56 protein-coding genes and 2 tRNA genes (1 of these 58 cut by a window edge) are annotated in these 56461 nt (G+C 70.3%); 30 read left to right on the top strand and 28 right to left on the bottom strand.

What is annotated here, in order from left to right:
* A protein-coding gene (locus tag JIG36_RS44035) for an ABC transporter permease (protein WP_236049464.1) crosses the window boundary here: on the top strand, positions 1–159 show its 3' end. It extends 2109 nt beyond the left edge of the window; the window shows 159 of its 2268 coding nt (coding positions 2110–2268); its start codon lies off the left edge, out of view; its stop codon occupies positions 157–159.
* 3 nt (positions 160–162) lie between these two features.
* Here the strand turns inward: JIG36_RS44035 and JIG36_RS44030 are convergent, their stop codons facing one another.
* The gene (locus JIG36_RS44030) at positions 163–726 is read right to left on the bottom strand and encodes a hypothetical protein (RefSeq protein ID WP_236049462.1); all 564 of its coding nucleotides are present in this window, start codon (positions 724–726) and stop codon (positions 163–165) included.
* A 413-nt stretch (positions 727–1139) separates the two neighbouring features.
* On the opposite strand from JIG36_RS44030, the gene JIG36_RS44025 reads away from it, so the two are divergent.
* Positions 1140–1691, top strand: coding sequence for a hypothetical protein (locus tag JIG36_RS44025; protein WP_203382848.1), 552 nt, complete (start codon positions 1140–1142; stop codon positions 1689–1691).
* A gap of 259 nt (positions 1692–1950) precedes the next feature.
* Here JIG36_RS44025 and JIG36_RS44020 read toward each other — a convergent pair whose 3' ends face one another.
* From JIG36_RS44020 to JIG36_RS44010, 3 genes are all read right to left on the bottom strand, one after another.
* Complete coding sequence (locus tag JIG36_RS44020; RefSeq protein WP_203382847.1) at positions 1951–2424, bottom strand: hypothetical protein; 474 nt, start codon at positions 2422–2424, stop codon at positions 1951–1953.
* 76 nt (positions 2425–2500) lie between these two features.
* On the bottom strand, positions 2501–2977 hold the full coding sequence (locus JIG36_RS44015) for a hypothetical protein (RefSeq protein ID WP_203382846.1): 477 nt from the start codon (positions 2975–2977) through the stop codon (positions 2501–2503).
* A gap of 510 nt (positions 2978–3487) precedes the next feature.
* On the bottom strand, positions 3488–3880 hold the full coding sequence (locus JIG36_RS44010; protein WP_203382845.1) for a RidA family protein: 393 nt from the start codon (positions 3878–3880) through the stop codon (positions 3488–3490).
* Between the two features lie 78 nt (positions 3881–3958).
* Between JIG36_RS44010 and JIG36_RS44005 the strand changes: the two genes are divergently transcribed.
* Positions 3959–4702, top strand: coding sequence for a class I SAM-dependent methyltransferase (locus JIG36_RS44005; RefSeq protein WP_203382844.1), 744 nt, complete (start codon positions 3959–3961; stop codon positions 4700–4702).
* Between the two features lie 141 nt (positions 4703–4843).
* On the opposite strand, the gene JIG36_RS44000 is transcribed toward JIG36_RS44005, so the two are convergent.
* From JIG36_RS44000 to JIG36_RS43975, 6 genes are all read right to left on the bottom strand, one after another.
* Positions 4844–5554, bottom strand: coding sequence for a carbon-nitrogen hydrolase family protein (locus tag JIG36_RS44000; RefSeq protein WP_203382843.1), 711 nt, complete (start codon positions 5552–5554; stop codon positions 4844–4846).
* Between the two features lie 32 nt (positions 5555–5586).
* A complete protein-coding gene (locus JIG36_RS43995) occupies positions 5587–6318 on the bottom strand; it encodes a class I SAM-dependent methyltransferase (protein ID WP_203382842.1) in 732 nt (243 codons plus the stop codon).
* 204 nt (positions 6319–6522) lie between these two features.
* Positions 6523–6909, bottom strand: a complete 387-nt coding sequence (locus JIG36_RS43990; RefSeq protein WP_203382841.1) for an SRPBCC family protein — start codon at positions 6907–6909, stop codon at positions 6523–6525.
* Positions 6906–7220 (bottom strand): ArsR/SmtB family transcription factor, encoded by a 315-nt coding sequence (locus JIG36_RS43985; RefSeq protein ID WP_203382840.1) that lies wholly within the window; start codon positions 7218–7220, stop codon positions 6906–6908. Before JIG36_RS43985 ends, JIG36_RS43990 begins: the two co-directional genes overlap by 4 nt.
* An 86-nt stretch (positions 7221–7306) precedes the next feature.
* Positions 7307–8293 (bottom strand): DNA polymerase III subunit beta family protein, encoded by a 987-nt coding sequence (locus JIG36_RS43980; protein WP_203382839.1) that lies wholly within the window; start codon positions 8291–8293, stop codon positions 7307–7309.
* A 636-nt stretch (positions 8294–8929) separates the two neighbouring features.
* Positions 8930–9526, bottom strand: a complete 597-nt coding sequence (locus JIG36_RS43975) for a LysE/ArgO family amino acid transporter (protein WP_203382838.1) — start codon at positions 9524–9526, stop codon at positions 8930–8932.
* Positions 9527–9594: 68 nt separating this feature from the next.
* Between JIG36_RS43975 and JIG36_RS43970 the strand changes: the two genes are divergently transcribed.
* On the top strand, positions 9595–10392 hold the full coding sequence (locus tag JIG36_RS43970) for a LysR family transcriptional regulator ArgP (RefSeq protein ID WP_203382937.1): 798 nt from the start codon (positions 9595–9597) through the stop codon (positions 10390–10392).
* On the opposite strand, the gene dapD is transcribed toward JIG36_RS43970, so the two are convergent.
* Positions 10382–11329, bottom strand: a complete 948-nt coding sequence (gene dapD / locus JIG36_RS43965; RefSeq protein ID WP_203382837.1) for a 2,3,4,5-tetrahydropyridine-2,6-dicarboxylate N-succinyltransferase — start codon at positions 11327–11329, stop codon at positions 10382–10384. The two genes, JIG36_RS43970 and dapD, sit on opposite strands and share 11 nt — an antisense overlap.
* Before the next feature lie 65 nt (positions 11330–11394).
* Between dapD and dapE the strand changes: the two genes are divergently transcribed.
* Positions 11395–12465, top strand: coding sequence for a succinyl-diaminopimelate desuccinylase (gene dapE, locus JIG36_RS43960; protein WP_203382836.1), 1071 nt, complete (start codon positions 11395–11397; stop codon positions 12463–12465).
* On the opposite strand, the gene JIG36_RS43955 is transcribed toward dapE, so the two are convergent.
* Complete coding sequence (locus JIG36_RS43955; RefSeq protein WP_203382941.1) at positions 12466–12657, bottom strand: hypothetical protein; 192 nt, start codon at positions 12655–12657, stop codon at positions 12466–12468.
* Between the two features lie 180 nt (positions 12658–12837).
* On the opposite strand from JIG36_RS43955, the gene JIG36_RS43950 reads away from it, so the two are divergent.
* The 5 genes from JIG36_RS43950 to JIG36_RS43930 all read left to right on the top strand — a co-directional run bounded on the left by JIG36_RS43950 (position 12838) and on the right by JIG36_RS43930 (position 23408).
* Complete coding sequence (locus JIG36_RS43950; protein ID WP_203382835.1) at positions 12838–13617, top strand: LOG family protein; 780 nt, start codon at positions 12838–12840, stop codon at positions 13615–13617.
* 1 nt (position 13618) lies between these two features.
* Complete coding sequence (locus tag JIG36_RS43945; protein WP_203382834.1) at positions 13619–14170, top strand: LOG family protein; 552 nt, start codon at positions 13619–13621, stop codon at positions 14168–14170.
* Positions 14171–14446: 276 nt separating this feature from the next.
* Positions 14447–15469, top strand: coding sequence for a LacI family DNA-binding transcriptional regulator (locus tag JIG36_RS43940; RefSeq protein WP_203382833.1), 1023 nt, complete (start codon positions 14447–14449; stop codon positions 15467–15469).
* A 29-nt stretch (positions 15470–15498) separates the two neighbouring features.
* On the top strand, positions 15499–20031 hold the full coding sequence (locus JIG36_RS43935) for a UvrD-helicase domain-containing protein (RefSeq protein ID WP_203382832.1): 4533 nt from the start codon (positions 15499–15501) through the stop codon (positions 20029–20031).
* Positions 20028–23408 (top strand): ATP-dependent helicase, encoded by a 3381-nt coding sequence (locus tag JIG36_RS43930; RefSeq protein WP_203382831.1) that lies wholly within the window; start codon positions 20028–20030, stop codon positions 23406–23408. Before JIG36_RS43935 ends, JIG36_RS43930 begins: the two co-directional genes overlap by 4 nt.
* On the opposite strand, the gene JIG36_RS43925 is transcribed toward JIG36_RS43930, so the two are convergent.
* Positions 23405–23815: a pilus assembly protein CpaE gene (locus JIG36_RS43925; RefSeq protein WP_203382830.1), complete on the bottom strand. Its 411-nt coding sequence runs from the start codon at positions 23813–23815 to the stop codon at positions 23405–23407. The genes JIG36_RS43930 and JIG36_RS43925 overlap by 4 nt on opposite strands.
* 223 nt (positions 23816–24038) lie before the next feature.
* Between JIG36_RS43925 and cspE the strand changes: the two genes are divergently transcribed.
* On the top strand, positions 24039–24242 hold the full coding sequence (gene cspE / locus JIG36_RS43920; RefSeq protein ID WP_015625344.1) for a transcription antiterminator/RNA stability regulator CspE: 204 nt from the start codon (positions 24039–24041) through the stop codon (positions 24240–24242).
* Between the two features lie 77 nt (positions 24243–24319).
* Here the strand turns inward: cspE and JIG36_RS43915 are convergent, their stop codons facing one another.
* Positions 24320–25033, bottom strand: coding sequence for a lysophospholipid acyltransferase family protein (locus JIG36_RS43915; RefSeq protein WP_203382829.1), 714 nt, complete (start codon positions 25031–25033; stop codon positions 24320–24322).
* 119 nt (positions 25034–25152) lie between these two features.
* Here JIG36_RS43915 and JIG36_RS43910 point away from each other — a divergent pair, with 119 nt between their 5' ends.
* Together JIG36_RS43910 and JIG36_RS43905 are read left to right on the top strand one after the other, a co-directional pair.
* Positions 25153–25353 (top strand): hypothetical protein, encoded by a 201-nt coding sequence (locus JIG36_RS43910; protein ID WP_203382828.1) that lies wholly within the window; start codon positions 25153–25155, stop codon positions 25351–25353.
* A 35-nt stretch (positions 25354–25388) separates the two neighbouring features.
* Positions 25389–26279 carry a hypothetical protein gene (locus tag JIG36_RS43905; RefSeq protein WP_203382827.1) on the top strand — a complete coding sequence of 297 codons (891 nt, stop codon included), beginning with the start codon at positions 25389–25391 and terminating at the stop codon, positions 26277–26279.
* Here the strand turns inward: JIG36_RS43905 and JIG36_RS43900 are convergent, their stop codons facing one another.
* From JIG36_RS43900 to JIG36_RS43885, 4 genes are read right to left on the bottom strand one after another with little or no spacing between them, the layout of a single operon-like run.
* Positions 26280–27215 carry an ABC transporter permease gene (locus JIG36_RS43900; protein ID WP_203382826.1) on the bottom strand — a complete coding sequence of 312 codons (936 nt, stop codon included), beginning with the start codon at positions 27213–27215 and terminating at the stop codon, positions 26280–26282.
* Entirely contained in the window at positions 27205–27981 is a 777-nt protein-coding gene (locus JIG36_RS43895) for an ABC transporter ATP-binding protein (RefSeq protein WP_203382825.1), read from the bottom strand. The genes JIG36_RS43900 and JIG36_RS43895 overlap by 11 nt, the downstream gene beginning before the upstream one ends.
* Before the next feature lie 13 nt (positions 27982–27994).
* On the bottom strand, positions 27995–29071 hold the full coding sequence (locus JIG36_RS43890; RefSeq protein WP_203382824.1) for an ABC transporter substrate-binding protein: 1077 nt from the start codon (positions 29069–29071) through the stop codon (positions 27995–27997).
* On the bottom strand, positions 29068–29478 hold the full coding sequence (locus tag JIG36_RS43885; RefSeq protein ID WP_203382823.1) for an RrF2 family transcriptional regulator: 411 nt from the start codon (positions 29476–29478) through the stop codon (positions 29068–29070). Before JIG36_RS43885 ends, JIG36_RS43890 begins: the two co-directional genes overlap by 4 nt.
* Before the next feature lie 169 nt (positions 29479–29647).
* Between JIG36_RS43885 and JIG36_RS43880 the strand changes: the two genes are divergently transcribed.
* The 7 genes from JIG36_RS43880 to JIG36_RS43850 all read left to right on the top strand — a co-directional run bounded on the left by JIG36_RS43880 (position 29648) and on the right by JIG36_RS43850 (position 35744).
* Entirely contained in the window at positions 29648–30169 is a 522-nt protein-coding gene (locus JIG36_RS43880; RefSeq protein WP_203382822.1) for a hypothetical protein, read from the top strand.
* A 25-nt stretch (positions 30170–30194) separates the two neighbouring features.
* Entirely contained in the window at positions 30195–31508 is a 1314-nt protein-coding gene (locus tag JIG36_RS43875) for a M16 family metallopeptidase (protein ID WP_203382821.1), read from the top strand.
* The gene (locus JIG36_RS43870; protein WP_203382820.1) at positions 31505–32827 is read left to right on the top strand and encodes a M16 family metallopeptidase; all 1323 of its coding nucleotides are present in this window, start codon (positions 31505–31507) and stop codon (positions 32825–32827) included. The genes JIG36_RS43875 and JIG36_RS43870 overlap by 4 nt, the downstream gene beginning before the upstream one ends.
* Positions 32824–33795 (top strand): NAD(+) diphosphatase, encoded by a 972-nt coding sequence (gene nudC / locus JIG36_RS43865; protein WP_203382819.1) that lies wholly within the window; start codon positions 32824–32826, stop codon positions 33793–33795. The genes JIG36_RS43870 and nudC overlap by 4 nt, the downstream gene beginning before the upstream one ends.
* Positions 33796–33897: 102 nt before the next feature.
* On the top strand, positions 33898–34791 hold the full coding sequence (locus JIG36_RS43860; protein WP_203382818.1) for a phytanoyl-CoA dioxygenase family protein: 894 nt from the start codon (positions 33898–33900) through the stop codon (positions 34789–34791).
* A 27-nt stretch (positions 34792–34818) separates the two neighbouring features.
* Entirely contained in the window at positions 34819–35271 is a 453-nt protein-coding gene (locus JIG36_RS43855) for a hypothetical protein (RefSeq protein ID WP_203382817.1), read from the top strand.
* A 17-nt stretch (positions 35272–35288) separates the two neighbouring features.
* Positions 35289–35744 carry a hypothetical protein gene (locus JIG36_RS43850; RefSeq protein WP_203382816.1) on the top strand — a complete coding sequence of 152 codons (456 nt, stop codon included), beginning with the start codon at positions 35289–35291 and terminating at the stop codon, positions 35742–35744.
* Here JIG36_RS43850 and JIG36_RS43845 read toward each other — a convergent pair.
* On the bottom strand, positions 35710–35955 hold the full coding sequence (locus tag JIG36_RS43845) for a mycoredoxin (protein ID WP_203382815.1): 246 nt from the start codon (positions 35953–35955) through the stop codon (positions 35710–35712). The genes JIG36_RS43850 and JIG36_RS43845 overlap by 35 nt on opposite strands.
* Before the next feature lie 82 nt (positions 35956–36037).
* On the opposite strand from JIG36_RS43845, the gene JIG36_RS43840 reads away from it, so the two are divergent.
* The 3 genes from JIG36_RS43840 (at position 36038) to JIG36_RS43830 (ending at position 39087) form a co-directional block, all read left to right on the top strand.
* Positions 36038–38170: an ATP-dependent DNA helicase UvrD2 gene (locus JIG36_RS43840; protein ID WP_203382814.1), complete on the top strand. Its 2133-nt coding sequence runs from the start codon at positions 36038–36040 to the stop codon at positions 38168–38170.
* A 115-nt stretch (positions 38171–38285) separates the two neighbouring features.
* A complete protein-coding gene (locus tag JIG36_RS43835; RefSeq protein WP_203382813.1) occupies positions 38286–38582 on the top strand; it encodes a hypothetical protein in 297 nt (98 codons plus the stop codon).
* 142 nt (positions 38583–38724) lie between these two features.
* The gene (locus tag JIG36_RS43830) at positions 38725–39087 is read left to right on the top strand and encodes a WhiB family transcriptional regulator (protein ID WP_184955094.1); all 363 of its coding nucleotides are present in this window, start codon (positions 38725–38727) and stop codon (positions 39085–39087) included.
* Positions 39088–39528: 441 nt separating this feature from the next.
* On the opposite strand, the gene JIG36_RS43825 is transcribed toward JIG36_RS43830, so the two are convergent.
* Complete coding sequence (locus tag JIG36_RS43825) at positions 39529–40032, bottom strand: ester cyclase (protein WP_236049460.1); 504 nt, start codon at positions 40030–40032, stop codon at positions 39529–39531.
* A gap of 63 nt (positions 40033–40095) precedes the next feature.
* Between JIG36_RS43825 and JIG36_RS43820 the strand changes: the two genes are divergently transcribed.
* Entirely contained in the window at positions 40096–40734 is a 639-nt protein-coding gene (locus JIG36_RS43820; protein ID WP_203382812.1) for a TetR/AcrR family transcriptional regulator, read from the top strand.
* 344 nt (positions 40735–41078) lie between these two features.
* On the opposite strand, the gene JIG36_RS43815 is transcribed toward JIG36_RS43820, so the two are convergent.
* A complete protein-coding gene (locus JIG36_RS43815; RefSeq protein ID WP_203382811.1) occupies positions 41079–42008 on the bottom strand; it encodes a LysR family transcriptional regulator in 930 nt (309 codons plus the stop codon).
* A gap of 164 nt (positions 42009–42172) precedes the next feature.
* Between JIG36_RS43815 and JIG36_RS43810 the strand changes: the two genes are divergently transcribed.
* Positions 42173–42649: a sugar O-acetyltransferase gene (locus JIG36_RS43810; protein ID WP_307873154.1), complete on the top strand. Its 477-nt coding sequence runs from the start codon at positions 42173–42175 to the stop codon at positions 42647–42649.
* Positions 42650–42670: 21 nt separating this feature from the next.
* Here JIG36_RS43810 and JIG36_RS43805 read toward each other — a convergent pair whose 3' ends face one another.
* The 4 genes from JIG36_RS43805 to JIG36_RS43790 all read right to left on the bottom strand — a co-directional run bounded on the left by JIG36_RS43805 (position 42671) and on the right by JIG36_RS43790 (position 47094).
* Positions 42671–43939, bottom strand: a complete 1269-nt coding sequence (locus JIG36_RS43805; RefSeq protein ID WP_203382810.1) for a M18 family aminopeptidase — start codon at positions 43937–43939, stop codon at positions 42671–42673.
* Positions 43940–44000: 61 nt separating this feature from the next.
* Positions 44001–45350 (bottom strand): ABC1 kinase family protein, encoded by a 1350-nt coding sequence (locus tag JIG36_RS43800; protein ID WP_203382809.1) that lies wholly within the window; start codon positions 45348–45350, stop codon positions 44001–44003.
* A 270-nt stretch (positions 45351–45620) separates the two neighbouring features.
* Positions 45621–46661, bottom strand: coding sequence for a ThiF family adenylyltransferase (locus JIG36_RS43795; protein ID WP_203382808.1), 1041 nt, complete (start codon positions 46659–46661; stop codon positions 45621–45623).
* 271 nt (positions 46662–46932) lie between these two features.
* A complete protein-coding gene (locus JIG36_RS43790; RefSeq protein ID WP_164842208.1) occupies positions 46933–47094 on the bottom strand; it encodes a DUF5679 domain-containing protein in 162 nt (53 codons plus the stop codon).
* 461 nt (positions 47095–47555) lie between these two features.
* Here JIG36_RS43790 and JIG36_RS43785 point away from each other — a divergent pair, with 461 nt between their 5' ends.
* The gene (locus JIG36_RS43785) at positions 47556–48089 is read left to right on the top strand and encodes a M48 metallopeptidase family protein (RefSeq protein ID WP_203382807.1); all 534 of its coding nucleotides are present in this window, start codon (positions 47556–47558) and stop codon (positions 48087–48089) included.
* Positions 48090–48148: 59 nt separating this feature from the next.
* Here JIG36_RS43785 and JIG36_RS43780 read toward each other — a convergent pair whose 3' ends face one another.
* Positions 48149–48706: a hypothetical protein gene (locus tag JIG36_RS43780; protein WP_236049486.1), complete on the bottom strand. Its 558-nt coding sequence runs from the start codon at positions 48704–48706 to the stop codon at positions 48149–48151.
* A 35-nt stretch (positions 48707–48741) separates the two neighbouring features.
* Positions 48742–50001 (bottom strand): zinc-dependent metalloprotease, encoded by a 1260-nt coding sequence (locus JIG36_RS43775; protein WP_203382805.1) that lies wholly within the window; start codon positions 49999–50001, stop codon positions 48742–48744.
* 90 nt (positions 50002–50091) lie between these two features.
* On the opposite strand from JIG36_RS43775, the gene JIG36_RS43770 reads away from it, so the two are divergent.
* The 3 genes from JIG36_RS43770 to JIG36_RS43760 all read left to right on the top strand — a co-directional run bounded on the left by JIG36_RS43770 (position 50092) and on the right by JIG36_RS43760 (position 54332).
* Positions 50092–51120: a YlbL family protein gene (locus tag JIG36_RS43770; protein WP_203382804.1), complete on the top strand. Its 1029-nt coding sequence runs from the start codon at positions 50092–50094 to the stop codon at positions 51118–51120.
* A gap of 79 nt (positions 51121–51199) precedes the next feature.
* Positions 51200–54169, top strand: coding sequence for a UPF0182 family membrane protein (locus tag JIG36_RS43765; protein ID WP_236049456.1), 2970 nt, complete (start codon positions 51200–51202; stop codon positions 54167–54169).
* An 89-nt stretch (positions 54170–54258) separates the two neighbouring features.
* Positions 54259–54332: transfer RNA gene (locus JIG36_RS43760), tRNA-Met, on the top strand.
* Positions 54333–54558: 226 nt separating this feature from the next.
* Here the strand turns inward: JIG36_RS43760 and JIG36_RS43755 are convergent.
* The gene (locus tag JIG36_RS43755) at positions 54559–55974 is read right to left on the bottom strand and encodes an FAD-dependent monooxygenase (protein WP_203382802.1); all 1416 of its coding nucleotides are present in this window, start codon (positions 55972–55974) and stop codon (positions 54559–54561) included.
* A 283-nt stretch (positions 55975–56257) separates the two neighbouring features.
* Between JIG36_RS43755 and JIG36_RS43750 the strand changes: the two genes are divergently transcribed.
* Positions 56258–56331: transfer RNA gene (locus JIG36_RS43750), tRNA-Met, on the top strand.
* Positions 56332–56461: the final 130 nt, after the last annotated feature.

Raw genomic sequence — 56461 nt, 5'->3', positions numbered from 1 at the left:
GTGCTCATGCGCATGTCCCAGGTGCCGGTTCTCTTCAGCGCCTCGGCCGTCCTCGCGCCGGTGGCCGTCGGTTCCGCCCTCGTCCTCGCGACCACGGTCGGCGTGCTGCTTCCGGCGGCCCGTCGCGTCACCACCACCGAGGAGCTCAGATACGAGTGAGGGTCAACTTCCCTCTTCCCGTACGCCGGAGACCCGCACCGGAACCGTGAACGTCGCGCCGTCGCAGGCCGGGTTCGTGCCCTTGCGCATGGACAGGCCCCCGGGCACGTTGAAGGCGCCGATCGCGTTGCGGCTCACCTCCCACGTCACGTCGAAGCGGGCCCGGGACAGCTCGACGCCCGTGGTCGTGCAGCCGGCCTTGGCGTGTTCCGGGTCGGCGGTGACCGTCCCGCCGCTGGTCACCGACGTGATCTTGATCGGGAAGCCGTTGTCGTTGGTGACCGTCACGATCAGGTCGCCGGTCGTACCCGGCTTCAACGACTTGTTGAGGTCCGACCGCGCGCGCAGCGCCAGCTCGACCGGGGCGCCGTCGGTCGAGGCCACTTCGGACCCGGTGATCTGCCAGTAGGCCCAGGCCGCGCCGGCGTTGACCACCACCGCGGCGATGGCGGCGATGCCGAGGATCATCCGGGTCCGCCGGTCGAGGCGCCGCTTGCGGCCCGTGTCGGGCCGCCGCACCTCCCACGTCGGTTCCTCGTGCTCGGCCGGGTCGAGTTCGATGTGCATGTCGGGCATCCTGTTGCCGTGGGGGTCGCGGCTGGGCAGGCCGCCGCCCTCCCGAAGCCGGGTGAGAACCTCGCGCCTCATCATGACCGTGCCCCCGCCGAATTCGGGGCAGGCCGTCGGGTGGGGATGTGCATGCGGGGCCCTTCCTCCTCAGCGACAGGTGCGAGACTCGTGTGTAACAACGGTCGCTGACGACCCCGGGTCATGTGATCGGCATTCCGTCCGCGGTTCTGCGCGCATAAATCGCACACTTGCGACTGTCCGGCTTAATCCCAAAGAGGGAAGAGCGGCGCTCACTGGCGTCACCGCTTTTGACCAGCGGTTTCCCGAGGCAAGCCGATTGCTGAGTGCAAGCAGCGCGGGGCGCCCGTGATCCGTAGTCGCTTTCACGATCGGGCACAGAACTCGGGGCGTTGCTCAGAAACCCCGGAATCACCCGATGGAAGAGTCTTTTGTTGCTATTACCGGACCCGTTCCGGATCCGGATACTGATCGAGCCCGCGGCGTGGGACCCCGCCGCGGGCTCGATCATTTCCCCACCTATGAGGAATGCCTACGGAGCCGAATCGCTGGCGGACGGTTCGGGTGCGCTCGTCGAAGGCTTCTGCTCCGCGGGTGAGGTCGCGGGCGGAGGTTCGATGACGTTCTCGGTGGGCGGAGTCGTGGGTTCGTTCTTCGGTTCGGCCGGTTCGGTGGTGGATGGGCCGGCCGGCTTGGTCGAGGACGCACTGGTCGGAGCGAGATCGGGAGCGGCAGTCACAGGGGCCGCCGCCGGGGCATTCTCGGGAACCGTCACCGCGGCCAGCGTCGCGGCGACGGCGGTGATCAGTAGTGGCTCGGACACAGGGCTGTCGGGGCCGGTCCAAGTGGACGCCGTCGCCCGGACGACATATGACACCGAGCCGGCCGGTGGCGCCTTGTCGACACAGGTCCGGGTGGCGGCCGGAAGGGTGCAAACGACCTGACGGCCACTGTGGTGCACCCGCACCACGACGTACCCGGTGACAGGTCGGCTGGGTGTGATGTCCGGTTGAGTCCATACAACCTTGGGCCGACCGCCCGACATTTCCGACTTGGGCTTCGCGACGGTGGGCACTTGGCCGGTCTCGCCATTGGCCGCGGCGGTCGCGTTGGTCTCCCAGTTTGCCCAGGCCGAAAGGCCGCTGCCAGCCGCGATGACCCCGGCGGCGGCAACGACAACCGCCGTCGTGACCCGGCTGCGCCTCATCGGGACACCTTCGTCGCGCGGCCGGCGATTCGGATGGTGAAGGTTGTGCGCTGGCATGCGTCGGCGACGGTGTTGGGCATGCGAAGCGGGATCCGGCCGACCTTCGTGCGGCTACCGGCCTGGAGCGTCAGTGGCAGCTTCCCGTCGAACTGGCCGACGATCAGATTGCTCGACGTTGGCCGGCATCCACGGCGTGAGGCGTCGACCAGCCTGCCTTCAATCGAGGTGACTCGCAGGGCGAAGGGGTAGGGATTCACGAAGGTCAGCTCGATCGGCTTCCTCGCTCCGGGGTAAAGGCCACGAACCGAAGTGGCCTTGATGTCGAAGTCGTAGCTCCCGGAAGAGCCGCCGTGCCAACCGCTCAGCGCAATGTCTCGTTCCGTCGGGCCCGAGCCGGGGCCGATTCCGGCGAGCAGTGCACTGCTCAGGATGGCAGCGGCCGCGCCCGCCCAGCTGTACCAGCGTTTCATCGTCCGCTCTTTCGTCCCGCCTTGAACCGTGGTGGGCGGTGGGAGAGGCGAGGCCGCCCCTCCCACCCGGAAGCGATCAGACGTCGGTGCTCTCGGCGTCGACCTTGAAGTTGATCTGCAGCGGGGCGTCCTGGCACGCGTTGTTCGGGTCCGCGATGAGAGAGACCACGTCCGTCAGCGTGACGGCCTGGGTGTCGCCGGCGGTGGTCACCGGGGCCAGGTTGATCGGCGTGATCGCCGGCTTCGTGAAGGCGAAGTTGCCGTTGCCGCAACCCGACTTGCTGGTGGTGATACTGGTGATCTCGACCTTCTTGACCTTCACCAGGAAGTTGTTCGGGTTCCGCAGGGTGACCACCAGGTTGGCCTTGTTGTTCGGCACCAGCACCTGCGAGACCTGACTTCCCGTCACCTCGACCGGAGCGGAGGAGCCGGTCGATGCCGTCGCCGAACCAGTCGCGTTGGCGGACCAGGCAGCGTAGGCGGCCGCGCCTCCGCCCACCGCCACGACGGCGGCGGCAACGACGGCGACGGAACGCTTGGTGAACTTACGCATTGGATGTTCCTCCAGGAACGGGCGACTAATCGCGGGTAATGCTCGGAATGTGTGTGGCCGGGGCTCGGTGGCGTTCCGGCGCTGCGACAAAGATGGCTTAATGGGTCCGGGCTGGCGATAGTGCTTCCGCCTGTCCTATCCCGAACGTGAAGTCAGTCGATTGCCGACGTCCGGTTTAACCCGGGAGGCTGACGGATGCGTGAGGCATCGAGCGTGCGGCCGCGCTCCGCGATCACCGGGCCGCGCTCGTCCGGCGGGCATGCTGGGGAAACGCGGGGCTATCAAATGGATGCGGCTTGTTCAAGGCGCAAAATGATCCACTGTGGGCCGTAACCCTCGGATCGGGCCTTCAACGTGAGGGAATGCGAGCTTCTGTCGCGATGCTTGCCGTCTGGCAAGTGCATCTATCCACTAATGGGTTAGGCGATTTTCGGAAGCGCTCACCTGAAAGATGCTTACCGCTGACGGTTCTGTCGGCGGGGCGCGACCGGCCGATCGGGCGGAACGGACTTATCGGGTGGGTAGGACCGCGAGCGCTTCGACCTCGACCCGGAAGCCGGGGTGGACCAGGGCCGCGACCTGCACCAGCGAGCTCGCGGGCGGGCGCTCCAGGTCGATGAACTCGTCGCGGGCGGCGCGGAACGCGGGCAGGTCGGCGACGTTGGTCAGGAAGATCGTCAGCTTGACCACATCGGACATCGAGGCGCCGGCCGCGGCCAGGGCGGTCTCGATGTTGCGGAACACCTGGCGGGTCTGTTCCAACGTGTCGTCCCCGCCGACCAGGCGACCGTCGGCGTCCAGCGGGACCTGCCCGGAGACCACCACGGTCGGTCCGGTGAACGAGACGGCATGGCTGTAGCCGTTGGGGGGCGGTGGGCCGGCCGGGCGTACGTGGTGCTGCACGGTACGAGCCTAGCTGGCCGGCGTCGTGCGGCAGCCGTCGTCGAGGGCGCTGATCCGATCGCGCATAACCTCGGACGCATGGTCAATGTCTTCGGCGAGGTCGCGGCGCTCTACGACGATGTGCGGCCGGGCTACCCGGACGCCGTACGGGAAATGATCGTGGACTATGGCGGCGCGCCGGCGACGATTCTCGAGCTGGGCGCGGGCACCGGCAAGGGCACCGAACTGTTGCTCGGGCTGAACGCGCCGCTCACCGCGCTGGAACCCGACCCGCGGATGGCCGCCGTGTTGCGCGCCAAGTTTCCGACGGTCGAGGTGGTCGAGGCTGCTTTTGAGGAGTGGCTCCCGCCGTACGGGAAACCGGGGTTGATCGCCTGCGCCATGGCCTGGCACTGGATGGACGCGGCGACGCGCAACCGGAGGGCCTGCGACGCGCTCGGCGGAGGTGGCGTGCTGGCGGTCTTCCAGCACAAATACGGCTACGCCGACCGCGTGCAGGAGAAGGCGATCAGCGACGTGCTGACGCGTGTCGACCCGACCGTGGCCGTCCGGGGTGATCACTGGGTGCGCGACGACGTGCTCGGCTCGGGGGTGTGGCGTGACGTCGAGGAGCGGCGTGTCCTCACATATCCGGTCTTTTCGAAAGAGCGCTACCTGCAGTTGACGCGGACGTTCTCGCCGTTCCTGCGCCACACGCCCGACGACCAGCGCCGCGCCCTGGAAGGGTTGGACGCGGCGATCGACGGGTTCGGCGGTTCGGTGACGCTCGAGTTGCGGACGAGCCTGGTGCTGGCGCGCAAAGGCCGACCCGGCGACCGCTAGACGCTGGCCGGTCGCTCGGGGGTCGTTAAGCGCGGGTCAGTCGCTCGGCGGTCGTCAAGCGCGGGCCGGTCGCTTGGCGGTCGTTAGACGCTGGCCGGTCGCTCGGCGGTCGTCAAGCGCGGGCCGGTCGCTCGGCGGTCGTCAGACGCGGGCCAGTCGCTCGGCGAAGAGGGTGGCGCGCGCGATCTCGCCCACGGCGCTGCCGGCGCGGGCGGCGACGGTGCCGTCGGGAGCCCAGATGCCGGAGCGGCCGGCCGTCTCGGTGTAGTCGGGGCCGGTCGCGCCCGCGCACGAGGCGATTGCGGTCCATACCCCGTACGTGGTGCTGATCTTCCGCGCCCGCTCGGCCACCACTGCCTCGTCGGCCGGGCGGTCGACCACCCCGGCCACGTACGCGTCGATGCCCAGCGCCGCCGTGGCCGCCCAGTGCTCCTCGACGCCGGTGTCGCGGCAGATCGCCAGGCCGAGACGCCACCCGTCGACCTCGATCACCTCGGGGCCGGGGCCCGGCTGAAAGCGCGCCTCGGACGCGCCGTGCGGGTGGACCTTGCGGTAGACGACCCGGGCGCCGTCGCCGTCGACGAGCAGGGTCGCGATGTGCGGGCCCGCGATCGCCGCGCCGGCCAGCGCGATCGTGTCGGTGGCGGCGCACGAGTCGATCAGCGGCTGGAGCCTCGGGTCGTCGGGCGCGATCAGCGGCGCGTCGACGTCGTAGCCGGTGAGGGAGAGCTCGGGAAAGACGACCAGCCGGGCGCCGGCGGCCCGCACGGTGGCGGCGTGCCGGGTCGCGTTCGCGGCGATGTCGAGCGGGTGGACGGGCGGTTGGGCGACGGCGATGACCAACGAGCGCATGACCGATCTTCTTTCCGAGGGGGTGGGGGTTGTTACGGACGGACGGCTTCGACCAGGAACCGATGGGCGGTCACGGTGAAGTCGCCGTGCAGGCGGATGAAGGTGTCGAGGCGCTCCAGTGCGTCCTGGTACAGCCTCGGGGAGAAATCGCGGATCTGCCAGGGCAGGTCGCGAAGTTGGCGCACGATCGCACCGACATCGGCGAAGGCGACCCGCGGGCGCTCCTCGCGGACGTCGGTGACCTCGAGGCCGGCGTCGGTCAGCGCCGCGATCGCGACGTCGGCGTTCCAGGGCTGGCGGTGGGCCGGTGGCGCCCCCAGCGCCACGTTGAGCCCGGCCAGGTCGTCGCTGCCCACCTGCTGGCTGAGCAGGGTGCCGCCGCGGCGCAGCAGCCGCGAGATGTCGGCGGCGGGAAGGCGCCCGTGGCGGCTGAGGACGACATCGAACTCGTCCTCGCCGCCGGGCAGTTCGGTGAGCACCTGCACCCCGAACGGGTAGAGCCGGTCGCGGGCCACCGGGGTGTTGCGGGCCCAGCTCTCGACCGCGATCGTGTGCGGCGGGAGGGGCGCGAGCTCGGCCAGCAGCTCGCCGTTGCCGGTGTCGAGGTCGAGCAGAGAGCCCGCGCGGCGGACCAGGGTGCGGGCGATCGCCGGGTATGACCAGGTGGGCTCGGAGCCCACGTCACGCCCGTCCAGCCAGGCGAACTCCCAGCCGGTGGCGCGCTCGCCGGCGGCGGAGTCCTCGTACTGCTGCCCGATGCGCACCCGACGACGGTAGCCATTTCTCCTGTGCGCCGAGCACCCGATGTGACGTGGCTCAAGTGCTCCCGCGTGACGCGGACGTAAATTGTTACGCCGCCGCGACTTCGTTACTCGGGCGCGACCTTCTTGTCCGGCCGTTCTCGAGCGGTGTTTCGAGCGGCTGTTAAGCGGCCTTTTTTGAGCCTCACGCGGCCATGGCGTTGATCGTCACCCGGCCAGGACGGTGTCGATCCGGCGCAGCAGGCCCGGCCAGCCGCGGCCCATGCCCTCGATCGCCGGTGCGCCGGGCGGGAAGCCGTCGTGCACGAGGAACAGCCGGGTGCCCTGGCCCTCGGGTTCGAGCCGCCAGGTGATCGTGGTGTCGAGCACGCCCTCGGCGAAGGTGTAGCGCAGCAGCTTCTCGGGCTCGACCTCGAGCACCTCGCACTGCTGCTCGCCCCACTGGGCGCCCATGTCGAGCGTGAAGCGGTGGCCGACGACCGGTTTGATGTCGCCGGCCACCCACCACTTGGCGTGCAGCTCCGGCTCGGTGAGCACCCGCCACACGGCCGCGGGCGGCTTGGCGATGAACTGGTCGCACTCGATGCTGTTCACAGGTCTTCTCCTTCGGCCAGGTCGCGCAGCGCCCGCAGGCGGTCGCGCCAGTAGCGCTCGAACGGATGCAGCCAGTCGTTCACCTCGGCCAGCGGTTCGGCGGCCAGGTGGTAATAGCGGTGGCGGCCGCGCGGTTCCTCGGTGACGAGCCGCGCGTTGCGCAGCACGGCGAGGTGTTCCGAGACGGCCGGGCGGCTCAGTTCGAACCGCCCGGCCAGCTCACCCGCGGGCAGCGGGCCGTCGCGCAACGCTTCGAGCAACTGGCGGCGCACCGGATTGGCCAGTGCGCCGAACACATCCACGTCCGGCATGCGCCTCATAATGCGTCGGAAATCTCCGACACGTCAAGCCCGGTGTTTTGGAATCGGCAACTCATTTGCGCGCCGGCATCGGGACCTCAGTTACGCACCGGCATCAGGATCGAGTAGCGGGAGTCGTCGCCCGGCACGCGCACGGCCAGCGGCTTGATCGGCCCGTCCAGTTCCAGCACCAGCTGCCCGGCGTTACCGGCGTCGAGTGCCTGCAGCAGGAACTCCCGGTTCACCACGATGTCGGTGTCGTCCAAGGTCAACGTCACGGCCTCGTACGTCCTCCCTTCGTGTTCCCGGGTCGCGACCGGGGAGGCCGCCACCGTTTCCCGCAGGGCCTCGGTGTCGACCGTGACCCGGCGGCTCGGCCCGGCGAGACCGTCGAGCAGGCGGCGGTGGTCCGGGTAGTCGAGATCCAGGGGCTTGACCTCGAGCGAGGCGGGCTCCGCCCGTACGGAATCAGGCGCCAGGTCGAGCACCGCGCGACCGCCGGTGAGCCTCGGGCGCAACTCGTCGACGAACGCGAGCGGCAGGACCGAGCGGATCGGCGGCCCTTCGACCTCGGCCGCCGCCGTCGCCACGGCCATCCGGAAGCGGTCGGTCGCCACCAGCGTCAGCACGCCGTCGGTCACATCGGCCAGCACACACTGCAGCATCGGCAACGCGGGATCGGCCCCCGCAGCGAACCGAACGGCATCGAGCGCGGCGGCCAACGCCGAGGCGGGCAGACTGATCCGGGTCATGAGGTTCTCCTCCAGGTCGAGCAGGGCATGGATGCGGAGAAGCTCACGCTTGGCGTCGGCCAGCCCGTCTTCGAGCCGTCGCCGGTGCTCATCGAGCCGCAGGCGGACGGCCGGGTTCCCTTCCCGTACGGCCTCAGCGATCTCCGCCACCGGCATCCCCACCCGCCGCAGCCCCGCGATGAGCCGGGCCGCCCTGAGCTGGGAGTAGTCGTACCGCCGATACCCGTTGACCGCGTCGACCTCGGCCGGCACCAGAACGCCCGCCGAGTCATAGAACCGGAGCGCGCTGACGCTGAGCCCACTGGCCCGAGCCACTTCGCCGATGCTGAGCATGTCTCCTCGCACCTCCCGGACCATGCCGCCTCAACCAGCTGGAGGGTCAAGCCGGCCCGCTGTCCAGGCCGTTTCCCGCCCGGGCCGTCCCCGCGGGGGCTCGCTGCAGTCGCTGGTTCCCCGCCGCCTTCGCTCCGGCCGCTGGTTCCCCGCCGGGCTTGACCCGACCGCCGGTTCCCCCGCCGCCCTCACTCCAGCTGTTCGTTCCCGCCCTTTGCTCCGGGCGCCGGCAAGATCCTTCGTGTGGTTCGGCCATCCCTAACCCCCACCACCAGGGGAGAGCAGTGGGGTGGACCCTACGCGCTGTCAAGCTGAGCCGGCGAAGTTGTCCACAGGCGGACGTGGTCGCTTGTCGGCCTTTTCCCCAGGCGCCGCCGCTGATGGTGGTTGCGTGCCGCCTCGGAGCGGCTTCCACGGACGGGCAGCAGGGCGTGAACGAGCGGGAGAGCGTGGTGAGCGGTTGGGCGTGAGCGGGGGCTGCTGGGCGTGGGCGGGCGGCAGGGCGCGGCGAGCGGCGTGGACGGGCAGCAGAGCGCGGCGAGCAGCGCGCACGGGCAGCAGGCAGCGGACGGCCGGCAGGGCGCGTAGGCGAGCGGCAGAGCGCGGGCGGGATGTGGGCGCGAAACGGTAAAGGCGCTAGCTGAGCAGGAGTGACGCGGCCACGCCGAGCATGACGACGGCGATCAGCCCGTCGAGCACGCGCCAAGCGACCGGCCGAGCCAGCAACGGCGCCAACCGGTGGGCGCCCAACCCCAGGGCCGCGAACCAGGCCAGGCTGGCCGCCGCCGCGCCCAGGCCGAAGAGCCAGCGATGGTCGTGCTGCTGGGCGACCGAACCGAGCAGCAGCACAGTGTCGAGGTAGACGTGCGGGTTCAGGTAGGTCAGGGCCAGACACGTCAGCAGGGTCGCGCGCAGGGTGGCGGGGGCCCGGTCGGCCGGGTTCAGAGCGGTCGGCCGCAGGGCGCGGCGCGCGGCCAGGACGGCGTACGTGGTCAGGAAGGCCGCGCCCACCCACTTGATCACGGTGACCGCGTCGGGGCGGGCGGTGACGACCGCGCCCAGGCCGCCGATGCCCGCGAGGATCAGCAGCAGGTCGCTGAGGGCGCACACCAGCACCACCGCCAGCACGTGTTCGCGGCGCAGGCCCTGTCGGAGGACGAACGCGTTCTGGGCGCCGATGGCGATGATCAGGACGGCGGAAGCGGCGAAGCCGGCGGCGACGGAGGTGAGCACCGTTCGACGCTAAGCGGGCTGAACCCCGTACGAAAGCTAAAGAATTTGAACTTGCATTAGAATCGCTAATCGTGGATTTCGCGCAGCTGGCCACTTTCCAGGCGGTCATCGGCACCGGCAGCTTCGAGGCGGCGGCGCGTGAGCTGCACGTCACACCGTCGGCGGTGAGTCAGCGGATCAAGGCGCTCGAACGTTCGGTGGGGCAGGTTCTGGTGCGCCGGGCCAAACCGTGTGTCGCCACGCCGGCCGGAGAAGCCCTGGTGCGGTTCGCGGGACAGGTCGCGCTGCTCGAACGGGAGGCGCTGGCCGAGGCGCGTGACGGCACCCGCGTGTCGATCGTGGTGAACGCCGACTCGCTGCACACCTGGTTCCTGCCCGCGCTCAAAGCAGTGCCCGGTCCGACCTACGAGCTGCACACCGACGACGAGTTCCACACCGCCGACCTGCTGCGATCCGGTACGGCCATGGCCGCCGTCACCGCGGACAAGGAGGTCGTCCAGGGCTGCCGGATCGAGCGGCTGGGCGTGATGCGTTACCTGGCCTGCGGGCAGGCGGGTGCGTCGACGGCCGTGCTGTACAACCGGAAGGATCGGCTACAGCATGCATTCGTCGGCGATTTATCCGAAATGCACTACATCCCATCCGCGTCCGCGTACATCGAAGCGATAAGGATCGGATTGGGCTGGGGCATGGTCCAGGAGTGGATCGCCCGCGAGGACATCGCCGCCGGCCACTACGTCGACCTGCACCCGGGGCGATATCTCGACGTCCCGCTCTACTGGCAGTACTGGAAGATCGGCTCCGAGGTGCTGGACGAGCTGACGGCCGCCGTCAAGACGGCGGCCGCCCCCTATCTCAGGAGTTAGCGTGCAGGGCCGCGTTCAGCTCGATGCCCTGCCCCTTGCGCGGCTTGGCCTCCAGCGCGCCGGTGACCGAGTTGCGCCAGAACAGCAGACCGTTGACGCCGGAGAGCTCGCGCGCCTTGACCACCCGGCCGTCGGGCAGTGTGATCTTCGACCCGGCCGTGATGTAGCAGCCGGCCTCGACCACGCAGTCGTCGCCGAGCGAGATGCCGATGCCCGCGTTCGCGCCGAGCAGGCTGCGCTCGCCGATGCGCACCTTGTCCTTGCCGCCGCCCGAGAGCGTGCCCATGATGGACGACCCGGCGCCGACGTCGGAGCTGTCGCCGACCACGACACCCTGCACGATGCGGCCCTCGACCATCGAGGTGCCGAGCGTGCCCGCGTTGAAGTTCGCGAAGCCCTCGTGCATGACCGTGGTGCCGGAGGCCAGGTGGGCGCCGAGGCGCACCCGGTCGGCGTCGGCGATGCGGACACCCGACGGTACGACATAGTCGGTCATGCGCGGGAACTTGTCGACGCCGAAGACGGCCAGGTGGCGGCCCGCGGCGCGCTCGAGGAAGCGCAGCTCGTCGACCCGGTCGGTCGGGCACGGGCCGGCCGACGTCCAGGCCACGTTCGCGAGCGAGCCGAAGATGCCGTCGAGGTTGAGCGAGTTCGGCACCACGAAGCGGTGCGAGAGCAGGTGGAGGCGCAGATAGGCGTCCGACGCGTCCTTGATCGGGTCGGCCAGGGACGCGATTGACGTACGCACCTCGACCGTCGACAGACCGGGCAGGGTCCTGGGCCCGGTCAGTCCGGCCGGCAACGTCGGCGCCTCGGCCGGGAAGTCGCCCAGTCCGAGGTAGCCCTCCGGGTACCAGGTGTCGAGCACCTGTCCCTCGGCGGTGACGGTGGCGAGGCCGATGCCCCAGGCCGGCGAGGTCGAGATCGCAGTTTCCACGTGGCGAACACTACTAAAGGCCAAGCGCCCGAGCTGATTCACGTCCGGCCGGTATCGTGCGCGCTATGGCCAACCCGCTAACCCCGGACGTGTTGGTCGACCCCGTGGAGCTCACCCGCACCCTGGTCGACATCGAGTCCGTCTCCCGCAACGAGCAGGCGATCGCCGATCACGTCGAGGAAGTGCTCCGCGACGCCTCCCACCTGAGCGTGGACCGGCTCGGCAACACCGTGATGGCCCGCACGGATCTGGGGCGCGAACAGCGGGTGGTGCTCGCCGGCCACCTCGACACCGTGCCGCTGAACGACAACTTCCCGTCGACCGTCGTCGACGACCTGATCTATGGCTGCGGCACCTCCGACATGAAGTCGGGCGTGGCCCTGGCCCTGCACCTGGCGGCCACGCTGCCCGACCCGCGGTACGACCTCACATACCTGTTCTACGAGGCCGAAGAGATCGACTCGAAGTACAACGGGCTGCGGCTGGTCGCCGAGGCCCGCCCCGAGTGGCTGCTGGCCGACTTCGCCGTGCTGCTCGAACCGACGTACGGGGTGGTCGAGGCCGGCTGCCAGGGCACGCTGCGGGTGAACGTGCGCACCACCGGCCGCCGGGCCCACACCGCCCGCGCCTGGCGGGGCGTCAACGCGATCCACGCGGCCGGTGAGGTGCTGCGTCGGCTTTCCGACTACCGCCCACGCACGGTCACGATCGACGGCTGTACGTACCGTGAGGGCCTCAACGCCGTGAAGATCAACGGCGGGGTGGCCGGGAACGTCGTGCCCGACGCCTGCGTGGTCGAGGTCAACATGCGGTTCGCGCCCGACCGCACCGAGAAGCAGGCGCTCGAACACGTCCACGAGGTGTTCGAGGGCTTCGAGGTCGAGCTGACCGACTCGGCGCCGGGAGCGCTGCCCGGGCTCGCCGCCGCCCCGGCCCGCGAATTCCTCACCGCGGTCGGGGCCGAGCCGGCGGCCAAGCTGGGCTGGACCGACGTGGCCCGGTTCGCGGCGCTCGGCATCCCGGCCCTCAACTACGGCCCCGGCGATCCGCTGCTGGCGCACGCGCCCGACGAGCACGTCGAGATCGGCAAGATCAGGGACGGGGCGGCGACGCTCTACCGCTGGCTGGCGCCCTGATCAGAGGGCTGGTCGGATCGCGACCCGGCCGATCGCCCGGGCCACCTTCATCGGCGGGATCTCCACCGTGGTCTCGGGATCATAGGCCGGTCGAGGGCGATCGCCGAACGCCATGCGGCGCTCCTCGACCACCAGTTGGATGCGCCGCTGCATGCGGCGCTGCATTTTCATTCGCTCGTATCGGGTCGTCACGGTGGCTCCTTAAGCCGGGAGCCCGGCCGAGGCCGAGAAGAGATCTGGTAACTGAACAGACGCCCTAGAGCTACCGTCCGTTGCTTCAATCTGGCAAAAAGGTCGCCGACCCGCAATCCTCTTACCGAAACCCACCCGGTTGTTCACCGGGTCACTGACCGTCCGCACTACCTTTTAGGCATGACGGACAGCACCAACGGGCGACGCGGCGGAGGGCCGGAGCGTCATCGGGGCGCGGTCACGCTGCGGCGTGAGTCGATCCCGCCGAGCACGGCCGACGAGAAACTGCTCGATTCGCACCACCGGCGCGAGTGGAAGACCAAGGACGCCTGGCGGGCGTTGCGGATCCTCTCGGAGTTCGTCGAGGGCTTCGACACCCTGGCCGACCTGCCGCCCGCGGTGAGTGTCTTCGGCTCGGCCCGCAGCCATCCTGACAGCCCCGAGTGCGAGATGGCCGCGGCCCTGGGCGCGGCCCTCGCCGAGGCGGGCTACGCGGTGATCACCGGCGGCGGCCCGGGCGTGATGGAGGCGGCCAACCGGGGCGCCACCGAGGCCGGCGGCATGTCGGTCGGGCTCGGCATCGAACTCCCCTTCGAGCAGGGCCTCAACGACTGGGTGGACGTCGGCATCGACTTCCGCTACTTCTTCGTCCGCAAGACCATGTTCGTCAAGTACGCCCAGGCGTTCGTGGTGCTGCCCGGCGGCTTCGGCACCCTCGACGAGCTGTTCGAGGCGATCACGCTGGTGCAGACCAAGAAGGTGACCCGCTTCCCGGTGATCCTGATGGGCACGGCCTACTGGGCCGGCCTGCTCGACTGGGTCAAGGGCACCCTGCTGGCCGACGGCAAGATCAGCGAGAGTGACCTGGAGCTGATCCAGCTGACCGACGACGTGGACGAGGCGGTACAGATCATCGTGGACGCCGACGCGGCGCTGGCCGAGGCCCAGGGGAACCGCTGACGTGGCCGCGATCTGCGTCTTCTGCGCCTCCTCGAGCACGCTCGAACAGAAATGGCTCGACCTGGCCACCCGTACGGGGGAAGAGCTCGCCGCCCGCGGGCACTCGCTGGTCTCGGGTGGCGGTTGCGTCGGCATGATGGGTGCGGTCGCCGACGGCACCCGGGCCGGCGGCGGGCACACGCTCGGGATCATCCCGCAGGTGCTGGTCGACTGGGAGGTGGCCGACCGGGCCTCCGACGAACTGGTCATCACCGCCGACATGGGCGAGCGCAAGAACATCATGATCGAGCGGTCGGACGCGTTCATCACGCTGCCGGGCGGCCTCGGCACGCTCGACGAGCTGTTCGAGGTGTGGACCACCGCGACCCTCGACCTGCACGACAAGCCGATCGTGCTGCTCGACCCCGAGGGCTTCTACGACGGTCTGCTGGCCTGGCTGAGTCAGCTCGGCGACACCGCGTTCGTCCGCGCCGAAGCGCTCGAACGGGTGATCGTGGCGAAGTCGATCGGCTCGGCGTTGGACGCGATCGAGGAACGGGTAAAGCGCGCCTGAGGGTGTCACGCCGGGTGGGTGTCACCACACCCACCCGGCGTGACCAGGGGCCCCGGCGGGCCCGCCGAGCAGCACGGGGGCGCGCCGGTCGCGCTCTCACCGGGACACGCCGGCACGCACGCTTCCGGCTGCCGGGCGGCGTCGCGCCCGCCGGGGCACGTTGCTTGCTGGATCGGTTGAGCCCGACACTGCAACGGCGAGTCGTCAGACGTCAATTGAGCATCTGCGAACTGTGCGCATGGTGCTCCTTCGGGGGACCGTGGAACACTGCGGAACATGCCCCCGCAACGGGCGACTCTCCTACAGGTCGCACAGCGGGCCGGCGTGTCCCGCAGCACGGCCTCCTTCGTCCTGGCTGGACGCCACCAGGACATGAGGATCTCCGAAGACGCCCGTCAGCGGGTGCTCCGGGCGGCTCAGGAGCTGGACTACCGGCCCAACCTCATGGCCCGGAGCCTGCGCACCAAGGTCACCCGGACGATCGCGCTCGTCTCGGACACGCTGGCCTCCGATCCGTACGCGGGCCGGGCCATCAACGGGAGCCTGGCCGCGGCCGTGGCGCACGGTCATCTGCTCTTCATCGGCGAGACCGAAGGTGACCCGGTCGTCGAGGAGAAGCTGATCTCCGACTTCCTCGACCGGCAGGTCGACGCGTTCATCTACGCGAGCATGTTCACCCGCTACGTGCGCCTGCCCAAGCAGCTCAAGGGGCGGTCGGTGGTGCTGCTCAACTGTCTGACCCACCGGTCGCGGCCGGCGCAGCACCAGGTCATCCCGGACGAGCTGGCGGCCGGCTGGACCGCGGCCACCACCCTGCTCGAGGCCGGGCACCGCGGCGGGATCCACCTGGTCGGCAGCCCCGGCGAGCACGTGTTCGCGGGGCGGGAGAGGCTGGCCGGCATCCGTGAGGGGCTGCACGCGGCCGACGTGCGACTGGCCGGCACGGTGGAGTGCGACTGGTGGCCCGATTCGGCGTACGAGGCGGTCAGTCGCGCCCTCGCCGAAGGGCTGATGCCGCAGGCCCTGATCTGCCTGAACGACCGGATCGCCCTCGGCACCTACCAGGCCCTGCGGGAGGCCGGCCTGGACATCCCGGACGCGGTGTCGGTGATCTCGTTCGACGACTCCGAGCTGGCGGCCTGGCTGCGGCCGCAGCTCACCAGCATCTCGCTGCCGCACTACCAGCTCGGCTGGCAGGCGGTCGAGAAACTGCTCGGCCCGGCGTCCGACCCCGCGGTGCTGCGCGTGCCGATGCCCGTACGCCGTCGCGCCTCCGTGGCCAAACCGGCTGTTCGATAACGTCGGACCCTCGTGGTTTCCTTGTTGCCGTGAACACGCCGGTTTCCTCGTCCGCCGCGGTCCGCCGTCCGGCGTACCGGCTGGTCCGGCGCCCACCGAGTGTTCTGCCGCCGCTCCTTCAAGACCCCCTCCAGACCTACGCGGTCTCCCACGTCGACGGCCCGCTCCTCGTCGTCGGTGGCCCCGGCACCGGCAAGACGACCACGCTCGTCGAGTCGGTGGCCGCGCGCATCGCCTCCGGCGTCGACCCCGAGCGCATCCTGGTGCTCACGTTCGGCCGGCGCGGAGCCTCGGCGCTGCGCGACCGCATCGAGGCCCGCATCGCCGCCGACCCGGGCCGCATCGTGCACGAGCCGCTGGTCAGGACCTTCCACGCATACGCGTTCGGCCTGCTCCGCCGGGCCGCGGCCGACCGTGGCGAGCCGTCCCCGCGCCTGCTCACCGGCCCCGAACAAGACCTGATCATCCGCGAGCTCCTGGAGATCTCGGGCGACCCCGACGAGCCCGACCCGATCGGCTGGCCGGTGTCGCTGCGGCCCGCGCTGCCCACCCGGGCCTTCGCCCAGCAGCTGCGTGACCTTCTGCAGCGAGCCGCCGAGCGTGGCATCGACGCGGTCGAACTGGCCCGCCTGGGCGAGCGCCTGGGCCGCGACGACTGGCCGGCCGCCGCCCGATTCCTCCGCGAATATGTGGCCGTGCTGGCATTGCGCGACGTCACGACCCGAGGTTCGTCCGCCTACGACCCGGCCGAGCTGGTGCGAGCCGCCTCGGGCCTGCTGGCCGACACGCCCGAGCTGCTCGAGGCCGAGCGCCGCCGCCTGGAATACGTCTATGTGGACGAGCTGGCCGACACCGACCCGGCCCAGATCGAGCTGCTCTCCCTGGTCGCCGGGGGTGGCAAGCCGCTGGTCGCGTTTGGCGACCCCGACTCCTCGGTCTACGGCTTCCGAGGCGCCGACCCGGGCGCGGTGGCCAACTTCCCCAGCCGCTTCCGTACGGCGTCAGGGGCGCTTGCCGAAACCCTGACGTTCCACACGAATTACCGTGCACCCGGCCCGCTGCTCTCGGCCACGCTCCGGGTGGCGCGTCGCATGCGGGGCCCGATCAGTCACCGGCCGATGCATCCGCCGCCCCCGCTGCTCGGCCCCGAACCACCCCCGAGCGCTCCGCCCTCGCCTGGCGCGGGTCAGTCGTCCGCGCCCTCGCCTGGCGCGGGTCAGTCGTCCGCGCCCTCGCCTGGCGCGGGTCAGTCGTCCGCGCCCTCGCCTGGCGCGGGTCAGTCGTCCGCGCCCGAGTCGTCTTCGCCCTCGGCGGGTTCGTCGGCTTCCGCCCAGTTCGGCGCGATTCCCTCTCAGCCCACCGCGCCCGGCGTGACCCCCGCGCGTCGTGCTCCTGGAGCGGGTGCGTCTGATCCGGCGGCGTCCAGCGGGAGTGCTTCCGACACGGCCTCGCCCGGTGACGTTCCCTCCACTGAGCCCGCCTCACCCGCTGGTCAGCGCGGCGTCGATGCGGCAGCCGAGCAGCAGGGCGGTGCAGGCGGGTCGGTGGGCGGCGAGTCGCCGGCTGAGCGGCGCGGTGGTGCGGGCGTTCCGGTGGCCGACGGGCGTGGTGGCACGGGCGGGTCGGTGGGCGGCGGGTCGCCGGATCAGCAGCGCGACGTTGCCGGTGTCTCGGCGGCCGCGGGGCGTGGCGGCTCGGGTGTCGCGGCGGCTGGGCGGCGGGGTGAGCCGGTCGGTGGGGAGCTCAGGGCCGAGGCGGTTGTCCGGGTGTTCCGGGCGGCGACCGCCGAGGCGGCGTTTGTTGCTCATGCGCTTCGGGAGGCTCACCTGCTGCACGGTGTGCCGTGGTCGCGGATGGCGGTTCTGCTGCGCAGCACCACGTTGCAGCTGCCGTCTCTGCAGCGGGCCCTGGCTGCGGCGGGCGTGCCGACCGTGACGCACGCCGAAGATCTCCCGCTGCATCTGCAGCCCGCCGTGGCGCCGTTTCTGCTGCTCCTTCGGTGTGCGCTCGACCCCGAAGCGCTCACCGAAGAGACCGCCGTCGCGCTGTTGCACTCGTCGCTCGGTGGGGCCGACCCGCTGGCCGAGCGGCGGCTGCGTCAGGGGCTGCGCGCGCTGGCGCTCTCGGCGGGGGACCGGCGGCCGTCGGGGGAACTGCTGGTTGACGCCGTACGGGATCCGGCCGGCCTCGACATGGTCGAGCGGCGCTGGGCGGTGCCGGCGCAGCAGGTGGCCCGGCTGCTGGCCACCGCCCGCGAGGCGGCGTCCGCTCCGGGGGCGACCGCCGAGCAGGTTCTGTGGACGGTCTGGCGGGCCAGCGGGCTGGCCGACCGGTGGTACGCGATGAGCACCCGCTCCGCGCCCATGGCCGACAACACCGACGTCGCCCGGGCCCGGCAGTGGCGGGCCGAGGCCGCCGACCGCGATCTCGACTCGATGGTGGTGCTGTTCGACGCGGCGGCCCGTTTTGTCGACCGGCTGCCGGGCGCCCGCACCGAGGTCTTCCTCGACCACGTGCTCGGCCAGGACCTCCCGGCCGACTCGATCGCGCCCAGCGCCGACCGGGGTGAGTCGGTCCGCCTTCTCACCGCGCACGCCGCCAAGGGCCTCGAGTGGGACGTCGTGGTGATGGCCGGCGTGCAGGAGGGCATCTGGCCCGACCTGCGCCTGCGCGGCAGCCTGCTCGGCTCGGAACGCCTGGTCGACGTGATCGCCGGCCGGGCCGCCTCGGGGCAGGCGGCGGTGGTCGGCCAGACGTCGGCGCTGCTCGACGAGGAGCGCCGGCTGTTCTACGTGGCCGCCACCCGCGCCCGCCACAAACTCATCGTCACCGCCGTGGCCTCGGCCGGCGTCGGCGGCTCCGAAGGCGAGGAACAGCCCAGCCGCTTCCTCACCGAGCTGGGCCTCTCCGACGAGGGCCCCGGCAGCCCGCCGCCGCCCCCGCCCGAGGAGCCCCCGCCCGGCCCCGACCTCTGGGACACCGACCCCGACGGCCCGCAGCCCCCCGACACCGAGGCCGGGGAGGAGACGGCCCCCAGCGCCGACGGTGTGGAGGAGACCGACCCCGACAACCCACAGGCCCCCGGCACTGAGGGTGTGGAGGAGACCGATCCCGACAACCCACAGGCCCCCGGCACTGAGGGTGTGGAGGAGACCGATCCCGACAACCCGCAGGCCCCCGGCACTGAGGGTGTGGAGGAGACCGATCCCGACAACCCGCAGGCGCCGCCGAGGGAGGGCGCTGACCCGCAGGCGCCGGGCACTGAGGGTGTGGAAGAGACCGATCCCGACAACCCACAGGAGCCCGGCACCGAGGGCGTGGAGGAGACCGACCCCGACAACCCGCAAGCGCCCGATCCGGTGGGGAAGACCGAACGGGCCGGTCAGGGCACCGCGAAGACGGCCGCAGGCGGAACGACACGCCCGGCTGCTGCGAAGACCGGCGGCCCGAGAGCACTCACCGCCAAGGTGGAACAGGCCGACCTGTTCGCCGGCGCGGGCTGGGCCGGCGACGAACCGCCCGACGACGAGCCGGAAGGGGCGGGTCCGGAAGGAACCGGGCCGGAAGAACTGACCGTGGCCCGACCGCCACGAGCTCTGACGCTGGCCGCGCTGGTGGCGGAACTCCGTACGGTGGTCGTCGGCACCGACCAGACCCCGGCCCGCCGCCGCGCCGCCGCCGCGGAACTGGCCCGGCTCGCCGCTGCCGGTGTTCCGGGCGCCCACCCGGACGAGTGGTGGGGCCTGCGCCCCCTCTCCGACGACCGCCCCCTGGTCGACGAGGGCGACCCGGTCAAGGTCACACCGTCCTCGATGGAGAGCGCGCTGCGCTGCAGCCTGCGCTGGCTGCTCGAACGCCACGGCGGCGCCGCCCCGCCGGGCCCGGCCCAGGGGGTCGGCAACCTGGTGCACGCCGCCGCCATGCTGGCCGAGGACGCCAACGCCGACCGCGAGAAGCTGGTCGAATATGTCAGCGCCCGGTTCGACGCGATCGAACTGGCCGCCCGCTGGCTCGCCGGGCCCGAGCAGGACAGGGCCCAGGCCATGGTCGACAAGCTGCTGCGCTGGCTGGCCGGCAACCCGCGCCGGCTGCTCGCGATCGAGCACGAGTTCACCGTCCGGCTCGAGGACCAGAAACGCCCGATCCAGCTCACCGGCCGCGTCGACCGGCTCGAGATCGACGAGGACGGCCGGCTCGTGGTCATCGACCTCAAGACCGGCAAGACCACCGCCGTCGCCGCGGCCGATCTCGCCGAGCACGCCCAGCTCGCCGGCTACCAGACCGCCGTCGAGGCGGGCGCGTTCGCCGACTACGGCGCCGAGAGCGGCGGCGCCGCGCTGGTGCAGCTCGGCCCGGGCAAGGACGCCCGTGAGCAGATGCAACTTCCGCTGGCCGAGGCCGCCGACCCCCAGTGGGCGTACGAGATGGTCCGCCGCACCGCCGACACCATGGCCGCCGCCACCTTCTCGGCCGTCGCCAACAGCCGGTGCCGGGTCTGCCCGGTGCGCACCAGCTGCCCGATCTCCGGCAAAGGCCGCCAAGTGGTTGACGAGGGCCAGTGACCCAACCGAGCCTGTTCGCCGACGAACCGGCGACGCCCCGCCGTCGTGCCGATTCCGGCCCCCGCTACACCCCGGAAGAGCTGGCGCGCCTGCTGCACCTGCCCCGGCCCACCGCGGAACAGTCCGAGATCATCTCGGCCCCGGTGGAGCCTCTGCTGGTGGTGGCGGGCGCCGGCTCGGGCAAGACCGAGACGATGGCCTCGCGGGTGGTCTGGCTGGTCGCGAACAGCTACGCCCACCCCGACGAGATCCTGGGACTGACCTTCACCCGTAAGGCCGCCGGCGAACTCGCCCACCGCGTGCGCACCCGCCTCGGGCAGCTCATCCGCCGCCTCGGCCGCGACGACGCGTTCGCCGGTGAGGCCACCATTTCGACCTATCACTCGTACGCGGCCCGGGTCGTCACCGAGCACGGCCTGCGCGCCGGTTTCGAACCGTCGGCCCGCCTGCTCACCGAGGCCGCCCGCTGGCAGATCGTCGACTCGCTGGTCCGCTCCTACACGGGCGAGATGACCGGCGTGAACCGCGCCCCGGGCACGGTCACCGACGACGTCCTCGCCCTCGCCGGTGAACTGGCCGAACACCTGGTCACGCCGGACGACCTGGCCGCCTGGACCGGCCGCTTCTTCGCCGACGTGCAGGAGCGGCCGGGCAAGGTCTACAAGGACGTCGCCGACGCGCTCGGCCGGCAGCGGCTGCGGCTCACCCTGCTGCCCCTGGTGCGCCTCTATGACCAGCGCAAACTCGACCTGGAGGCGATGGATTTCGGCGACCAGATGGCCCGCGCGGCGCTGGTCGCCCGCGACCATCCCGAGGTCGGCGAGATCGAGCGCGGCCGCTTCAAGATCGTGCTGCTGGACGAGTATCAGGACACCAGCCACGCCCAGGTCACGATGCTGAACGCGCTGTTCGGCGGTGGGCACCCGGTCACCGCGGTCGGCGACCCCTGCCAGTCGATCTACGGCTGGCGCGGCGCCTCGGCCGGCACCCTCGACCGCTTCCCCGAAGAGTTCACCCTGCCCGGCGGCGAACCGGCCCGGGTCGGCAGCCTGACCCGCAGCTGGCGCAACCGTCCCGAGATCCTGCGCGTGGCCAACACGCTCTCGGCTCCGCTGCGGGCGTTCGGCGCGCGGGTGACCGAGCTCCGGGCCGCTGAGCGGGTCTCGGGGGCGGTCGGGGGCCGTACGGTGGCCTGCGCTCTGCTGCCCACGTTCGCCGAGGAGGCCGACTGGATCGGTGACTCGATGCTGACGGCCTGGCGGATCACGGCCGGCCTGCCGCAGGCGCTGCCCGAGGAGATTCCGGTCGAGAAGCGTCCGACCAGCGCGGTGCTGGTGCGGGTGCGCAGCCAGATCCCGGCCCTCGAGGCCGCGCTGCGCAAGCGGGGGCTGCCGGTCGAGGTGGTCGGCCTGGGCGGTCTGCTCGACACGCCCGAGGTCCGCGACGTCGTCTGCACGATGCGGGTGCTGGCCGACCCGACCGACGGCGCCGCCCTGTTACGCCTGCTCACCGGTGCCCGCTGGCGGATCGGGCCGCGCGACCTGGTGGCGCTGCACCGCCGGGCCCGGGGGCTGGCCGCGGCCCGGGCCGCCGTCGTCACCGGGGCCGAACCCGAGGACGTGGTGGCCGACCGTCTCGACGACGCCACCCTGGTCGAGGCGATGGCCGACCTGGGCGTGCCGCAGCAGTACTCGGCCGAGGGCTTCGGGCGGCTGCACGCGTACAGCCGGGAACTGAGCGCCCTGCGGCAGCGCCTCGACCAGCCGTTGCCCGACCTGGTGGCCGACATCGAACGCACGATCGGCCTGGACGTCGAGGTCGCCGTGCGCGGCTGGGCGGCCGGGGACGCCGGGCTGGCCCGCGGGCACCTGGACGCGCTGGCCGACACCGCCGCCCGCTACTCGGCCGAGACCGACGGCGGCACGCTCGCCGGCTTCCTGGCCTTCCTCGCCGCGGCCGAGGAGGAGGAGCGTGGCCTCGAACCGGGCCAGGTCGACGTGGTCGAGGGCGCCGTGCAGATCCTCACCGCGCACGCCGCGAAGGGCCTGGAGTGGGACGTCGTGTCGGTGGCCGGGCTCAGCAAGGGGGTCTGGCCGGGCCTGGTGCGCAACTCCGACCACTACCTGATGGGTATCGGCGTGCTGCCGTTCCCGCTGCGCGGCGACTCCGACGGCCTGCCCCATCTCGACCTCTCGGCCGCCGAGGACCAGAAGGGCGTGCTCAACGCGGTCTCGGCCTTCGGCACGGCCTGGCGGGAGCACGACGAGCGGGAGGAGCGCCGGCTCGCGTACGTCGCCGTGACCCGGCCCCGGCGGTTGCTGCTGGCCTCGGGTTACTGGTGGGGCGACGGGGTCAAGCGCCCGCGTGGCCCGTCGGTCTTCCTCGACGAGATCCGCGCGAGCTGCGCGGAGGGCGCCGGGGTGGTCGACGTCTGGACCCCCGAGCCGGCTCCCGGCGCCACCAATCCGGCGGCCGAGGCGGTCGTCTCGGCGGAATGGCCGTTCGACCCGCTGGGCCTGCGCCGCCCGGCCATGGCGGCCGCCGCCGACCTGATCCGCCGCATGATCGCCAGTCCCGACCCGGAGGCGGCGGAGGCGTTCGCCGCCCTGGCCGCCGACGATCCGGAGGTCGCGGCCCGGGCCGGGCTCGCCGCCGAGCTGGTCGGCATTCCGGAGTCCGCCGATCCGGACATCGACCGCTGGCGGCGCGAGGCCGGTCTGTTGCTGGCCGAACGGGACGAACGGGCCCGCCACGACGGCCCGATCGAGGTCGCCGTGCCCGCCCACCTCTCGGTCTCGCAGCTCGTGGTGCTGCGCCGCGACCCGCAGGCCCTGGCCCGCTCGCTGCGCCGCCCGCTGCCGCACCGGCCGATCCCGCACGCCCGCCGGGGCACGGCCTTCCACGCCTGGTTGGAGCAGCGGTTCGGGGCGGTCCGGCTGATCGACATCGACGAGCTGCCGGGCGCGGCCGACGACGACGCGGCCGGTGACGAGGAACTGGTCGCGCTGCAGCAGGCCTTCCTGTCGGGCGAGTGGGCCGAACGCACCCCGGTCGAGGTGGAGGTCCCGTTCGCCACCACGATCGCCGGGGTGGTCGTGCGCGGGCGGATGGACGCCGTCTTCGCCGACACGGCCAACCGGTACGACGTGATCGACTGGAAGACCGGCCGGCGGCCCGAGGGTGCCGACGCCGACGCCGCGGCGGTGCAGCTGGCGGCGTACCGGATCGCCTGGGCCGCCCTGGCCAAGGTGCCGGTCAACCGGGTGCGGGCGGGGTTTTATTACGTACGGGATCAGGTGACCGTGCGCCCGGTCGACCTGCTGGACGCGTCCGAACTCGCCGCCCTCGTCGAGCGCCTGCCCGAACGGGTGATTTAGCCGGCGCCCGCCGCGGCCAGCAGGTGCAACAGCGCTCCCGCGTACGCGTCGTCGACCGCGGCTGCCGAGAAGACGCGCTCCTCGCCGAGCAGGTCGATCAGCACCTCGTACCCGGCCGTGCCCCGGCGCAGCTGGCGGAACGTGCCGCCGAGCAGTTCCCGCAGCTGGTCCTCGCGGGGCAGCCAGACCGTCTCGTCCAGCTCGACGTCGTCGAGGGCCCACTCGGTGGTGCCGTTGAAGCCGATCACCGGGCCCTCGGGCATCGAGTGCACCTCGATCGTCATGTTGCTGAGCACGAACACCTCGTCGTCGAGGTCGCGGTCCGGGATCGCGAAGCGGTCACCGAGGGCCGGTTTCCAGGTCAGCCCGGCCTCTCTGAGCTGCTGTGCCAGTTGAACGCCGATCACCGGCGGACCTCCTTGAACGTGTTAAGCTCTCCGCGTTGTCAGTTTGGTTCCCAAGTACTCAGGAGCGCCTGTGGGGAAGTCTGCCCCAGGCGCTCTTTGTCGTAACCCGGGTTTCTCCGGTACGGGCGATCAGTACGGCGACACGAGACCCACGAAGTGTGGGTCTTACTACCTCGTTCCCGTCCATAATGGGCGAGAACGATCGACCGTCGAGGAGACGAGCATGGTTACCGGCGTTGTGAAGTGGTTCAACGCGGACAAGGGCTTCGGGTTCATCACCCCGGACGACGGCGGCGCCGACGTCTTCGCCCACTTCTCCGCTATCCAGACTTCCGGCTACCGCAGCCTGGACGAGAACCAGCGGGTCGAGTTCGAGGTGACGCAGGGCCAGAAGGGCCCGCAGGCCGCGAACATCCGCCCGCTCTGATCACTCTGATCAGCTAGCACGGCACAAAAGGCGCCGCATCCCTCCCGGGGTGCGGCGCCTTTTCCGTACGGGAAATCTCAGACCGTTGCGGCCTGCGGCAGCGGCGCCGTGCCCCCCATGTGGGCCGGCAACCACCAGCGGTCATCGGGGCCCGAGGGCTTTTCCGGGTACGCCTTCTGGACCGCGTCGAGCAGCTCGCTCAGGCGCTCCTTGAGGGCCGCGGTGAGCGCGTCGGGTGAGGTGCCCTTCGGCATCTCGAGCGCCTGGCCGATCTTGATGAGCACCGGGACGTGCCGCTTGGTCAGCTCTTTTTTGTGGCCCTTGGTCCAGAGGCGGTGGGGGCCCCAGACGACCATCGGGATCAGCGGCACCTTGGCCGAGCGGGCCAGGCGCACCGCGCCCGACTTGAGCTCCTTGACCGTGAACGACTCGCTGATCGTGGCCTCGGGGAAGACCCCGACGATCTCGCCGTCGCGCAGCGCCTGGTTGGCCTCGCGGAACGAGGCGGCCCCGGCGTCACGGTCGACCGGGATGTGCCGCATGCCGCGCATCAGCGGCCCGCTGACCTTGTGGTCGAAGACCGCCTTTTTGGCCATGAACCGGACGAGCCGTTTGGCCGGCTGAGCGCCCAGACCGCAGAAGATGAAGTCGAGATAGCTGACGTGGTTGCTCGCGAGCACCGCCCCGCCCTCGCGCGGAATGTTCTCCGCCCCGTCCACCTGGATCTTGAGGTCGAGCACGCGGAACATCGTCTTGGCGAGGGTCACGACCGGCGGATACACGAGTTCCATGGAGAGACGGTAGCGGAAGACCCTGAATTTATGCTGGGTCAGGTGCAACGTCCGGCGCTGATCGTGCGTCTAAAGCATTATCGGCTGTTTTTCCCGGACGTGATCTTGGAGGTACCGGCATGCGCGGACCCACCGCCCGCCGGGAGTTCGGATTCGTGCTCGCTGTCGCCGTGGCCGGCCTCGCGCTCGTGCTCGTGGTCGCCTTCGCCCCGTGGTACCCGTCGCCGGCCGGCAGCTATCCCGACGTCAGCCCGACCGTGTGGCAGCAGGTGAGCGCGTTGTTCGGCGCGACCGAGGGGAACACCACGCCGACGCCGTGACCGGATCTCCAGGATCGTGGTGTTCACTGGGATTCATGTCCGATCAGACTCCGGGGACCTCGGCCTGGCGCCAGCCGGGTGACCGGTTCGGCTCCGGCCTGGTCACGACCGTCCCGGGTGCGCCGCCGCGCAAGCCGCCCGAGCCCCCGGAACCGGAATCGCCGCAGCCCGACGGCCCGCAGCGGCGCCGGCGGCAGATGCTGATCTTCGGCGGCATCGCGGGCGGGATCCTCGCGATCGGGCTCACCGTGGTGCTGATCGTGGTGTTCTCGGGTGGTGGCGACCCGTTCCGTTCGAAGGCCGAGGCGCCGACCGACGTGCGCCCGCCCCTCGCCCAGGCCTGCCCCGCCCCCACCGGCTCGCCCAGCGCCGCGCCGACCCAGGCGCCGAGCGCGTTGCCGCCCGAGACCGGCGCCCGCACCACCGACACCGACGCCGGCATCTCGTACAAGGCCTATGGCGCGCCCTGGGAGCCCTGGACCGACACCTGGCGCGCGGGCACGCTCGAGGTGCCCTACCGGGTGGGCCAGCACTTCGTCACCGAGCAGTACAGCGGCGGCAGCTACCACGCCTCGATCCTGTCGGCGGCGGTGCCCGCGGCCGACAACGACGCGGTGACGCTCAACCTCGAGTGCGTGGGCCGGCAGGTGGCGGCCGACGTGCGGGCCGAGTATTACCCGCAGCCCAACACGATGGACCCGATCCGCGACGAGCTGACGACCGTCGGCGGGCGTCCGGCGTACGTGAGCGAGTTCCGTCTGCACTTCTCGGCGCCGGGCCTGACCGCCACCGAGGAGCTGTCCGCGGTGGCGGTCATCGACGTCGGCAAGACAACGGCGGCGATCCTGTACGTCTCGATCCCCGGCACCCACAAGCAGTGGGACTACGTGATCGACGATGTGTTCAAATCGGTCCGGCCGGTCTGACTAGCTGCTCAACAAACCCCACCGGCGGCGCAGGGCGTTGTCGGCCGCGTTGAAGAGCACGTCGATCAGGATGCCGATGATCAGCACGACGATGATGTAGCAGATCACCAGGCTCGAGTCGCTGAGGTCGCGGGCCTGCTGCATCCGTACGCCGATGGACAGTGCCCCGGGCACGATGACCAGCAGCTCACCGGCCATCAGGCTGCGCCACGAGAACGCCCAGCCCTGCTTGAGGCCCGAGATGAACGAGGGCAGCGACGCCGGCAGGATCAGGTGCCGGTATTTCGCGACGCCCCGCATGCCGAGCACCTGCCCGACCCGCAGCCACGTGCGCGGCACGTAGTCGATGCCGCTGATCAGGCCGTTCGCCACCGACGGGGCGGCGCCCAGGACCACCACGAACAGGATGGCGCTCTCGCTGAGCTGGAAGAGCAGGATCGCGAGGGGGAACCACATGATCGAGGGCATGGTCTGCAGGCCGGTGATCAGTGACCCGATCGCGGCCCGCAGCGGCGCGAACTGGCTGACGAGAGCACCGATGATCGTGCCGATCACCACCGCCAGCAGGAACCCGGTGAACGCCCGGGTCATCGTCACCCGCACGCCGTCCCAGAAGTCGCCGGTCGTGATGACGTTGCCCAGGTCGGTGAAGACGGTCGACGGCGAGGGGAGCACGTAGATCGGCTTCCACTCGGACCAGACCGTGATCTGCCAGACCAGCAGCACGATGGCGATCGCCAGCACCTTGGGCCAGGTGCTGCGCCAGACGCGCTTGCCGAGCCGGCCCTTGTCGCGCTTGGGCTGCAGCTCGAGTGCGTCGAGGCCGGCGACCTCGGCCGCCTCCGGGTTGACGCCGACCTTCTCGGCGACCGGGGCCGTGCTGTCGCCGCTGACGCCCTCGAGCCCGGCACGGGCGGACGGGAACTTACTGGGCATGGCGGGCGACCTCCGCGCGGAGCCGGTCGGTGATCTCGCCGGCCTGGCCGGAGACCTCGGGGGAGTCGATGCGCCGGGGGCGTTCGTGGGTGATCGGGTAGTCCTCGATCACCCGGCCCGGCCGGCTGCTGAGCAGGATGACGCGGTCACCCAGCCGTACGGCCTCACGCACGTTGTGCGTCACGAACAGCACGGTCAGACGTTGCTCGCGCCAGATCCGCTCCAGCTCGTCGTGCAGGATGTCACGGGTCATCGCGTCGAGCGCGCCGAACGGCTCGTCCATCAGCAGGATGTCGGCGTTCTGGGCCAGCGCGCGAGCCAGAGCGACCCGCTGGCGCATGCCGCCCGAGAGCTCGTGCGGCCGCTTGTCGCCGAAGCCGCGCAACCGCACGATGTCGAGCAGTTCGTCGGCCCGCTTGCGGCGCTCGGGCCGGGACACGCCCTGCAGCCGCAGCGGCAGTTCGACGTTGCCCCGGACCGAGAGCCACGGGAAGAGCGCGGCCTCCTGGAACATCAGCGACACCTTGCGCCCGCCGATGTCGAGCGTGCCGCCGGAGATCTGGTCGAGACCGGCCACCAGCGAGAGCAGCGTGCTCTTGCCGCAGCCGGACGCGCCCAGCAGGCAGACGAACTCGCCCTTCTGGACGGTCAGCGAGACACCGTCCAGGGCCAGCAGCGCGTTGCTGCCCGACCCGTACGTCTTGGAGACGTTCTCCAGGCGCACCAGCGGATCGGTGCGCACGTCCCGGGTTTCCAGGAGGCTCATGAGTTCAGGCCTTTCAGGCGGCGGCGTCGCTGACCTCGGGCTTGCCCGCGGCCTTGAGCAGCTCGTTGAGCGGCCCGAGGTCGTAGATGCCCTTGAGATCGACCGGCTTGAGCAGGCCGACGTCCTCGGCGTGCTTGGCGCTGGTGAACAGCGACGAGGCGACCGGGTCGGCGGTGAAGGTCAGGTTCTTGAACGACGCGGCCAGCACGTCGTCCTTCAGCGGCTTGCCACTGAGCGCCGCGAGCTGGGCGTTGGCCGCCTTCTGGGCGTCGGCGTTGTTCTTCTCGATGTAGTCGAGCGACTCCAGGTGACCCTGCAGCAGCTTCTTCACCGTGCCCGGGTACTTCTTCAGGAACTCCTGCGTGACGATCAGGTGGGTGGTCACGAACAGGCCGCTCGGCCACAGGTCCTTCTCGTCGACCAGCACCTTGCCCTTCGACTCCAGGATCAGGCGGCTGTAGTTGGGCTCGGGCACCCAGGCGCCGTCGATCGCGCCCTGGGCGAAGGCCTGCAGCGCGGTCGCGTTGTCCTGCGGCAGCACCGAGACGTCGCCGCCGCCCTGCTGGTCGGCGTTGAGGCCGTTCTCCTTGAGCCAGGCGCGCAGCGCGACGTCCTGCGTGTTGCCGAGCTGCGGGGTGGCGATCTTCTTGCCCTTGAGGTCGGCCGGGGAGTTGATGCCCTCCCTGACCACCAGGCCGGCGCCGCCCGAGGTGCTGCCCGCGATGATCTTCAGGCCGGTGCCCTGGGACTGCGCCCAGCCGTTGATGGCCGGGTTCGGTCCGATGTACGTGGCGTCGATCGCCCCCGAGAACAGCGCCTCGATCGCGGCCGGGCCGGCATTGAACGTCTTCGTCTCGAGCTTGGTGCCGCTGCCCAGCGCCGTCTCGAAGAACTTCTTGTTGACGCCGATCAGCGCGGGCGAGTGCGTGATGTTCGGGAAGTAGCCGAGGCGCAGGCTCTCGGCCTCGGCGCTGCCGCCGCCGGACGAGGACGAGGAACCCTCGTCGTCGCCACCGCACGCGGCCAGCAACGATGCGGACAGCAGGGCAGTGGCGGCAACAGCAAGCGCACGTATGGTGCGGGAGCTCATGCGGACTCCTTGATGGTGGAGAGTTCAGCCAGGGTCTTGTGGTCGACGACGCCCTCGATGGCTTCCTCGACCGCGACCCACACGTCGTGCAGCCCGGTGGCCGCACCGTGGTAGGTCGCGTGGGTGGTGGGCAATCCGCGGACCGTGGCGAGCGCGCCCCCGACCGCGCGCACGACGTCTCCGACGGTGATCTCCTCGGCCGGGCGGGCCAGCGCGTAGCCGCCCTCGACGCCGCGGTGGCTGTGCAGCAGCCCGGCGCGGCGCAGGTCGAGCAGGATGCCTTGCAGGAAGCTGAGCGGGATGTCCTGGGCGGCGGCCAGAGTCGCCGCTTTCACGAGACGGGGATGTTCCACCGTGACCGAGAGCATCGCCCTCACGGCGTAGTCGGTGCGCGCCGAGACGTACACGGTTCCCCCTGCCTCGCCATACCCGCGTTAACCTATCTAGTGGATAGGAATGATGGTCTAAGTAGGGAATGGCGTCAAGGCCGTTCCGCATGTTGGCGGACGGTGAAAAAGTCTTCAGTCCGGTCTTGGGTGGCGGGCGGGGCGGTTGGATGGGGGTAGCCTGCGCGCCGTGGGGAACCAGGAGACGACCGCTGTTCACATCGGCCTGCACGACATCGCCGATCTGCGCTGGCCCAAGGAGCCGCTGAGCGGTCAGGGGCCCCGGCGTCAGGTCGCCGTCCCGCTGCCGCGCCTGCCCTGGTCGGCGGCGGCCGTCGAGGTGCCGCTGGGCGAGAGCGCCCAGCGGGACATCGCGCGGGTCCTGCGACTGCGCAAGATCTTCGGGTACGGGGTGGCGCCCGCGATCATCCTGCTGTTCGTGGTGGCCGACGTCCTGCTCATCTGGGGCCGTTTCGGGTCGCTGGAGGTGCCGGGTGGCCTGTTCGGGATCTTCGGCCTGGCCGGTGTGATCCTCATCCTGACCGGCCTGCTGCCCGACGCCGTCGCGCGCGCCACCGGCACCCCGTACGTCTCGCGCGGCCGCCTGCGTCTGCCGGCCGCCCGCAACGACGTACTCAAGCAGTTGGTCAAGTTGAATCCGGCCGTTGACGTCTCCGGGTGGCCGAGTGGTGACATGCAGTCGCGACGCTGACCTTCAAAGGCGCTAATGTCATTTTGTGGCGCGCAGAATCAAGATCCCCGCGACGAAGTACCCGGTGGAGCGTTTCACCCTGGCCAACGGATTGCGGGTGGTGCTCACCCCTGACCGCAGCGCCCCGGTCGTCGGGGTCGCGGTCGTCTACGACGTGGGCATCCGGTCCGAGCCCGAGGGCCGCACCGGCTTCGCTCACCTCTTCGAGCACCTCATGTTCCAAGGCTCGGAAAACCTCGAGAAGCTGGCCCATTTCCGGCACGTGCAGGGCGCCGGCGGCACCTTCAACGGATCGACCCACCTCGACTACACCGACTACTTCGAGGTGCTGCCCTCGGGCGCCCTCGAGCGGGCGCTGTTCCTCGAGGCCGACCGCATGCGCGGGCCGCGGCTGACCGAGGAGAATCTGCTCAACCAGATCGACGTGGTCAAGGAAGAGATCCGGGTCAACGTCCTCAACCGCCCGTACGGTGGTTTCCCCTGGCTGCGGCTGCCCCCGGTGATGTTCTCGACGTTCCCCAACGCCCACGACGGCTACGGCTCGTTCGGCGACCTCGACAGCGCCACCGTGGCCGACGCCCAGGCGTTCTTCGACCGCTACTACGCCTGCGGCAACGCGACCCTGGCCGTGGCCGGCGACTTCGACGTGGCCAAGGCGACCGAGATGATCCACCGCCACTTCGGCGACGTGCCGGCCCGCCCGGCGCCGGCGCTGCCCAACTTCGACGAGCCCGACCTGGCCGGCGAGAAGCGCGACGTCTACACCGACAAGCTGGCCCCGCTGCCCGGCGTCGCCAGCGCGTGGCGGGTGCCCGACCCGATCGGCGACTTCGAGGCGTACCTTCCGTTCGTCGTGCTGGCCGAGGTGCTGACCGACGGCGACGCGTCCCGTCTGGTCGAGCGCCTGGTGCAGCGCGACCGCACGGTCACCAGCATCGGCGGCTACATCGGCTTCATGGGCGACGAGTTCCAGGTGCGCAACCCGACGGCGATGCTGCTGCAGGCGCACATGCCGCCCGGCGGCGACGCCGAGAAGGTGCTGCGCACGGTCGACGAGGAGATGGAACGCCTGGCCGCCGACGGTCTCAAGCCGGGCGAGCTCGAGCGGGTCCAGGCCCGCATCGCGACCCACCTGCTGCGCGACACCGACGCGGTGCTCGGCCGGGCGCTGCCGATGGCCGTGCTCGAGCTCCAGCGCGGCCGCCCCGAGATGCTCAACGAGCTGCCCAAGCTGGTCGGCGAGGTCACCGAGGCACAGATCGTCGCCGCGGCCGCCACCCTGCGCCCCGAGCGGCGCGCCACCGTCGAGGTCCTTCCCGGAGCCGGAGCCAACGCATGACCGCCAAGACCCTGCCCGACCTGATTCCCGACGCGAAGCTCAAGCTGCCCAGGGAGGCCGAGCGCACGCTGGCCGGGGGCCTCACCGTCATCGCCATCCGCCGCCCGGCCGTCCCGCTGGTCGAACTGCGGCTGCGGGTGCCGTTCGGCAAGGCGCCGCTGCCCAAGGCCACGCTGCTGTCCCAGGCGCTGTTCACCGGCACCGGCACGATGTCCAGCGTCGACATCGCGGCCGAGCTGCAGGCGGTCGGCGGCGGGCTCTCGGCCGGGCTCGACCCCGACCGGCTGCTCGTCTCGGGCAACTCGCTGGCCGCCGGGCTCGACCGCATGCTCGAGATCCTGGCCGCGGTGCTCACCGACCCGGCCTATCCCAACGAGGAGGTGTCGACCGAGCGTGACCGCCTGGTCGACCACATCCAGGTGGCGCTGACCCAGCCTGCCCACCTCGCCCGCACGGCCCTGCTCAAGCGGATGTTCGGCAAACACCCGTACGCGATCCAGACGCCCGAGCCCGACCAGGTGCGCGCGGTCCGCCCGGCCGCTCTGCGCACGCTGCACGCCGAACGGGTCCGCCCCGAGGGGGCCGTGCTGGTGCTGGTCGGCGACCTCAACCCGGAGAAGGCGATCGACGCCGCCGAGAAGGCGCTCGGCAGCTGGACCGGCCCGGCCAAGACGACCGAGGTGCCGCCCACCCCGCCGCTCGAGCCCGGCCCGCTGCTGCTGGTCGACCGTCCCGGCGCGGTGCAGTCGTCGCTGCGCATGGCGCTGCCGGCCCTCGACCGCACCCACCCCGACTACGCCGCGCTCCAGCTGGCCAACCTGATCTTCGGCGGCTACTTCTCGTCCCGCTGGGTCGAGAACATGCGCGAGGACAAGGGCTACACCTACGGCCCGCACACCTCGATCGAGCACTTCCTGGCCGGCTCGGCGCTGCTGGTCGCGGCCGAGGTCGCCACCGAGGTGACCGGCCCGTCCCTGCTCGAGACCCAATACGAACTGGGCCGCATCGCCAGCCTGCCCCCGGCCGAGGACGAACTGGAGCAGGCCCGCCGCTACGCCCTGGGCACGCTGCGGCTGGGCATGTCGACTCAGGCCGGTCTGGCCGGGCTGGCCAGCATGTACGCGAGCTTCGGCCTGCGCCTCGACCACCTGCGCACCTATTCGGCCGCCCTGGCCACGGCGACGCGCGAGCAGGTGGCCGACGCGGCCGCCCGCTTCCTCGCGCCGACCAAGGCGGTCACGGTGGTGCTCGGCGACGCCGCGAAGGTCGAGGGGCCGTTGTCCGCGCTGACCGCGGTGGAACGAAGCGCCGCCGAGTGAGTGCCCCCGAAGAGCCCGATCTGAGGGAGCAGCCCGGCGCGCAGGTCGACGCCCCGCCGCTGGCCCGCAGCACCCTCGACCGGGCCGCGGAGCACCGCACCGACGACGAGTGGCTGGCCGCGGCCTGGGACCGCGGCCAGGTGCTCGTCATCGACCTCGCGAAGGGCGGCCGGGCCCTGGTCGCCGACGACCGTCTGGTTCTGGTCGCGGCGGCCGAGGCGCCCGAGGCGGAGCACTGGTTCCTCGGCGTCGACCCCGACGGCACCCCGCTCTGGACGGTCGACGCGCCGCTGCCCGAGGTCGCCGGGGCCCGCCCGGTCACGTTGCGCGACATCGGTCACCGCCTCGACGACCGTGATGCGGGCGTTTTCACGGCGGCGGTCGCGCTGGGCAACTGGCACCTCAGCCACAAGTTCTCCCCCCGTACGGGACTGGCCACCACCGCGGTCGAGGCGGGCTGGGCGCGCCGGGACACCGAGGGCAACCTGATGTGGCCGCGCACCGACCCGGCCATGATCGTGCTGGTCCACGACGGCGTCTCCGGTCCCGAGGGCCGCTGCCTGCTCGGGCACAACGCCGGCTGGGGCCGCGCGCCCGACGGCGGGACCCGTTTCTCGTGCCTCGCCGGCTACGTCGAACCGGGCGAGTCAGCCGAGGCCAGCGTCGCCCGTGAGGTGCACGAGGAGGTCGGGCTCGACCTCACCTCGCTGCGCTACGCCGGCAGCCAGTCCTGGCCGTTCCCGGGTTCGCTCATGCTCGGCTTCCACGCCACGGCCGACCCGGCCCAGCCGATCCGGCTCGACCCGGCCGAGATCGACGAGGCGCACTGGTTCACCCGGGACGCGGTCGCCAAGATGATCGCGGGGGATTATCACGATCCCGACACCGGTGTCCCGATGGGCCTGCCGATGCCGTCTTCCATCGCGTTCTACCTGATTGAGCGGTGGTTGGGCGGTTTGGCCCGCTAACGGATTCAACTTGATCGAATCAGAAAAGTTTTCGCCTGAGCGAGTAACCAAAAAGGGCCCCGGAATCGTCTCGGTTTACAAAGACCGAGAGGTGGAAGATCCATGACGCAGGTGGAAGCGCCCGCTTGGGCCCCGATGACCGCGGACGAGCGGGCCCAGTTCGACCGCGACGGGTTCCTGGTGGTGCGCGGGGTTCTGTCCGAGAGCGAGATCGAGATCGCGCGTAACGCGGTCCTCGGCGCTTTCGAGCGGGCCGGGCAGCCCGGTGGCCACGGGCTCGGCTCGACCGGTGCCCTGCACCAGCTCTCCGCGGTGACCTCCCTGCCCGAGCTCGCGTTCCTGCTCGACCACCCGGTGGCGTTCCGCTACATCTGGTCGTTGCTCGGCTGGAACGTGCACGTCTACCACTCCCACATCGACGTGCACCCGCAGATCCACGAGAAGCAGAAGGAATGGTGGCACTGGCACCAGGACGGCGGCCGGCAGAACCGCGAGATCGAGACCGACCCGCGCCCGACGCTGTCGGTCAAGCTGGCCTACTGGCTGTCCGACGTGAGCGAGACCGGCCGGGGCAACTTCACCGTCCTGCCCGGCAGCCACAAGACCAACTGGCTCCCCGGCCCGCCGAGCCGTGGCGTTCCGTGGCCGCAGCCCGAGGGCGCGCTGCAGATCACCGCGAACCCCGGCGACCTGGTCGTCTTCGACCGCCGCCTGTGGCACGCGCGCTCCGACAACTACTCGGAGGTCACCCGCGTCGGCGCCTTCTTCGGCTACACGTTCCGCTGGATCGCCGGTCGTGACGAGGTCGCCGACCTGCCGAACACCCCGGAGTGGGCCGGCTTCAACGACGTGCAGAAGCAGCTGCTGGGCCACTGCCCGCAGGGCGACGGCAGCGGCGACCACGCCTGGGGCCACTACCCCGAGACCACCCCGCTCTACGGCGCGCTCAAGGAGCGGGGCCTGCTCGACTCGAGCATCCCGGCTCTCATCCCGTAACAGTAGTTTCCCCGATACTCTACGTATGTGGGGCAAACCGGGACATTAGGCAACACGGCGACCGCGCCGGGACGGCTCCTCCTCGACGCTCTCGGGGAGGAGAGCCCGGCGCGGTCGTTGTCACGTCTGGCCGACTCGCCGCGCGCCGTCCGGCTGCTGCGCGAGCTGTTCACGGTGGCGGTGCGGCGCAGCTTCGTCGGGCGTGATCCGCGCGATGTCACCGCCTATGTCCGCGACCTTCTCGAATACCAGTCCCAGCCGGCCGCCGGTGAACTCGCCCGCGAGGCCGAGGCCGTGATCCGGTCGGTGCTCGGCGAGCCCGAACTGGCGTACGGGATCGCGGACCGGCGCCGTTTCGAACTGATCTGCTACGTCGTCGGTGACCTGGCGAGGCCGCCCGGAGTGCCCACGGCCGAGCTCGTCGCGCTCGTGCATCAGGCGGAGTGGCGGATCGCGCGCTTCAGCCGGCCGCCACAGTGAGCCCGATCTTCTCGCCGGTGCACGGCGTCCACACCGCGGCCGGTCGTTATCTGCAGCGTGTGGCGTACGAGGACGCGCCCGTGCGGGCCGACGCGCCGAGCTCCGCCGCGCGCCACGTGTGGGCGATCGCTTTCGGACTCGCCGCCCGCCGGCGGTTCGAGCCGGACAGCCCGCTGGCCGAGATCCGGCGCACCGTGGTCACGACCCTGCAGCGGCATGCGGCGGCGGCCCTGCCCCCGCTCGCGGCCGAGATGCTGATCCGCGACGCGCTCGGGGAACAGGTGCCGGTCGACGAGATCGGCGACGCCGTCCGCAGCGGGGCCCACCTGCTGCTGTTCGCGGGCCTCGTCGAGGAGCTGGCACTGACCGACGGCGAGCTCGAAAGCCTGGTCATCGAGGCCGAGGAGCTCGCCGTCGACCGGATAGCGGCCGAGTGTGTCAGCCCGCGGCCAGCGCCGCCAGCCGCTCCTTGACCTGAACGATGGACGGGTTGGTCAGCGCCGAACCGTCGTCGAACTGGAGGGTGGGCACGGTCTGGTTGCCGCCGTTGACGCTCATCACAAAGTCGGCCGCGGCCGGCTGCTGCTCGATGTCGACCACCTCGTAGGTGATCCCCTCGCGGTCGAGCTGCGACTTGAGTCGGTGGCAATAGCCGCACCAGGACGTCGAGTACATGGTCAGCATCGGTCGGAATTCCCTTCGGATGGGTCACATGGCACAGCGCCTTCCGGCACAACGTCCGACCCGGGTGTCATGATTCCCTACCGTGCGGACTGATGCGGTGCTGGCCGGGCTCGACCCCGAGCAGCGGACGGCGGTGACCGCCCCCGCCGGTCCCGTCTGCATCCTGGCCGGCGCCGGCACCGGCAAGACCCGGGCGATCACCCACCGGATCGCCTACCGGACGCTCACCGGCGAAGTCAGCCCCCGCCACATCCTCGCCGTCACCTTCACCGCGCGGGCCGCGGCCGAGATGCGGTCCCGCCTCACCGAGCTCGGCGCCGCCGGGGTGCAGGCGCGCACGTTCCACGCGGCCGCACTGCGCCAGGTGCGCTATTTCGCTCCCCGCCTGCTCGAGGGCCGGTCCATGCCCGAACTGCTCGAGAGCAAGGCCCGCATGGTGGGTCTCGCCGCCGCGCGGGCGGGCGTGCGGGCCGACCGTACGGGAGCCCGGGATCTTGCCAGTGAGATCGAGTGGGCCAAATCCTCGCTGGTCGAGCCGTCGGAATACGCCGTCGCAGCCAGGAAGGCGTTGCGGGAGCCGCCCTTCGAGCCGGCCAAGGTGGCCGAGGTGTTCGCGGCGTACGAGTCGCTGAAGCGCCGCCAAGGGGTGATCGACTTCGAGGACATGCTGCGGGCCGCGGTGTGGGGGATCGAGGAGCACCCCGACGTGGCCGAGCAGATCCGCTCGCAGTACCGGCACTTCGTCGTCGACGAGTACCAGGACGTCAACCCGCTGCAACAGCGCCTGCTCGAGGCCTGGCTGGGCGGCCGCGACGACCTCACCGTGGTCGGTGACGCCAGCCAGACGATCTACTCGTTCACCGGCGCCACCTCGGCCTACCTGATCGACTTCCCCCGGCAGCGGCGCGAGGCGGTGGTGATCCGGCTGGTCCGCGACTACCGCTCCACCCCGCAGGTGGTCGGGCTGGCCAACGCGGTGATCCGGCAGGCGCGCGGCAGCGAGGCCCGGCTGCGGCTCGAACTGGTCGGGCAGCGGCCGCCCGGCGCCGAACCCGAACTCAAGATCTTCCCGGACGAGGCGGGGGAGGCCGTCGCGGTCGCCCGCCGGTGCCGTGACCTGATCGCGTCGGGCACGCCGGCCAGCGAGATCGCGATCCTGTTCCGGACGAACGCGCAATCCGAGACGTACGAAAAGGCACTGGCCGAGGCCGAGGTGCCGTACGTGGTCCGAGGCGCCGAACGGTTCTTCGAACGGCCCGAGATCCGGCAGGCGATGATCGCGCTGCGGGCCGCGGTCCGCTCCACGCCCGGCGAGACCCCGCTTGTCCAGGCCGTGGTCGACGCGCTCGCCGCCACCGGCTGGCAACGCGAACAGCCCCCGCCCGGAGGCTCCGCCCGCGAGCAGTGGGAGGCGCTGGCGGCGCTGGTGGCCCTGGCCGAGGACTACGCGAAATCCCCGGTGTTGGAACCGATCGGGCAGCCCGGCGTGGTGCAGCGCGACGTGACGCTCAGCGCCTTCAACGACGAGCTGGCCCGCCGGGCCGAACAGCAGCACGCCCCGACCGTGGCCGGTGTGACGCTCGCCTCATTGCACTCGGCCAAGGGTCTCGAGTGGGACGCGGTGTTCCTGACCGGACTGGCCGACGGGACGCTGCCCACCACGTACGCCAAGACGCCGGAGCAGCTCGAGGAGGAGCGCCGGCTGCTCTACGTGGGGGTCACCCGCGCCCGGCAGTGGCTGTGGCTCTCGTACGGGCAATCGCGCTCGACGGGTGGCCGCGCGCGTCGGCCGTGCCGGTTCCTGCCCCAGCTCGAACGCAACTCGTCGACCGAGCGGGCCGGCGACCGGAGTCGGAAACCCGACCGAAGGCGCCCGCAGGTCTCCTCGTGCCGCATCTGCGGGGCCACCCTGCTGGCCGGCGCCGACCGCAAACTGGGTCGCTGCCCGACCTGCCCGTCCGACCTCGACGAGGAGCTGTTCGAGCGCCTCCAGCAGTGGCGGGCGGCCACCGCGTCCGAGCTCAAAGTTCCTGCGTACGTCGTCTTCACCGACGCCACGCTGGTGGCCATGGCCGAACGCCGTCCGTCGTCGCCCGCCGAGCTGCTCGCGATCGCCGGGATCGGACCCCGCAAGCTGGGTCAATACGGCGAATCGGTGTTCGCGTTGGTGGCCGGATCGAGCGCCGAGGAAGTTGCTCGAAAAAACTTTGGATAATTCGTTTGCCCTCTGCTGTAGGGCAGGCATAGCCTCAGATCACACCTCGCCGAGCAGGGATGTTTGGCGGGTCCGAAGCACCAATGAGCGCAAGTTTCTGGAGGAGGTGGCACCGATGGAGATCTACACGATGAGCATGACGCGACCGTCGATGCTGCTGACCCGTGCCTGCGCTCCGTCCGCCCTGTCGCTGGCCGCTACCGAGCCCGTCTCGGTGCCGGTGCTGGCTGCTGAGCGGGCTCCGGTTTCGCGGGTGCACCAGGTCCAGTCCGAGCTGGGCGTGGCATTGCAGCTCCGTGGCATCGAAGGCACCAATGGCACCACCCCTGGGTTCAAGGGCAGCAATGTCTCCATCAGCAAGCGCTACACGGATGGTGGCAGCGGTGTCCCGCCTCGAGGAAGGCCGGTCTGATCAACAGACCTCCGGCTCACCTCGAGGCCGCGGAACCCGTAACCGGGATCCGCGGCCTTAATTTTTTGCCGGCTCACCCGCCGGTGCACGACCTGAACGGCGATCCAGAAGATCGATGAGAAGAGAGAGGTGACCGGGCTTTATGAGTCTGGCGCTGGCCCCACTCGACGTGAGCGTCGAGATCGAGGCAAACCTGCCCTGTCGGAAGTTCGACCCGGACCTGTGGTTCTCGGACTCCCCGGCCCAGCTGGAACTGGCCAAGTCGCTCTGCGGGGACTGCCCGCTGCGCGTCGAGTGCCTGGCCGGCGCGGTCGAGCGGAACGAGCCCTGGGGTGTCTGGGGCGGCGAGATCTTCGAGCGCGGTGCCGTGGTTCCGCGCAAGCGGCCGCGTGGCCGTCCTCGCAAGGTCGACGTGGCGCGTGACGCCGAGTTGGCCCACGAGGTCGAGGAGCGGCTCGCCGCGAACGGACTCGACTCCCGCAACGCCGTCCGACTGGCGGCCTGACATGACCATCCTCAGCGACAAAATGGCCGGCTCCCCGGCCGACAGCCGCACCGGCGACCTCGCCGACTACCGGAAGCAGACCACCGCGATGTCCTCCTCGAACGGAGTAACCAAAGTGAGACTTCTCCAAGAAGCGTTATCACGGGCTCGAATGCGTCGGCCTCAGAGTGACTACACACCTGAGGCACACCGTCCCGCTCGCCAGGTCGCCCTGGAGGCGCGTCACGCCGCTACCCGCGAACTCGGCGGCCGGCGATTCTGATACCCGCTCCGATATCCGCTAACTGAAGATCGATCGAGATCGAGAGGCCCGTCCGTGCATCGCGGACGGGCCTCCCGTCTGTTACCGGGTGCTTCGGCGTGCCTTTCGCTTGGCGCGGGCCATTCGCCGGTTACCGCGTGGCGCGGCGGGCCTTTCGCTTGGTCCGGGCCATTCGCCGGTTACCGCGTGGCGCGGCGTGCCTTTCGCTTGGCCCGGGCCATTCGCCACAGGAACGCCGGGGTGGGCGGGACCCAGCCGAGCTGGGTGGCCATGCCGAAGTCGTCGCGGTTGGCCCAGTGTTCGAGGACCTGGCCGTCCTTCATCCGGAACCAGTGGGTCTGGGTGATCGCGAAGGTGCGACCGGTCGGCGGCATCGCCTGCGCCACTTCGCCCCGCTCGTCGTACGACAGGAACGGGCCGACATGACGTCCGGACATCGTGCAGTGCACCGCGATCAGGTCGCCGTCGGCCACCGAATCGTGGATCTCGAAGCTCAAGTCCGCGAACCCGGCCCGGAGCCAGTGAGCGGTGGCCGCGAACGCCGCCGGCCCCTTGCCCCGGCAGGCCGGCGGCTCGTCCTTGGCTTCCCGGTTGGTCGCCTCGGGGTGCACGACCGAGGCGAGCTCGCCCAGGTCACCGGAAGCCATGATCGCCATCGAACGGATGCAGACGTCGGTGCTCATTTTTCCCCCACTATCGTCATTGGATACAGTGGAGAAGTATTCGATACTGATGGGCGGTAATCAATGACGCGTCGCGCATACGACAACACCCGCCGGGCCGAACAGGCGAGGGCGACCCGTCGCCGCGTTCTGAATTCCGCCCGCGAGCTGCTGAGCGAACAGGGCCCGGCGGCGGTCACCATGCGCGACGTGGCCACCCACGCCGGGGTGTCGGCCGAGACGGTCTACAAGACGTTCCGCACCAAAGCGGCTCTGATCAAGGACGTCTACGACGTCACCCTGGCCGGCGACGACGAACCGATCCCGATGATCGACCGTCCCGAGATCCAGGCCGTGTTCGCCGCGTCCGGCCCGCGCGAGAAACTGGCCCGCTACGCCCACGCCGCCCGCCGAATAGGCGAACGTACGGGCCCCTTGCTGGCCAAACTGCTGGCCGGGGCCCGCGGCGGCGACCCCGAGCTGGCGGCGTTCCGCGAGACGACCAATCAGGAGCGCATGATCGGCGCCGGCGGCATCGTGCATCACCTGGCCGAGACGGGTGGGTTGCGCGCCGGCGTTTCTCCCGAGCGCGCCACCGACATCGTGTGGACGCTGATCGCGCCCGAGGTCTACGAGCTGCTCGTCAGCGACCGGGGCTGGTCCGCCGACGATTACGAACAGTGGCTGGCCCAGACCCTCGCCGACGCGCTGGCCGCCCGCTGATCACGCACGGTTTTTGAACCGCTGGTTCTGTTTCGTAGGTCAAGTGCGAGGCCCAGAGTGTGGGGCTGGATGCCGACGGGCGCGCTCTGGGCCAGCCTCGCACTTGGCCGGACTACGCGACAGAGCCCCGGGCCGCCCGGGCCGACGTCCGAGCTCGGTGTGCTTCTGCGGGTCAGCAGAGGGTCCCCTGTGGACGACTCCGGTTCCGGCCGCGCGATCTGTGGACAACCGGCCCGCCCCAGCTTGACAGCGGCGTAACCTCCCCCGACAAGACCCCGGGGTGGTCGGGGGTGGCGGTGGGCGGGATAGGAGTCGTACTGGGCGGTCCGCTGAAAAGGGGGCGGTCAGGCGGCCAGCCAGTCGGGGCTCCACAGGCTGTCGGTGGTTCGGTGCCTTGAAGCTCGTAAGTGGTCGCGTAGCTCGGTCAGCACGGGATGCTGGTCGTCGGCGCGCGTGAGCAGCAGGTGCGAGTAGACCGGAGTCGGGTCGCGCAGGGGGATGCGTCGCAGGTCGTAGGTTTCGGGCCACATGTAGCGGTCGCCGCTGCCGACGAGGGTCGCCAGCGAGGAGGAGTCGGCCAGGGCGTCCATGAGCGCCTCGTCGCCGAAGTGGGGGCCGAGCGCGTCGATGCTCAGGCCGAAGGCCTCCGCGAGTGACTGGTAGAACCTCTCCCACTCCGTGCCGGGCCTGATGCCGGGGATCCAGATGCGGTGGCCGGCCAGGTCCATCGGGCGGACCCACTTTCGGCCCGCCAAGGGGTGGCCAGGGCCGATCAGGAGCTGCAAAGGAACGTTTAGGAGGCGTTCGGCTCTGATCCCGGGCGGGAGCTGGTCGGCCGGGAGGGCACGGAAGGAGGCGTCGATGCTTCCTTCGAGCACAGCCCGAGCGGCCTGAGCGGCGTTCTCCAAGCCGAGGGTGACCGCGTCCAGAGCGGTGTCGGGACGGGAAAGATAGAGACGGTAGACGACCTGGGCTGGAGCGATGCGCCGGTTGAGGACGTCCACGCGCAGGGGCCGGCGGCCGGGGCGTACGGCCCGCTCGGCCTGCTCGACCGCGACCAGAACCTTCTTGGCGTACGGCAGGAAGACTTGCCCGTCCAGGCTCAGCCGGGAGCCTCGGGAGGTGCGCACCAGCAGAGCGACCCCGAGATCTGTCTCCAGGCCCGCGATCCGCTTGGAGGCGGCCTGCTGGCTGATTCTGAGCTTGTCGGCTGCGGGCTGGAACTGCCCGGCCTCGGCGACGGCCACGAAGGTGCGCAGCGCTTCGACGTCCACCCGGACACCATACTGAGACAACCAACGGTTGTGTCTGAGCCGTTCGCGGTTGTTTGATCCCGGCTCGGCCGGAGTGATGGGATCAGCGCATGTCTACCCGAACCGATCAGATTATGTACGTCCGGAGCAGTGAGTTCACGCGCTATGCGGAGAGGATCGCTCAGGTGACCGACGCGACCTCCCGGATGAACGTGCTGCCGTTCAGCGATACCGAGACTCGTACGGAACTACTTTCGGTTGTCTTCGGTGGGCCACTGCCGGAGTCGGTGACGATCTACCCGCCCTTCTTCACCGAGTACGGTCTGGGCACCAGATTCGGGAAGAACGTCTTCGTCAACCAGGGCTGCACCTTCATGGACACCGCCGGGATCAGCATCGGCGACAACGTCATGATCGCCCCGAAGGTCAGCCTCATCACCGGCGGCCATCCCCTGCCCCTGGCCGAGCGTCGTGCGTACATCACCGGCGCTCCGATCGTGATCGAGGACGACGTCTGGATCGGCGCGGCCGCCGTGGTGACCCAGGGCGTGACCATCGGTGCCGGCGCGGTTGTCGCGGCCGGAGCGGTCGTCACGCGTGACGTGCCTGCCCGCACTCTGGTCGCGGGTGTTCCGGCCCGAGTGATCAAGAGCCTCGACTGACCAGAGGCGGGACGGCGCCGCTCACGACAGGAAGACGCGGATCGCGCTGCTCAGGAACGCGGGGTCGTCCACGTGGCACATCTCGCGGGCCGAGTGCATCGAGAGCAGCGGCACGCCCACGTCGAGGGTGGGGATGCCGATGCGGGCGGCCGTGATCGGGCCGATCGTCGAGCCGCACGGGACCGCGTTGTTCGAGACGAACTCCTGGTAGGGCACGCCGGCCGCGGCGCAGGTGCGGCTCCACAAGGCGGCGCCCACGGCGTCGGTCATGTAGCGCTGATTTGCGTTGATCTTCAGCAGGGGGCCGGCGCCGGCGATGGGGCGGTTGACCGGGTCGTGGCGGTCGGGGCGGTTCGGGTGTACGGCGTGGCCGGCGTCGGACGAGAGGCACCACGAAGCGGCGATCGCGCGGGCCAGGGCCGACCGGTCGCCGCCGAGCGCGGCCGAGATCCGCTCGAGCACGTCGGACAGGAACGGGCCGGCCGCGCCGGAACGGCTCTCCGAACCGATCTCCTCGTGGTCGAACGCGGCCAGCACGGCGATCGCGTCGGTGGGCTCGGCCTCCAGCAGCGCGGTCACGCCGGCGTGCACCGACGACAGGTTGTCGAGGCGGGCCGACGCGAACAGCTTCTCGCCGGCGCCGAAGCGGGCGGGGGCGGCCGAGTCGACGGTGACGACGTCGTAGCCGGCCAGGTCGGAACCGGGGATGCCGGCCAGGTGAGCCAGGTGCCCGACGATGTCGGCGCCCTCGGGGCCACCCACACCCCAGATCGGCTGCAGCTCGCGTTGCTTGTCGGGGGCGAAGGAGTCGTTCACGGCCCGGTCGAGGTGGATCGCCAGGTGGGGGATGCGGGCGATCGGGCCCGTACGCACGAGGTGTGCTGTGCCGTCGCGGTGCACGACCCGGCCGGCGAACTCGAGCTCGCGGTCGAACCAGGACGGGACGACCGGGCCGCCGTACACCTCGACACCCGCCTGCCACCAGCCGAAACTGACCGTCGAAGGTTTCGGCTTGAGCTTGAACCCGGGCGAGTCGGTGTGCGCGCCGAGGATCCGGAACGGGGTGCCGGGGGCGGCCGCCGAGGGCAGCGCCACCGCGATGACCGAACCGTCCCGCACGATGAGCAGGCGGGCTCCGGGGCGTACGAGATCGGTCCAGTCGGCCGTCTCGTCGAGCGTCACGTAGCCGGCCTCGGTCAGGCGGCGGGCCACCTCGGCGGCCGCGTGATAGGAGCTCGGGGCGGCCGTGACAAAGGCGGCCAGGTCATCGATGTGGGCAGCGGCGTCCATGCGGCCCATCAGATCACGCGCGGCCCCTCAGATCATGGCGGCCCCGGATCGTGGCGGCCGATCAGATCGCGGGTGGCGCGAAGCCCGGCAACCACTTCTCCAGGATCTCGCGGTACGGCGCTTCGGCCTCGAGCTGGCACAGCACGCCGATCGAGCCCAGCGTCACGCGATGGATCATCAGATAGGACGGGGGCAGGTTGAGCTTGCGGCTCAGTTGGTAGGCCGGGGAGCGCGGGCTGCTCAGCCGGGCCGCCTCGCCGCGCAGCCAGGCCCGGGTGAACTGGAACTTGCCGACCGCGACCGGCTCGATCATCGGGCGCAGGAAGTCGAGCACGGCCTGGGCGTCGATCTCGTCGTCGGGCTTGATGAAGCCCTCTTCGCGGAGCCCGTCGGCCACCGCGCCGGCGTCGCCGTCGAGCGCGAGTCGCACCAGGCGGCCGATCGGCTCGGGCAGCCCCTCGGGCAGCCGGGCCACCGCGCCGAAGTCGATCACGCCGAGGCGGCCGTCGGGCAGCATGCGGAAGTTGCCGGGGTGCGGGTCGGCGTGCAGCAGGCCGGCCCGGGCCGGCGCCGAGAAGTGCAGGGTCGCCATCAGGCGGCCGGCCTCGTCGCGCTCCTCCGGCGTGCCGTCGGCGATCACCTTGGCCAGCGGCGTGCCCTCGACCCACTCGGTGACGAGCACCCGCGGGGCCGACGCGATCACCCGCGGCACGAAGATCTCCGGGTCTTTCCCGTACGCGGCGGCGAACGCCTTCTGGGTTTCCGCCTCCATCGCGTAGTCGAGTTCTTCGGTGATCCGCTCTTTGAGTTCGGCCAGCAGCGGCTTGATGTCCATGCCGGGCTGAATGATCTTGAACATGTGGGCCAGGCGGGACAGCTGCTTGAGATCGGCCAGCAGCGCGTCGCCGGCGCCCGGATATTGCACCTTCACCGCGACCTCGAGGGTCTTGGGCTTGGCGTTCCTGCGGGCCGGAGGCAGTTTCCACACCGCTCGGTGGACCTGGCCGATGCTGGCCGCGGCCGCCGGGACGTCGTCGAACTCGGCGAACTTGTCGCGCCAGTCCTCGCCCAGCTGCTCGGCGAGCGCCTTGTGCAGGCTGGCCACCGGCATCGGCGGCGCGGCCTCCTGGAGCTTGGTGAGCGCCTGGCGATAGGGCCCGGCCATCTCTTCGGGCATCGCGGCCTCGAACACGCTGAGCGCCTGCCCGAACTTCATGGCGCCGCCCTTGAGCTGGCCCAGGACGCTGAACAGCTGCTCGGCGGTGCGGCGCTGGATGTCCTCCGAGATCACGTCGGTCGCGATCCCGACGGCGCGCTTGCCGAAGCCGAGGGCGGTGCGCCCGGCGAACCCCAGTGGAAGCGCCGCCAGCTTGGCCGTGCGGGCCGCCGCACGCCGCGGTATGTCGCTCACCAGATCATTGTGACCGACTCCGGCCCACCGAACTGTCCGGCTGAACCCGCTTGCCCCCACAACACCCGAAAAGTCCACCAACGATTCCCGCCCATCGACACCAAACCTCCTCACAAACCCCACAAATGCGCCCGCCGGGTCACTGAGGCGGCGGGGCGCGGTGCACGGCGGCCGAGGCGGTGGGGCGGGGGTGCAGGACGGCCACAGCGCCGCCCCGGCTTACCGCGGCGGTGACGGGGGTGCAGGTGGGCGCGCTGGTGCCGGCCCGGGTCACTGAGGCGGCGGGGCTGGGCGGCTGCGACGGGGCGGGCGGCTGCAACCGCAGCGCGGGTGTGGGGGCCAGGAACGGCGGCGCTGGCGGGACGGGCTGGCCAGCTCCAGCGTGGCCCCCAGCGTCTCCGGGGTGCCGCCGTCGAGGTAGGTCAGCGTCTCTTCCACAGCCAGCGCGGTCGCGGCCAGCAGGGTGGCGATGGTGCACGGCTCGGGGCCGGTGCGTGGGACCGGGCCCGGCCAGGCGGCGTCGCGGTCGCGGCGGTGCAGGTCGAGGCAGGTGAGGCAGGGGCCGCCGGCCAGCGGGACCATCGGGCCGATCATGGCGCTGCCGTCGCGGATGGTGACGGCCAGGTGGGGCTGGCGGCGGGCCACGTGGGCGGCCGCGACCACCTCGACCGGGCGGTCGGCGTCGAGCTGGATGAGCAGGGTGGCGGGCTGACCGCGGACGGCTGCGGTCTCGACGCCCTCCACGGTGCGGGTGAGCGCGTCGGCGACCGCCTCGGCGCGGGACCGGCCGATGTCGGACGCGCGCAGCGGGCCGCCGGCGAGTTCGCCCCGGTGGACCTGGCCGGGCAGGTCGGGGTGGACGTGCCCGACGCCGGCCTCGGCCAGCGCCACCGCGATCGGCGCGCCCAGCCGGCCCCGGCCGGTGACCACCACCCGGGCCGCGTGACGCCGGCGCAGCCTGGTGGCGGGCGTGGGGGAGGCCCGGCTGCGCAAGGCGAGCACTGCGGCCTCACCGGTGAGACGGTCGGCGAACCGCACGGGCGGAAGCAGCGCCGTGGACGGGACCGTCAGGCCGGCCGCGCTCAGGGCGTCGAGAACGGCCCTCGTGTCGCTCGGCGGGACCCCGGACTGGGCGGCCTCGAGCAGGATCGCCCGTTCGGAGCGGCTGCCGTCGAGCAGGTCGAGCACGCGGGCGGCGCGGATGTCGGGCAGCCGCAGCACGACGGCGCGGGCGGGATCGGACCCCAACTGCAGCTCATGGCGGTTACGCCAGACGCGGGGGATGCCAGGGATGAGCGTGGGACGGTTCACGCATCACAGGATGTCACCGCAAGGATGCGGAGCGAATCAGTTGTCCACAGGCCTCGACGGCTCGTGACACGGTTTATCCACAGGCTCGGGCAAGTTATCCACAGGCTGTGGGAGTTGTCCACAACTTCACTCAACGTGTGGGGAAGCAACCGGACGTGCCTGGCCGGGGTATTGCACCGGGGAGGGCGAACTGCCCTCCCCGGGTGGGTGAACGGCCTTGTCACGGGCTCGATAGTGGCCTAGTGGGGCTGAACCGTGACGCCGTCCGTCGTCAGACCTTGGCCTTGCCCAGGATGCGGTTCACAGTCGTACCGCAGACCGGGCACTTGCCCTTGGCCATGTTCATGCCCGTCTTGGAGACCTCGACGGTGCCCTGGAAGTCGCGCTTCTCCTTGCACTTCACGCAGTAGCCGTTGTACGTGTTGTCGGCCACGGTTCCTCCTCGTCATGTTGTCGGCCGGGTCGGCCCCGATGCCTGCTCTGTGGTGGGCAGGCCGCGACCTGTGTTCGGCGCTGGACCGATCCGGACCAGGCGGATGTGACCACCCGTCGGGGCGGTCACTACCCAGGTCAGCCCTGTTCCATGTCAGCGCGGCGTCGGCGGTGTCACCGACGACGCTGAGTGTGCCTGTCCGAATCGCCCTTTTTGGGATGTTGTGGTGCAACACGCCGGACGGGGCCTTCAAACAGGCGGAAAGGGGACGTCGGGCGCGTTGGTGGCGAGAGCGTCCCGTGAGCTAGGTTGTCGATGTTGCGTACTGGAAAATTTTTTCGGTCGTACGCGGACGAAGTGCACATTTCCGGCGGGTGTCATCGTCCGTACTCTTGCGGTGACATGGGTCTCACGGATTAGCGTCTCAACGTGAACCCGAATCTGGGCCGCGCGAGCCGGTAATGGCCCGGACGCGCAAGCCTGTCGTGGAAGTACGGCGCAGCCAGCGCCGGCGTCGCACAGTGTCCGCCTACCGCGATGGTGAGCGCGTCGTCGTTCTCATTCCCGACCGGTTCTCCCGTGCTGAGGAGACCGAGTGGGTCGAGCGGATGCTGGCGCGTCTGGCCGCGCGCGAGGAACGCATCCAGCGCACCGACGACGAGCTGCTGATCCGCGCCCGCCGCCTCACGAGCCGCTACCTGGCCGATCACGCGAGCCGGGTGCAGCCGGCCAGCGTGCGCTGGGTGACCAACCAGAACGGCCGCTGGGGCTCCTGCACCCCCGACGACGGCACGATCCGCATCTCGCACCGCATCCAGGAGATGCCCGACTGGGTGATCGACTACGTGCTGCTGCACGAGCTGTCCCACCTGGTCGTGCCGAGCCACAACGCCCAGTTCTGGGAGCTCGTCAACCGCTTCGGAAAGGCCGAGCGGGCGCGGGGCTATCTCGAGGGCATCTCGGCGGCCACCGGGCTGGTTCTGGCCGACGACTGATCACGAGCCTTCCCCCGTACGGAGGGAAGGAACTTGACCCTCGTACGGAGAAACGGGTCTCAGCCGCCGAGCAACGCGCGCGTGTTCTCCCAGCCCTCCAGCGCGGGATCAAGACTGGCCAGCTCGGCCGCCCCGCGCAGCCGTCGCCACTCGGGAGTCGACGACACGTCCCCGGGATTCGGCGCATTTCTGCGCACCACCTGAGCGGTCGCGCTGTCGAGATCGTGGTCGGCCAGCCACGCCGGCGCGGGCAGGCTCGTGGCCAGGCCCAGCAGCCCGTTCCCGGGACCACCGGCGGCCACCGCCACCGCCTTGCTCTCGAGCGGTCGCAGCAGCTTTCCCAGGATCATCCCCGGCAGGTCCGGAGCGTCGGCCGCGATCACCGCGGCCTGGTCGAACCCGTCGGCCGTGGCCGCCGCCAGCACCGGACCGTAGGTCGCGGTCGGCACCTCGTAGATCCGCATGCCCGGCCAGGCGATCTCTTCGGCCAGTTTCCGGTCGTCGGCGGTCGCTGCGATGGCGGCCTCGGCCTGCGCGAGCCGGGCCAGCAGGTCGACGACGTCTTCGGCCAGCGCGGCCCGCCAGGCGTCCAGATCGACCCCCGGCGGGCTCCACATGACCGGCACCAGCAGTGCCGCTACCAGTCGACGGGTCACTCTTTCTTGTCGTCGCCTTCGTTCTCGTTCTTGTCGTTCTGCTCGAGCTTCTCCAGCTCGCTGATGTCCCAGTCGGCGCTGCCCTGCGCGAAGACCTCGGGGTGGGCGAAGTCTTCGTCGGTCGGGAGCAGGTCGGGGTGGCCCCACAGCGCGTCACGGCCCTGGATGCCCCGCTGCTCGGTGACCGCCGTCCACAGCGCGCCCGCCTCACGCAGGCGCCGGGGCCGCAGCTCGAGGCCGACCAGGGCGGCGAACGTCTGCTCGGCCGGGCCGCCCGCCGCGCGCCGGCGCCGGAACGCCTCGCCCAGCTGCACCACCGACGGCAGGCGGTCGCCGGCCGCGCTGTCGACCACGTGACCGACCCAGCCCTCGATCAGCGCAAGCGCCGTCTCGAGGCGGGCCAGGCTGGCCTTCTGCTGCGGGGTGTCTTCCGGCGTGAAGATGCCCTCGAGCGCCATGGCCTGCATCGACTCCGGGTCGCTGGGGTCGACGCGGCTCATCGCCTCTTCGATGGCCTCACGGTTCACGGTGATGCCGTTGGCGTAGGTCTCCACGGCGTTGAGCACGTGGGCGCGCAGCCACGGGACGTGACCGAAGAGCCGCTGGTGAGCCGCCTCACGCAGAGCGACGTAGAGCCGGACCTGGTCTTCCGGGATCTCCAGGCCGTCGCCATAGGCCTTGATGTTGGCCGGGACGAGCGCGGCGGTGCCCGTGGGACCGAGCGGCAGGCCGATGTCACCGGCCGAGAGCACCTCGGCCGCGAGCTGGCCTAGGGCCTGGCCGAGCTGCCCGCCGAACAGCGCCCCGCCCAGGGTCGCCACCATCGACTGCATCGGGCCGAGCTGGGCCTTCGCCTCGTCGGGCACGAGGTCGCCCATGGCGCCCACCATGCGGCCCGCGATCGGGTCGCACAGCTTCTTCCACACCTCGAGCGTGTTGTAGATCCACTCGTTGCGGTTCCAGGCGGCGGCCACCCGGATGCCGCTGGGCAGCGCCGAGGCCGGGTCGAGCCACAGGTCGGCGAGCCGCAGCGACTCCTCGACCTGATGGCGCTCGAACATGTTCACGGCGGGGTCACCGGCGGCGGAGAGCTGACTCTGCGCGACCTGGCGGGCGAGGTCCCAGTTCACGGGGCCGCTGCCGGGGCCGGCGAACATCTGCTGCAGCTGCGCCATGAACTGCTGCATCTGCTGCGGGTCGGAGGGGTCGGGCGGCTGGGCGCCCGGCAGTGAGAAGCCGAACGGGATATCAGGCACGTGTCCAACCGTACGCGCGAAATGGCCGCTCCGGACCGATGGCGGTGTCAGCTCAGAGAGAACTCAGGGAGGGGCGATAGTCTCACGCGCATGAGACGTCGTGGTGTCACCGTAATCCTCGGCGCCCTGATCACCGCCCTGCTGGCAGTCGGTGTGATGGCCGCACCCCTGCCCTATGTCGTGCTCAAGCCCGGCCCGACGGTGAACACGCTCGGGTCGGACAACGGCGCCGAGGTGATCCAGGTGACGGGCGAGAAGACCACGACGTCGGCCGGTCAGCTGCGGCTGACCACGGTGAACGTGCAGTCGCAGGTGGAGCTGGTCTGGGCGATCAGCAGCTGGTTCAGCTCGTCCGACGCGGTCGTCCCGCGTGAGCTGATCTACCCGCCCGACCGCACCGAGAAGCAGGTCGAGCAGCAGAACGCCGAGGAGTGGACCGAGTCGCAGAACAGCGCGGTCACGGTCGCCATGACCAAGCTCGGCTACCCCGTCCAGACGGTGGTCAACAAGGTCACCGCGGGTGGCGCGGCGGTCGGTCTGCTGCAGGAGAACGACGTGATCACCGCGGTCGACGGCACGAAGGTCGACAGCCCGTCGAAACTGACCGAACTGGTGCGGGCCAAGCCGGCCGGCACGGCGCTGACGATCTCCTACACGCGGGCCGGCAAGGCGGCGACCGCCAAGGTCACCACCAAGGCGTCGGCCGACGACAACACGCCGCGGCTGGGCATCGAGATCAAGACGAAGCAGGACGCTCCGTTCAAGGTGTCGATCGACCTCGACAAGATCGGCGGCCCGAGCGCCGGTCTGATGTTCACCCTCGGGATCATGGACAAGCTGGAGCCGGCGGACCTGACCGGCGGCAAGATCATTGCGGGTACGGGAACGATCGACAACGACGGCAACGTGGGCCCGATCGGCGGGATCCCGCAGAAGCTGGTCGGCGCCAAGAAAGCCGGCGCCCAACTGTTCCTCGTGCCCAAGGGAAACTGCGCCGAAGCACTGCGCAACGCTGTGGACGGGCTTCCGATGGCCGAGGTGGCCACCGTGGACGACGCGCTCACCGCGCTGAAGACCTACACGGGTGGCGGCACCCCCAAGGCGTGCTCGGCCGCGTGACAGATGACGTACGGTGAGACACCGGCCCGACTGAAATGTGGAGCCTCCGTTGGTTATGCGTAACAGCCCTCTACCGAGGATGAGCCGACGCGGTCGCGTCACCGTCGGCGTCCTGGTCGGGGTCTTCCTTCTTTTCACTCTGCTCGGGTGGGGCATCGACGCGTACACCGATTACCTCTGGTTCAACGAAGTCGACTTCGTCAACGTCTTCTCCGGTGTCCTGCTCACCCGCCTTCTCCTCTTCCTGGTCATCGGCCTCGCGGTCGCGCTGATCATCGCTGCCAACCTCTATCTGGCCTACCGGCTGCGCCCGCTGCTGCGGCCGCACTCGGCCGAACAGGCGACCCTCGAGCGCTACCGCATGATCATCGCGCCGCGCCTGGGCACCTGGATCACCGTCCTCACGGTGATCATCGGCTTCTTCGCCGGTCTCTCCGCGCAGGGCCGGTGGAAGGACTGGATGCTGTTCCGCAACGGCGGGAGCTTCGGCATCCAGGACCCGGAACACAAAGTAGACGTCGGGTGGTACGTCTTTGACTACCCGATGCTGCGCTACGTGCTCGGCGTCGCCTTCACCGCCGTGGTGCTCTCGGTGCTCGGCTCGCTCGCCATGCACTACATCTTCGGCGGCGTACGCCTGCAGGGCGTCGGCGACCGCATGACCACCGGCGCGCGGGCCCACCTGACCTCCCTGGTCGCCCTCTTCGTGCTGTTCAAGGCCGTGGCCTACGTTCTCGACCGCCGCGCCCTGCTGCTCGAGCAGCACGTGTCACCGGGCCTCTACGGCGCGGGCTACACCGACGTCAACGCGTTGATGCCGGCCAAGGAGATACTCGCCTACATCTCGATCGTCGTGGCGATCGCGATCATCGTGTTCTCCAACGCGGGCATGCGGAACCTGGTCTGGCCCGGCGTCTCGCTGGCCCTGCTGGCGATCTCGGCGGTGGCCATCGGCGGCATCTACCCGCTGGCCGTGCAGAACTTCTCGGTCAAGCCCAGCCTGAGCGAGAAGGAAGCCCCCTACATCCAGCGCTCGATCGACGCCACCCGGGCGGCCTTCGGGATCAACGACACCCAGGTCGAGCCCTACCGGGCGACCAACGTCGTGCCGCCCAGCACCCTGGCCGCCGACACCAGCGCCCAGAACGCCCGCCTGATCGACCCGCAACTGGTCTCGCAGGCGTTCACCCAGTCGCAGCAGTCCCGCGGCTTCTACGACTTCGGGGCCAAGCTCGACGTCGACCGCTACGCGATCGACAACAAGACCTCCGACTACGTGGTCGGCGTCCGTGAGATCAACGACGACAAGCTGACCCCGCAGCAGCGCAACTGGCTCAACCGGCACACCGTCTACACCCACGGCTACGGCCTGGTGGCGGCCCCGGCCAACCAGGTGGTCTGTGGTGGTCTGCCGTACTTCGTCTCCGGCTTCCTCGGCGACGACCGCCCGCCGGGCTGTTCCGCCGCGACCGAAGAGATCAAGGTCGAGCAGCCGCGCATCTACTACGGCGAGCAGTCCACGGAATACGCGATCGTCGGCCAGGAGGACGAGAACCGCCGGGTCGAGTTCGACCGCCCGCAGGAGGAGAACAACAACGCCGAGGAGCTCTACACCTACACCGGTGAGGGTGGCGTCGAGATCGGTTCCTTCTTCCGCCGGCTCGTCTTCGCGATCAAGAACACCGAGAGCAACTTCCTGCTCTCCGACGCGGTCAACGCCGACTCCAAGCTCATGTACATCCGTGAGCCGCGGGCCCGGGTCGAGAAGGTCGCGCCGTTCCTGACGATCGACGGCGACCCCTACCCGGCCGTCGTCAACGGCCGCGTCACCTGGATCCTCGACGGCTACACGACGTCGGCGTCCTACCCGTACGCGCAGAAGATCAACCTGGCCACCGAGACGCAGGACGAGCTCACCGGCCAGGGGCAGTTCGCGCTGGCCCGCGACGACGTCAACTACATGCGCAACTCGGTCAAGGCGACCGTCGACGCGTACGACGGCACCGTCCGGCTCTACGAGTTCGACGACCAGGACCCGGTCCTCAAGGCCTGGAACAAGGCCTTCGGCGGCGACCTGATCATCCCCAAGGAAGACACCCCGCCCGCGCTCGAAGAGCACTTCCGTTACCCGCAGGACCTCTTCAAGGTGCAGCGCAACCTGCTCACCCGGTTCCACGTGACCGACCCGCAGGCGTTCTTCTCGGGCCAGGACTTCTGGCAGGTGCCCAACGCGCCCGACTCGCCGTCGAGCAACCAGAAGCAGCCGCCGTTCTATCTCAACGTGCAGCTGCCCGAACAGGAGCAGACCAGGTTCCAGCTGACCGCCGGCGTCACACCGGCCAACCGCGAGAACCTGGCCGCGCTGATCTCCGGCTCCTACGTCGACAACAAACCGGTGCTCGAGGTCCTGGAACTACCGGATCAGACGGTCATCCCGGGCCCGATCCAGGTCCACCAGAAGATGACCAACAACGCGTCCGTACGGCAACAGATCAACCTGCTGTCGAACAACGCGCAGTCCCAGGTGCTCTACGGCAACCTGATCACCCTGCCGGTCGAGGGCGGCGTGCTCTACGTCGAACCCGTCTATGTGAAGACCGGCAACCAGGAGAACGCGGCCCCGCTGCTGCAGAAGGTCCTGATGTCCTACGGCGACGGCGGCACGTACGTCGTGCTGGCCGACAACCTCAAACAGGGCCTCGACCAGCTCGTCCAGCAGGGTAAACAGGCCGGCAGCGGCAACAACAACAGTGGCAACACCGGCAACAACAACAACGGCGGCGGCAACACTGGCACCAACCCGCCGCCCGAGACGTTGACCGGTGAACTGGCCACCGCCGCGGCCGCCCTCGACAAGGCCATCACCGACGTCCGCACGGCCCAGCAGTCCGGCGACTTCGCCCGCTACGGCGAGGCGCTCAAGGCCCTCGACACGGCGATGACCAACTTCGAAAACGCCCGCAACGCGTCCGGCGGAGGAACACCGTCCGCCGCGCCGTCGGCCACACCCTCGGGGTCGGCGGCGCCGTCGGCGACACCCGGAGGCTGACATCGGAACCCCGGTGACCCACCGTGTTGTGGGTCACCGGGACCCGTTTTGCAGCCGACGTCCGGGTTGCGCTAGTGTTAACAGGCCGACGCGGGGTGGAGCAGCTCGGTAGCTCGCTGGGCTCATAACCCAGAGGTCGCAGGTTCAAATCCTGTCCCCGCTACGAGTCGAGGGGCCCTTGTCCGCGGAAAGCGCGGACCGGGGCCTCTTCGCTTTTTCCTGGGGGCCGAGCCCCCAGACCCCACGTTCCGGTGCCCGCTCGGGCGTAACGGTTGCGGTGGGTCCTGCGACTTCGTCGCGGTCGGGGGTGGCGACTTCGTCGCGACAAGAACCAGAGGCGTGACGGGCCTTCAGTCTGTCCCGCCCCCGAGGGCGGGACAGAATCTGGGCTAGCTGGTGAACCAGCGGGACAAGGTGGCGTTCAACTGCAGCTGTGAGGTGCCCTGCCAAGCTATGTGGCCGTCTGGGCGGATCAAGCATGGGGTTGCCTGTGCTGTGGGGTCTGCCAAGTAGGTGACGCGGTCTGTCCAACCGGTGAGGGTCAGTGCGCCTGTGGGATCCAGCAGCAGGGGGCGGCCACTATGGAAGTGGTCGTAGAGGTGGCCTGACTGCAGAGGTTGGTCGGGGATTCTGCGGCCTACGGGGTCTGGGGTGGGGCCGAAGTTGTAGCGGATGTCGGTTGCGGTTGTTCGGGCGGTCATGACGCGGTTTACGTCGTCCAAGGCCATCAAGTCGGTGAACAGCCGTCGGAGCGTTTGTGCGCTGGGGGTGTCGGCCATCAGGGCTGCTTGGGCCCGGGTGATGTCCAGGACTGCTGCGGCTACCGGGTGGCGCTCCGAGTGGTAGGTGTCCAGCAAGTCCTCCGGCGCCCAACCGGCTATGGATGCGGCTAGTTTCCAGCCGAGGTTGAACGCGTCCTGCAAGCCTAGGTTCAGGCCCTGGCCGCCTATGGGGGGATGGATGTGGGCGGCGTCGCCGGCCAAGAACGATCTGTGTGTTCGGTAAGTGGCTGCCTGGCGGGTGGCGTTGCCGAAGCGGGACAGCCAGCGTGGTGAATGGATGCCGAAATCGGTTCCTGCCAGGGCGCGCAGGTGGTGTTGGAAGTCCTGCAAAGTGGGTGGGGCTTTGCGGTCGGCGGTGGTGGTGTCGGTGGGGATGATCAGTTGGTAGGCGTCGCCTGTCGGGCGGAGGCTGAAGCGTCTGTCCAGAGTGCTCAGGCGGGCGATGTGGGATCTGATCTCGTCCGGTGACAGGGTGACCTGTACCTCGCCCATCAGGGTGTCGGCGGTTGACGGGTCGCCGGGGAAATCGATCTGCAGCAGTTTTCTTGTGGTGCTGTGGGCGCCGTCGCAGCCCACGAAATAGCGCGCGGTGACGTGTTCTTTGGCGTTCAGCTGGGCGGTTACGTGGGAGTCGTGCTGCTCGATGGCGGTTACTGCGGAACCGCGGCGGATGTGGGCGTCCTGGGTGGTGGCGTGGGTCTCCAGGATCTGGACCAGGTCTGGCTGTTTGATGCCCAGCAAGAAGTCGTAGGGGGAGTCCGTCGCGGGGGCGGGGCTCGGGATGGCGGCGAAATAGGCGCCTCCGGGGCGGCGGCGGCCGTGCTCGACGATCCGCTCCAGCAGGTTGCGCATGGCCAGGATTTCCAAAGTGCGGGCGTGCAGGCCAACTATGCGGGCGGCTGAGGTGGGGGTGGTGTCTCTCTCGGCGATCAGGACGCGGATGTTGTGCAGGCGTAGCTCGGAGGCGAGTAGGGCGCCTACGGGGCCGCAGCCGGCGATGATGACGTCGTAGTCGTAGTCCATGGGTGATGCCTTTCGGGGATGCCTGTGCGACGAGGCGCTCCCCGGGCGGTCACCTGCTGTGGTCGCCGGCCCGCGACGGCATGGGGGGAGCCCCGTACTCGATGACGAACATGGGTCTCACCTCCCGGATGCAGGTCGCGGTCAGCGGAGAAACTACAAGCTCGGCCCCTGGGCCGTCCAGCCCGATCGCGGGGAGGAGGCCGCGGATCAAGCCAGGGGTGGAGGCTGGTCTCGGGGGCGGTCTGACAGCGCCGGGCGCCGTGCGATAGGCTTATGAAGCCGACGCGGGGTGGAGCAGCTCGGTAGCTCGCTGGGCTCATAACCCAGAGGTCGCAGGTTCAAATCCTGTCCCCGCTACGATGTGATGTCTCAGGACATCGGAATAGCCTGAACCTGCGTTTCGCAGGTTCAGGCTTTTTGTTTGGTGGGTGTGGGTCCGGGTGGGCGTCCGGTGGGCTGGTAGTCGCGTCGGGGGTCGATGGTGAGC

Origin of the sequence: Paractinoplanes ovalisporus (genome assembly GCF_016834655.1) — a bacterium.
Lineage (GTDB): Bacteria > Actinomycetota > Actinomycetes > Mycobacteriales > Micromonosporaceae > Actinoplanes > Actinoplanes ovalisporus.
Note: the sequence above shows the minus strand (reverse complement) of the source record. Positions and strands in the feature narration are given on the sequence as shown.

Bases quoted from the DNA above. Each gene is read 5' to 3' on its own strand.
- JIG36_RS43830 (WP_184955094.1), top strand. From the start codon at position 38,725: ATGAGTCTGGCGCTGGCCCCACTCGACGTGAGCGTCGAGATCGAGGCA.
- JIG36_RS43950 (WP_203382835.1), top strand. From the start codon at position 12,838: ATGACGGACAGCACCAACGGGCGACGCGGCGGAGGGCCGGAGCGTCAT.
- JIG36_RS44015 (WP_203382846.1), bottom strand. From the start codon at position 2,977: ATGCGTAAGTTCACCAAGCGTTCCGTCGCCGTCGTTGCCGCCGCCGTC.
- JIG36_RS43915 (WP_203382829.1), bottom strand. From the start codon at position 25,033: ATGGAACTCGTGTATCCGCCGGTCGTGACCCTCGCCAAGACGATGTTC.
- JIG36_RS43780 (WP_236049486.1), bottom strand. From the start codon at position 48,706: ATGTGGAGCCCGCCGGGGGTCGATCTGGACGCCTGGCGGGCCGCGCTG.
- JIG36_RS43895 (WP_203382825.1), bottom strand. From the start codon at position 27,981: ATGAGCCTCCTGGAAACCCGGGACGTGCGCACCGATCCGCTGGTGCGC.
- JIG36_RS43765 (WP_236049456.1), top strand. From the start codon at position 51,200: ATGAGCCGACGCGGTCGCGTCACCGTCGGCGTCCTGGTCGGGGTCTTC.
- JIG36_RS43835 (WP_203382813.1), top strand. From the start codon at position 38,286: ATGGAGATCTACACGATGAGCATGACGCGACCGTCGATGCTGCTGACC.
- JIG36_RS44020 (WP_203382847.1), bottom strand. From the start codon at position 2,424: ATGAAACGCTGGTACAGCTGGGCGGGCGCGGCCGCTGCCATCCTGAGC.
- JIG36_RS43985 (WP_203382840.1), bottom strand. From the start codon at position 7,220: ATGCCGGACGTGGATGTGTTCGGCGCACTGGCCAATCCGGTGCGCCGC.
- JIG36_RS43785 (WP_203382807.1), top strand. From the start codon at position 47,556: ATGGCCCGGACGCGCAAGCCTGTCGTGGAAGTACGGCGCAGCCAGCGC.
- JIG36_RS43870 (WP_203382820.1), top strand. From the start codon at position 31,505: ATGACCGCCAAGACCCTGCCCGACCTGATTCCCGACGCGAAGCTCAAG.
- JIG36_RS43845 (WP_203382815.1), bottom strand. From the start codon at position 35,955: ATGCTGACCATGTACTCGACGTCCTGGTGCGGCTATTGCCACCGACTC.
- JIG36_RS43910 (WP_203382828.1), top strand. From the start codon at position 25,153: ATGCGCGGACCCACCGCCCGCCGGGAGTTCGGATTCGTGCTCGCTGTC.
- JIG36_RS43900 (WP_203382826.1), bottom strand. From the start codon at position 27,215: ATGCCCAGTAAGTTCCCGTCCGCCCGTGCCGGGCTCGAGGGCGTCAGC.
- JIG36_RS44005 (WP_203382844.1), top strand. From the start codon at position 3,959: ATGGTCAATGTCTTCGGCGAGGTCGCGGCGCTCTACGACGATGTGCGG.
- JIG36_RS43805 (WP_203382810.1), bottom strand. From the start codon at position 43,939: ATGGACGCCGCTGCCCACATCGATGACCTGGCCGCCTTTGTCACGGCC.
- JIG36_RS43825 (WP_236049460.1), bottom strand. From the start codon at position 40,032: ATGAGCACCGACGTCTGCATCCGTTCGATGGCGATCATGGCTTCCGGT.
- JIG36_RS44000 (WP_203382843.1), bottom strand. From the start codon at position 5,554: ATGCGCTCGTTGGTCATCGCCGTCGCCCAACCGCCCGTCCACCCGCTC.
- cspE (WP_015625344.1), top strand. From the start codon at position 24,039: ATGGTTACCGGCGTTGTGAAGTGGTTCAACGCGGACAAGGGCTTCGGG.
- JIG36_RS43820 (WP_203382812.1), top strand. From the start codon at position 40,096: ATGACGCGTCGCGCATACGACAACACCCGCCGGGCCGAACAGGCGAGG.
- JIG36_RS43980 (WP_203382839.1), bottom strand. From the start codon at position 8,293: ATGCTCAGCATCGGCGAAGTGGCTCGGGCCAGTGGGCTCAGCGTCAGC.
- JIG36_RS43770 (WP_203382804.1), top strand. From the start codon at position 50,092: ATGAGACGTCGTGGTGTCACCGTAATCCTCGGCGCCCTGATCACCGCC.
- JIG36_RS43755 (WP_203382802.1), bottom strand. From the start codon at position 55,974: ATGGACTACGACTACGACGTCATCATCGCCGGCTGCGGCCCCGTAGGC.
- JIG36_RS43860 (WP_203382818.1), top strand. From the start codon at position 33,898: ATGACGCAGGTGGAAGCGCCCGCTTGGGCCCCGATGACCGCGGACGAG.
- JIG36_RS43940 (WP_203382833.1), top strand. From the start codon at position 14,447: ATGCCCCCGCAACGGGCGACTCTCCTACAGGTCGCACAGCGGGCCGGC.
- dapE (WP_203382836.1), top strand. From the start codon at position 11,395: ATGGCCAACCCGCTAACCCCGGACGTGTTGGTCGACCCCGTGGAGCTC.
- JIG36_RS43890 (WP_203382824.1), bottom strand. From the start codon at position 29,071: ATGAGCTCCCGCACCATACGTGCGCTTGCTGTTGCCGCCACTGCCCTG.
- JIG36_RS44030 (WP_236049462.1), bottom strand. From the start codon at position 726: ATGCACATCGAACTCGACCCGGCCGAGCACGAGGAACCGACGTGGGAG.
- JIG36_RS43905 (WP_203382827.1), top strand. From the start codon at position 25,389: ATGTCCGATCAGACTCCGGGGACCTCGGCCTGGCGCCAGCCGGGTGAC.